The 57671-nt window shown below is 55.5% G+C and carries 51 protein-coding genes and 1 pseudogene (2 of these 52 only partly in view); 27 read left to right on the top strand and 25 right to left on the bottom strand.

All coding sequences use genetic code 11. The features are described 5' to 3' along the window. Both glgA and glgP read left to right on the top strand, forming a co-directional pair. Window positions 1-354 carry the 3' end of a glycogen synthase GlgA gene (glgA, locus tag KGP26_RS26690; RefSeq protein ID WP_021807434.1) on the top strand. It extends 1080 nt beyond the left edge of the window, so only the last 354 of its 1434 coding nucleotides appear in the window; the start codon falls outside the window, past its left edge; the stop codon is at window positions 352-354. A 24-nt stretch (window positions 355-378) separates the two neighbouring features. Further along, window positions 379-2826 (top strand): glycogen phosphorylase, encoded by a 2448-nt coding sequence (glgP, locus tag KGP26_RS26685; protein ID WP_218520172.1) that lies wholly within the window; start codon window positions 379-381, stop codon window positions 2824-2826. A gap of 96 nt (window positions 2827-2922) precedes the next feature. Here glgP and glpD read toward each other — a convergent pair whose 3' ends face one another. The 7 genes from glpD to ulaG form a co-directional block, all read right to left on the bottom strand. Further along, window positions 2923-4431 (bottom strand): glycerol-3-phosphate dehydrogenase, encoded by a 1509-nt coding sequence (glpD, locus tag KGP26_RS26680; RefSeq protein ID WP_021807436.1) that lies wholly within the window; start codon window positions 4429-4431, stop codon window positions 2923-2925. A gap of 363 nt (window positions 4432-4794) precedes the next feature. Next, window positions 4795-5553 (bottom strand): DeoR/GlpR family transcriptional regulator, encoded by a 759-nt coding sequence (locus KGP26_RS26675; protein ID WP_021181740.1) that lies wholly within the window; start codon window positions 5551-5553, stop codon window positions 4795-4797. A 33-nt stretch (window positions 5554-5586) separates the two neighbouring features. Next, complete coding sequence (gene glpG, locus KGP26_RS26670) at window positions 5587-6423, bottom strand: rhomboid family intramembrane serine protease GlpG (RefSeq protein WP_021807440.1); 837 nt, start codon at window positions 6421-6423, stop codon at window positions 5587-5589. A 158-nt stretch (window positions 6424-6581) separates the two neighbouring features. Further along, the gene (gene glpE / locus KGP26_RS26665; protein WP_021807441.1) at window positions 6582-6908 is read right to left on the bottom strand and encodes a thiosulfate sulfurtransferase GlpE; all 327 of its coding nucleotides are present in this window, start codon (window positions 6906-6908) and stop codon (window positions 6582-6584) included. 114 nt (window positions 6909-7022) lie between these two features. Next, window positions 7023-7952, bottom strand: coding sequence for an autotransporter outer membrane beta-barrel domain-containing protein (locus KGP26_RS26660; RefSeq protein ID WP_094981675.1), 930 nt, complete (start codon window positions 7950-7952; stop codon window positions 7023-7025). Window positions 7953-8252: 300 nt separating this feature from the next. Continuing rightward, window positions 8253-9008, bottom strand: a complete 756-nt coding sequence (gene ulaR / locus KGP26_RS26655) for an HTH-type transcriptional regulator UlaR (RefSeq protein WP_179248669.1) — start codon at window positions 9006-9008, stop codon at window positions 8253-8255. 143 nt (window positions 9009-9151) lie between these two features. Next, complete coding sequence (ulaG, locus tag KGP26_RS26650) at window positions 9152-10216, bottom strand: L-ascorbate 6-phosphate lactonase (RefSeq protein WP_094981673.1); 1065 nt, start codon at window positions 10214-10216, stop codon at window positions 9152-9154. A 410-nt stretch (window positions 10217-10626) separates the two neighbouring features. Here ulaG and ulaA point away from each other — a divergent pair, with 410 nt between their 5' ends. From ulaA to KGP26_RS26620, 6 genes are read left to right on the top strand one after another with little or no spacing between them, the layout of a single operon-like run. Further along, complete coding sequence (gene ulaA, locus KGP26_RS26645; RefSeq protein ID WP_021181734.1) at window positions 10627-12024, top strand: PTS ascorbate transporter subunit IIC; 1398 nt, start codon at window positions 10627-10629, stop codon at window positions 12022-12024. 14 nt (window positions 12025-12038) lie between these two features. Then, complete coding sequence (gene ulaB / locus KGP26_RS26640) at window positions 12039-12344, top strand: PTS ascorbate transporter subunit IIB (protein WP_094981671.1); 306 nt, start codon at window positions 12039-12041, stop codon at window positions 12342-12344. A gap of 10 nt (window positions 12345-12354) precedes the next feature. Next, on the top strand, window positions 12355-12837 hold the full coding sequence (gene ulaC / locus KGP26_RS26635) for a PTS ascorbate transporter subunit IIA (RefSeq protein WP_021181732.1): 483 nt from the start codon (window positions 12355-12357) through the stop codon (window positions 12835-12837). A 5-nt stretch (window positions 12838-12842) separates the two neighbouring features. Continuing rightward, on the top strand, window positions 12843-13499 hold the full coding sequence (locus tag KGP26_RS26630) for a 3-keto-L-gulonate-6-phosphate decarboxylase UlaD (RefSeq protein WP_021181731.1): 657 nt from the start codon (window positions 12843-12845) through the stop codon (window positions 13497-13499). A gap of 5 nt (window positions 13500-13504) precedes the next feature. Further along, the gene (locus KGP26_RS26625) at window positions 13505-14356 is read left to right on the top strand and encodes an L-ribulose-5-phosphate 3-epimerase (protein WP_021181730.1); all 852 of its coding nucleotides are present in this window, start codon (window positions 13505-13507) and stop codon (window positions 14354-14356) included. A 12-nt stretch (window positions 14357-14368) separates the two neighbouring features. Then, window positions 14369-15055, top strand: a complete 687-nt coding sequence (locus KGP26_RS26620; protein ID WP_115159432.1) for an L-ribulose-5-phosphate 4-epimerase — start codon at window positions 14369-14371, stop codon at window positions 15053-15055. 122 nt (window positions 15056-15177) lie between these two features. Here KGP26_RS26620 and malT read toward each other — a convergent pair whose 3' ends face one another. Then, entirely contained in the window at window positions 15178-17892 is a 2715-nt protein-coding gene (malT, locus tag KGP26_RS26615) for an HTH-type transcriptional regulator MalT (protein ID WP_021807443.1), read from the bottom strand. A gap of 593 nt (window positions 17893-18485) precedes the next feature. Between malT and malP the strand changes: the two genes are divergently transcribed. Next, window positions 18486-20891, top strand: coding sequence for a maltodextrin phosphorylase (gene malP, locus KGP26_RS26610; protein ID WP_223536593.1), 2406 nt, complete (start codon window positions 18486-18488; stop codon window positions 20889-20891). Window positions 20892-20900: 9 nt separating this feature from the next. After that, window positions 20901-22982, top strand: a complete 2082-nt coding sequence (gene malQ / locus KGP26_RS26605) for a 4-alpha-glucanotransferase (protein ID WP_021807446.1) — start codon at window positions 20901-20903, stop codon at window positions 22980-22982. A 72-nt stretch (window positions 22983-23054) separates the two neighbouring features. Here malQ and nfuA read toward each other — a convergent pair whose 3' ends face one another. After that, window positions 23055-23630, bottom strand: coding sequence for a Fe-S biogenesis protein NfuA (nfuA, locus tag KGP26_RS26600; RefSeq protein WP_021181724.1), 576 nt, complete (start codon window positions 23628-23630; stop codon window positions 23055-23057). A gap of 58 nt (window positions 23631-23688) precedes the next feature. Further along, window positions 23689-24372 carry a DNA utilization protein GntX gene (gntX, locus tag KGP26_RS26595; RefSeq protein WP_179253425.1) on the bottom strand — a complete coding sequence of 228 codons (684 nt, stop codon included), beginning with the start codon at window positions 24370-24372 and terminating at the stop codon, window positions 23689-23691. A gap of 31 nt (window positions 24373-24403) precedes the next feature. Between gntX and bioH the strand changes: the two genes are divergently transcribed. Both bioH and KGP26_RS26585 read left to right on the top strand, forming a co-directional pair. Next, window positions 24404-25174, top strand: a complete 771-nt coding sequence (gene bioH, locus KGP26_RS26590; protein WP_179253424.1) for a pimeloyl-ACP methyl ester esterase BioH — start codon at window positions 24404-24406, stop codon at window positions 25172-25174. A 300-nt stretch (window positions 25175-25474) separates the two neighbouring features. Further along, the gene (locus KGP26_RS26585; protein WP_021181721.1) at window positions 25475-25759 is read left to right on the top strand and encodes a YdgH/BhsA/McbA-like domain containing protein; all 285 of its coding nucleotides are present in this window, start codon (window positions 25475-25477) and stop codon (window positions 25757-25759) included. Window positions 25760-25801: 42 nt separating this feature from the next. On the opposite strand, the gene KGP26_RS26580 is transcribed toward KGP26_RS26585, so the two are convergent. The 6 genes from KGP26_RS26580 to greB form a co-directional block, all read right to left on the bottom strand. Continuing rightward, window positions 25802-26041, bottom strand: coding sequence for a FeoC-like transcriptional regulator (locus KGP26_RS26580; protein ID WP_021807449.1), 240 nt, complete (start codon window positions 26039-26041; stop codon window positions 25802-25804). Next, window positions 26041-28353: a Fe(2+) transporter permease subunit FeoB gene (feoB, locus tag KGP26_RS26575; RefSeq protein ID WP_021807450.1), complete on the bottom strand. Its 2313-nt coding sequence runs from the start codon at window positions 28351-28353 to the stop codon at window positions 26041-26043. The genes KGP26_RS26580 and feoB overlap by 1 nt, the downstream gene beginning before the upstream one ends. Before the next feature lie 75 nt (window positions 28354-28428). Continuing rightward, entirely contained in the window at window positions 28429-28653 is a 225-nt protein-coding gene (gene feoA, locus KGP26_RS26570; RefSeq protein ID WP_021807451.1) for a ferrous iron transporter A, read from the bottom strand. A gap of 590 nt (window positions 28654-29243) precedes the next feature. Then, a complete protein-coding gene (locus tag KGP26_RS26565) occupies window positions 29244-29786 on the bottom strand; it encodes an RNA 2'-phosphotransferase (protein ID WP_115159399.1) in 543 nt (180 codons plus the stop codon). Window positions 29787-30048: 262 nt separating this feature from the next. Then, window positions 30049-32379 (bottom strand): Tex family protein, encoded by a 2331-nt coding sequence (locus KGP26_RS26560; RefSeq protein WP_021807455.1) that lies wholly within the window; start codon window positions 32377-32379, stop codon window positions 30049-30051. Between the two features lie 125 nt (window positions 32380-32504). Further along, a complete protein-coding gene (greB, locus tag KGP26_RS26555) occupies window positions 32505-32987 on the bottom strand; it encodes a transcription elongation factor GreB (protein WP_021181715.1) in 483 nt (160 codons plus the stop codon). Window positions 32988-33365: 378 nt separating this feature from the next. Between greB and ompR the strand changes: the two genes are divergently transcribed. Together ompR and envZ are read left to right on the top strand one after the other, a co-directional pair. Beyond that, window positions 33366-34085 carry a two-component system response regulator OmpR gene (ompR, locus tag KGP26_RS26550; RefSeq protein ID WP_004709363.1) on the top strand — a complete coding sequence of 240 codons (720 nt, stop codon included), beginning with the start codon at window positions 33366-33368 and terminating at the stop codon, window positions 34083-34085. After that, window positions 34082-35452, top strand: coding sequence for a two-component system sensor histidine kinase EnvZ (envZ, locus tag KGP26_RS26545; protein ID WP_021807456.1), 1371 nt, complete (start codon window positions 34082-34084; stop codon window positions 35450-35452). Before ompR ends, envZ begins: the two co-directional genes overlap by 4 nt. A gap of 34 nt (window positions 35453-35486) precedes the next feature. Here envZ and KGP26_RS26540 read toward each other — a convergent pair. The 6 genes and pseudogenes from KGP26_RS26540 to KGP26_RS26515 all read right to left on the bottom strand — a co-directional run. After that, window positions 35487-35672: pseudogene (locus KGP26_RS26540) on the bottom strand (plasmid stabilization protein); the annotation flags it as partial. Between the two features lie 151 nt (window positions 35673-35823). Then, a complete protein-coding gene (gene pckA, locus KGP26_RS26535; RefSeq protein ID WP_021807458.1) occupies window positions 35824-37443 on the bottom strand; it encodes a phosphoenolpyruvate carboxykinase (ATP) in 1620 nt (539 codons plus the stop codon). Between the two features lie 200 nt (window positions 37444-37643). After that, window positions 37644-38522 (bottom strand): Hsp33 family molecular chaperone HslO, encoded by an 879-nt coding sequence (gene hslO / locus KGP26_RS26530; RefSeq protein WP_223536585.1) that lies wholly within the window; start codon window positions 38520-38522, stop codon window positions 37644-37646. Window positions 38523-38547: 25 nt separating this feature from the next. Further along, window positions 38548-38955: a ribosome-associated heat shock protein Hsp15 gene (hslR, locus tag KGP26_RS26525; protein WP_021181711.1), complete on the bottom strand. Its 408-nt coding sequence runs from the start codon at window positions 38953-38955 to the stop codon at window positions 38548-38550. Continuing rightward, the gene (yrfG, locus tag KGP26_RS26520; RefSeq protein ID WP_223664779.1) at window positions 38952-39632 is read right to left on the bottom strand and encodes a GMP/IMP nucleotidase; all 681 of its coding nucleotides are present in this window, start codon (window positions 39630-39632) and stop codon (window positions 38952-38954) included. The genes hslR and yrfG overlap by 4 nt, the downstream gene beginning before the upstream one ends. 84 nt (window positions 39633-39716) lie before the next feature. Next, window positions 39717-41849 (bottom strand): intracellular growth attenuator family protein, encoded by a 2133-nt coding sequence (locus tag KGP26_RS26515; protein ID WP_021807461.1) that lies wholly within the window; start codon window positions 41847-41849, stop codon window positions 39717-39719. A gap of 448 nt (window positions 41850-42297) precedes the next feature. Here KGP26_RS26515 and nudE point away from each other — a divergent pair, with 448 nt between their 5' ends. Continuing rightward, window positions 42298-42852, top strand: coding sequence for an ADP compounds hydrolase NudE (gene nudE / locus KGP26_RS26510; protein WP_021807462.1), 555 nt, complete (start codon window positions 42298-42300; stop codon window positions 42850-42852). 104 nt (window positions 42853-42956) lie between these two features. Here the strand turns inward: nudE and mrcA are convergent, their stop codons facing one another. Continuing rightward, window positions 42957-45515 carry a peptidoglycan glycosyltransferase/peptidoglycan DD-transpeptidase MrcA gene (gene mrcA / locus KGP26_RS26505; RefSeq protein WP_059199458.1) on the bottom strand — a complete coding sequence of 853 codons (2559 nt, stop codon included), beginning with the start codon at window positions 45513-45515 and terminating at the stop codon, window positions 42957-42959. Window positions 45516-45636: 121 nt separating this feature from the next. On the opposite strand from mrcA, the gene pilM reads away from it, so the two are divergent. The 12 genes from pilM to trpS all read left to right on the top strand — a co-directional run bounded on the left by pilM (window position 45637) and on the right by trpS (window position 55961). After that, complete coding sequence (gene pilM / locus KGP26_RS26500) at window positions 45637-46479, top strand: type IV pilus biogenesis protein PilM (RefSeq protein WP_223664778.1); 843 nt, start codon at window positions 45637-45639, stop codon at window positions 46477-46479. Beyond that, entirely contained in the window at window positions 46479-47015 is a 537-nt protein-coding gene (locus tag KGP26_RS26495) for a PilN domain-containing protein (protein ID WP_223664777.1), read from the top strand. The genes pilM and KGP26_RS26495 overlap by 1 nt, the downstream gene beginning before the upstream one ends. After that, window positions 47008-47517: a hypothetical protein gene (locus KGP26_RS26490; RefSeq protein WP_209523491.1), complete on the top strand. Its 510-nt coding sequence runs from the start codon at window positions 47008-47010 to the stop codon at window positions 47515-47517. The genes KGP26_RS26495 and KGP26_RS26490 overlap by 8 nt, the downstream gene beginning before the upstream one ends. Continuing rightward, window positions 47510-47866: a DNA utilization family protein gene (locus KGP26_RS26485; protein ID WP_021807467.1), complete on the top strand. Its 357-nt coding sequence runs from the start codon at window positions 47510-47512 to the stop codon at window positions 47864-47866. Before KGP26_RS26490 ends, KGP26_RS26485 begins: the two co-directional genes overlap by 8 nt. Further along, window positions 47866-49113: a DNA uptake porin HofQ gene (gene hofQ, locus KGP26_RS26480; RefSeq protein ID WP_223664776.1), complete on the top strand. Its 1248-nt coding sequence runs from the start codon at window positions 47866-47868 to the stop codon at window positions 49111-49113. Before KGP26_RS26485 ends, hofQ begins: the two co-directional genes overlap by 1 nt. Window positions 49114-49665: 552 nt before the next feature. Then, the gene (gene aroK, locus KGP26_RS26475; RefSeq protein WP_005271698.1) at window positions 49666-50187 is read left to right on the top strand and encodes a shikimate kinase AroK; all 522 of its coding nucleotides are present in this window, start codon (window positions 49666-49668) and stop codon (window positions 50185-50187) included. 94 nt (window positions 50188-50281) lie between these two features. Continuing rightward, complete coding sequence (aroB, locus tag KGP26_RS26470; RefSeq protein ID WP_094981658.1) at window positions 50282-51379, top strand: 3-dehydroquinate synthase; 1098 nt, start codon at window positions 50282-50284, stop codon at window positions 51377-51379. A 281-nt stretch (window positions 51380-51660) separates the two neighbouring features. Then, the gene (locus tag KGP26_RS26465) at window positions 51661-52653 is read left to right on the top strand and encodes an SPOR domain-containing protein (RefSeq protein WP_223664775.1); all 993 of its coding nucleotides are present in this window, start codon (window positions 51661-51663) and stop codon (window positions 52651-52653) included. 84 nt (window positions 52654-52737) lie between these two features. After that, the gene (gene dam / locus KGP26_RS26460) at window positions 52738-53559 is read left to right on the top strand and encodes an adenine-specific DNA-methyltransferase (protein ID WP_021807471.1); all 822 of its coding nucleotides are present in this window, start codon (window positions 52738-52740) and stop codon (window positions 53557-53559) included. A gap of 26 nt (window positions 53560-53585) precedes the next feature. Beyond that, the gene (gene rpe, locus KGP26_RS26455; protein WP_024482734.1) at window positions 53586-54263 is read left to right on the top strand and encodes a ribulose-phosphate 3-epimerase; all 678 of its coding nucleotides are present in this window, start codon (window positions 53586-53588) and stop codon (window positions 54261-54263) included. After that, window positions 54256-54954 (top strand): phosphoglycolate phosphatase, encoded by a 699-nt coding sequence (locus tag KGP26_RS26450; protein ID WP_021807473.1) that lies wholly within the window; start codon window positions 54256-54258, stop codon window positions 54952-54954. The genes rpe and KGP26_RS26450 overlap by 8 nt, the downstream gene beginning before the upstream one ends. Before the next feature lie 2 nt (window positions 54955-54956). Next, window positions 54957-55961, top strand: coding sequence for a tryptophan--tRNA ligase (trpS, locus tag KGP26_RS26445; RefSeq protein WP_021181695.1), 1005 nt, complete (start codon window positions 54957-54959; stop codon window positions 55959-55961). Between the two features lie 125 nt (window positions 55962-56086). Here the strand turns inward: trpS and cysG are convergent, their stop codons facing one another. Both cysG and nirC read right to left on the bottom strand, forming a co-directional pair. Then, window positions 56087-57490, bottom strand: a complete 1404-nt coding sequence (gene cysG / locus KGP26_RS26440; RefSeq protein ID WP_223664774.1) for a siroheme synthase CysG — start codon at window positions 57488-57490, stop codon at window positions 56087-56089. Window positions 57491-57543: 53 nt separating this feature from the next. After that, window positions 57544-57671, bottom strand: the final stretch of a protein-coding gene (gene nirC, locus KGP26_RS26435) for a nitrite transporter NirC (RefSeq protein ID WP_021807475.1). 673 nt of this gene lie beyond the right edge of the window; only the last 128 of its 801 coding nucleotides appear in the window; the start codon falls outside the window, past its right edge; it ends in the stop codon at window positions 57544-57546.

Below are 57671 nucleotides of genomic sequence, written 5' to 3'. Positions count from 1 at the left end.
CACCGCATTATCGGCGGAGCGGACGTGATCCTGGTGCCCAGCCGCTTTGAACCTTGCGGGTTAACACAGCTTTATGGCCTGAAATATGGCACGTTGCCGCTGGTGCGCCGCACCGGTGGGTTGGCAGATACGGTGGTGGACTGTGCGCTGGAGAACCTGGCCGACGGCACTGCCAGCGGGTTTGTGTTTGATGATTGTAATGCTGTTGCCCTGGGCAATGCCATTCGGCGTGCTCTGGTGCTGTGGAGCAGGCCGAGACATTGGCATCACGTACAACGCCACGCCATGAGTCTGGATTTTGGCTGGCAAGTCGCGGCAAAGGAATATCTGTCGCTTTATCAACGCTTGTTGTAATCACGTACTTGGGATTGAATTACTATGACTTCACCGTTTAGTTACACCTCACCCACGGTCAGTGTTGAAGCGCTGAAACATTCCATCGCCTATAAACTGATGTTTATTGTCGGTAAGGATCCGGCTATCGCCACTCAGCACGACTGGCTTAATGCCGTGTTGTTTGCGGTGCGCGACAGGATGGTGGAACGTTGGTTACGATCCAATCGCGCCCAGCTTTCGCAAGATGTCCGGCAGGTGTATTACCTGTCGATGGAGTTTCTGCTTGGCCGTACGCTGTCGAATGCGCTGTTATCGATGGGGATTTACCAGGATATTGAAGACGCACTCAATGAGATGGGCCTGAACCTGAGTGAACTGCTTGAGGAAGAGAACGATCCTGGCCTGGGCAATGGCGGCCTGGGGCGCTTGGCCGCCTGTTTCCTGGATTCGTTGGCTACGCTGGCGCTGCCTGGCCGGGGTTACGGTATCCGCTATGAATACGGCATGTTCAAGCAGAACATCGTCGATGGCCAACAGATGGAGTCGCCGGATTATTGGCTGGAATACGGCAACCCGTGGGAATTCCCACGCCACAATACCCGCTATAAAGTGCGTTTTGGTGGCCGCGTTCAGCAGGAAGGGGCGAAGGCCCGCTGGGTGGAAACCGAAGAGATTATCGCCATCGCCTACGATCAGGTGATCCCGGGTTTCGATACCGATGCCACCAACACGTTGCGTTTGTGGAGCGCTCAGGCCAGTAATGAAATCAACCTGGGTAAGTTCAACCAGGGGGATTATTTTGCCGCAGTGGAAGATAAAAACCACTCCGAGAACGTCTCGCGCGTGCTCTATCCCGATGACTCCACCTATTCCGGGCGTGAACTGCGCCTGCGGCAGGAGTATTTCCTGGTTTCAGCCACTACCCAGGACATCCTCAACCGCCATTGGACGATGCACAAAACCTTCGACAATCTGGCCGACAAGATTGCCATCCACCTCAACGATACCCACCCGGTGTTGTCGATCCCTGAGCTGATGCATCTGCTGATCGATGAGCACAAATTCAGCTGGCTGGATGCCTGGGAAGTGGTGGAAAAGGTATTCTCCTATACCAACCATACCTTGATGAGCGAAGCGCTGGAAACCTGGCCGGTCGATATGCTGGGCAAGATCCTGCCGCGCCACCTGCAGCTGATCTTCGAAATCAACGACCATTTCCTCAAGCAGGTACAGCAAGTGGTGCCGGGGGATGATCAATTGCTGGCACGGGTCTCCATCATTGATGAAACCAACGGGCGTAGGGTACGAATGGCGTGGTTGGCCGTGGTCGCCAGCCATAAGGTGAATGGCGTCTCGGCGCTGCACTCCGAATTGATGGTACAGTCGCTGTTTGCCGATTTTGCTCGCGTATTCCCCGATCGCTTCTGCAATAAAACCAACGGGGTAACGCCGCGCCGCTGGCTGGGGTTGGCTAATCGGCCGCTGTCCAAAGTGCTGGATGACAGCATTGGCCATCACTGGCGTACCGATCTCAGCCAGCTTGGCGAAATCAAAGCGAATGCGGATTACCCGAGCTTCTTGCAGGCCGTACAGGTTGCCAAACGGCAGAACAAAGAGCGGCTGGCGGCGTATATCGCGAAAAAGCTCAACGTGGTGGTGAACCCCGACGCGTTGTTCGACGTACAGATCAAACGGATCCACGAATATAAGCGGCAATTGCTGAACGTATTGCATGTGATCACGCGTTATAACCGTCTGCTGCAGGATCCCGATGCCAAACGCGTACCGCGCGTGGTGATCTTTGCGGGTAAAGCGGCCTCTGCCTACTATGCCGCCAAACAGATCATCCGCTTGATCAATGACGTAGCGAAGGTGATCAACAACGATCCGCGAGTGCATGATGATTTGAAGGTGGTGTTTATCCCTAACTACGGGGTGAGCCTGGCCCAGATGATCATTCCTGCGGCCGATCTCTCCGAGCAGATCTCGCTGGCGGGGACCGAGGCTTCTGGCACCAGTAACATGAAGTTTGCTCTCAACGGTGCCTTGACCATAGGCACGCTGGACGGGGCCAACGTCGAAATGCTGGAACACGTGGGTGAAGAGAACATCTTTATCTTTGGCAATACCGCCGAACAGGTGGAGGCGCTGCGCCGCGATGGGTATAACCCACGTCAGTATTACGAACAGGATGAAGAGTTGCATCTGGCTTTGACGCAGATCGCTACCGGTGCGTTCAGCCCTGAAGAACCCCAACGCTACAGCAACCTGTTCGATTCACTGGTCAATCTTGGCGACCACTATCAGCTGTTGGCCGACTACCGCAGCTATGTGGATATGCAGGATAAGGTGGATGAGTTGTATCTCAATCAGGACGACTGGACCCGGCGCGCGATACTCAATATCGCCAACATGGGTTACTTCTCTTCCGACCGCACGATCCAGGAGTACGCGGACGAAATTTGGAATATCAAACCGATAAAGCTGTAATAGCCAAGGGCCGGATCACCGGCCCTTGAATTTAACTTATTACGTACCGTATGCCATAGGGGCGCTGCGTGCTGCGCCCGTCTACTCACACCTCAATCAAGATGCCAATGACAACGCTTTTGGTTTGGCATTGTCTGCCAACCAGGTTTTCACCCGCGCCTGCTGCTCTTCGCTGAGCCACATCCCCAGTTTGGTACGGCGCCACAGGGCATCATCCAGTTCGACAACCCACTCTTTCTCTACCAGATAACGCAGTTCAGCCTCGTACAGGTCATGGCCAAAGTCTTCACCCAAATCGCTCAGGCTATTGGCATTGGCCAGGATCATTTCGCTGTGGCTGCCATAGGTGCGAGCGTAACGGCGAGCCAGAGACTCTGTCATCCAGCCGTGCTGACGGCGCAGTTTAGCGGCATAGCTATCGCGATCGCCGTCAATATTGCCCCCTGGCAGGGAACCGTTTTTGGTCCACGCCGGGCCACAGCCAGGATAGTAGTGAGCCAATTTCTCCATCGCATGCTCGGCCAGCTTGCGGTAGGTGGTGAGTTTGCCACCGAACACGGAAAGCAGTGGGGCTTTGCCCTGCTCGTCATGCACATCCAGCGTATAGTCGCGAGTGACGGCCTGCGGTGAATCAGATTCATCATCACACAGCGGGCGTACGCCAGAGTAGGTCCAGACGATATCGTCACGGCCCAGCTGTTTTTTAAAGTGATCGTTATACACCTTCAACAGATAGTTGATTTCGTTATCGTCGATCTTCACGTCTTTCGGATCGCCGTGGTATTCCACGTCGGTGGTGCCGATGATGGAGAACTCGTCCAGCCACGGAATGACAAACACGATACGGTGGTCTTCATTCTGCAAGATATAAGACTGTGGTTGGTTATGTGCCCGAGGTACCACGATATGGCTGCCTTTGATCAGGCGGATACCGTAAGGAGACTTGAGCTTCAGGCCATCGTCGAAGAAATGTTTTACCCATGGGCCGGTGGCATTTACCAGGCCTTTGGCGCGCCAGGTAAAGGTTTTGCCGCTGTCGACGTCGATGGCCTCCACCATCCACAGACCATTTTCGCGCCAGGCGCGGGTCACTTTGGTGCGGGTGCGCACTTCGCCACCGCGTTCGGCCACGGCTTGGGCATTCAGCACGACCAGGCGCGCATCGTCTACCCAACAATCAGAATATTCGAAACCGCGCTTTAATTCCGGCTTCAGAACGGAGTCTGGTCCAAAGCGCAAACCTTTACTGCCTGGCAGGCTGGTGCGTTTGCCCAAATGATCGTACAGGAACAGGCCGATGCGGATCATCCAGGCCGGGCGCAGATGGGGCTGGTGCGGCAGGCGGAAACGCATTGGGAAGGCGATGTGCGGTGCCAGTTTCAGCAGCACTTCACGTTCGGCCAGCGCTTCGCTGACCAGACGAAACTCGTAGTGTTCCAGGTAGCGCAGGCCACCGTGGATCAGTTTTGAACTGGCGGAAGACGTAGCACAGGCCAAGTCTTGCGCTTCAAGCAGCAGTACGGACAGCCCACGCCCGGCTGCATCGGCTGCGATGCCGGCTCCGTTGATACCGCCACCGATAACGATCAAGTCTTTGGTTTCCACGTTAACTTCCTCCTGGTGTTCGAAATAGCTCTTTTATGTTCGTTTTCGCTCATTATTGTAATCGGAAACCAACAAGCAAGCCAAGAGTTAACCAAACAAAAACATTCTTGCGTGATAGAGATAACAGTTTGGTGATAGTAGGTATACAAATAGAAGGGGTATTAGGGGCATTGGTGTTGGGGAAGCCCCTCACCCCAACCCTCTCCCACGGAGGGATCGAGAACGCCATAAGCTCTTGTTAGAGGGAGAGGGAGTCAGTCCGGTGTCGTGGGTAAGCCGGTGCTGCTGCGGAAAGTGTGGGGGAGGTTCAGCGGACTCGATCGGTTCCCTCTCCCTGTGGGAGAGGGTTAGGGTGAGGGGCGATCAGCAGAGTTCCAGTTGTACGTCGTACTGCTCGATAATCTTCATCACGCTGGGTGGCGGAGCCTGATCGGTAAACAGATAGTCGATCAGGTTCATGTTCCCCAGGTTCACCATCGCGTTACGGCCAAACTTGGAGTGGTCAGTAACCAACATTACGCAGCGGGAGTTTTCGATAATCGCGCGTTTGGTTCGCACTTCGTGATAGTCGAATTCGAGCAACGAGCCATCCATATCGATACCGCTGATGCCGAGAATGCCGAAATCAAGGCGGAACTGGGAGATAAAGTCCAGCGTGGCTTCGCCCATGATGCCGCCATCACGGGTACGGACCTCACCACCGGCCAGGATCAGGCGGAAGTCCTCTTTGGCGGTGAGCAGGGTGGCCACGTTCAGATTATTGGTGACGACCCGCAGATTTTTATGGCCCATCAAGGCGTGGGCTACCGCTTCCGGGGTGGTACCAATATCGATAAACAGTGTGGCACCGTCCGGTATCTGGCTGGCTACGCGCTGGGCGATACGGGCTTTCTCTTCCGACCACATCACCTTGCGATCGTGATAAGCGGTGTTTACCGAACTGGACGGTAACGCAGCGCCACCGTGATGACGCTGTATTTTGTTCTGATCGGCCAGGTCATTCAAATCACGGCGAATGGTTTGCGGGCTGACGGCAAAGTGCTCCACCAGCTCTTCCGTACTGACATATCCCTGTAGGCGCACTAATTCGATAATTGCGTCATGACGCTGTGTTTGCTTCACGATATTCCCCTAATACACCGATGTGCCTGGTTGTTATTGTTCGTTGTGCGCGCGATGCCGCGTATCCCAGAATGCCATTAATAACCCTATCACTAAACCGGCAACGTGTGCCGCATTGGCGATCGACATTCCTAAAATATCGAAATAACCGGCCACCAGCCAGAGCGCGGAAAAGACCATCAAGCCCCTTGGCAGGTTCAAACCGCGTTCCGGTGCGCGTTCACCGCTCAGCCAGACGTAGCCCATCAGCGCGTAAACTACCCCGGAAAGCCCGCCGAACAGCGCACCGCTGAACAACGACTGCGCCCAGCCGCTGAAAAAGGCCGACACTACGGCGATCACAAACAGTTTGCCGGTGCCGAGGCGTTTTTCCAGTGGACCACCAAGATACCACCACCACATCAGGTTAAAGGTAATGTGCAGCAGCGAGAAGTGCAGAAACGCATGGCTGACCCAGCGCCACAGCTGGCCATATTGCGAGCTGTTTTGCGGCCAGGAGAGCCAGAACATGACGGTATCATCACCCAGCACCTGCATCAGGATATAGACCAGAATACACAGGCTCATCACCGTCAGCGTCAGTGGCCCGGCCTTGCTGCGGATGATTTGCAGGTAAGAAAACTGTTGATACTGTAGACCGGCATCGGTGCTGCCTGCCTGCCAACTGGCGGCCTGATAGCGGCGGTTGAACGGATCGAGCAGGAACTGTTGCAATTCGTGTTGCACCTGTTCCAGATGGGCTTCATCCGCCAGCCAGATTTCGGCTGCATCGCCCGTTGCGCGGACTTCAAGTACAACCCCCTGCGTTGCCATGTAATCGACAAAGGCCTGCGCCAGGCGAGGGTTGGAAACGGCGATCACTCGAACCATAGATTTTCCGTCTAAGTAGATGACTTTGGCCACGGGCAAAACCGCCGATGGCATTGGCGGCTGATTATACCGTTGAAATCCTGAGCGCAGGGAAGGGATCTGACAAAAACAGTGCAGAATTCAGCAATTGGCCGCCCAGAAAGGCGGCCAAAAGGGGATTAGGCGGAGGTCTCGACGTCCTGTGGGAACTGGCGGGCCCAGGCCTCAAAGCCGCCATCAATACTGTAAACCGCGTCAAACCCCTGATGCAGCAGATACTGCGCGGCGCTGCGGCTGCTGTTGCCGTGATAGCACATGACCATCACCGGGCGATCGAACTCGTTCTGCTGCATAAAGGCGGACAGGGTGGCGTTGGTCAGATGAAAAGCGCCTGGCGTATGCCCAGCTTCAAAGCTTTGTGGATCGCGGATATCAACCAGTGCGGCGCTACCGTCTTTCAGGCGTTGGTGTGCTTGCACAACGTCGATCGTTTCAAACTGTTCCATAACTGCAAAATACCGGGTAATGGGGAATGCCGGTATTGTATCCAACTTTGGCTGGATTTAGACCAGAGCAACAGCAGGGACTTTATCCCCGCCGACTTACAAGCCTTAGCGTTATTACCAGCGATAGCTCACACCCAAGGTGCCGCCGTAATCCTGGTAGCTGTTGGCTCCCAGGGTGATCCCGCCTTCAAACCACAGCTGCATGTTGTAAGTACTAGGCGAATGCAGGCCTAACTTGACCTCAAACAGATCATCCAGGGAGTTGGATTCTACCCGCGTATCATTAAAGTTGACCGCGTTCTTGCCACTATTATGCCACCAGTTGGTGGCGAGATAGGCGGTGGTATAATCGTCTTGATCGCTATACCAGCGAATGCCGACGCGTGAAGTAAAGTTTGGCGCATCTGCCTGATGAATATAGACGCCCGCTGGGTCCTGATAATTATCGGCATCGAAGCGGTTATAAATAATCTGCAGCTGTGGTTCGATAATTAATTCGAGTGCCGAAAACGGCTGCAAGGCATAGCCGGTTTCCAGCGAGGCGCTAAAACCGGTGCTGTCATAATTCTGCTTGCCTTGGGCATAGGTCACGCTGTTGTTAAACCAGGCATATTGCAGCCAGGAATCCACATACGCCCCAGAATGCTTTTTCTTATCCTGATACCAGGTGCTGTAAGCGCCGATAGAATAGCCGTCGACTTTACCTTCGGATGAGAGGGTGGCGTTGTTAGCGCTGCTCTTGGCGTGGCCGTAGCCGGTCATCAGGCCTGCCGTCCACTCTTCTTTGTTGTTATCCAAGGCCAGCAAATCCCCGCCAAGCATAAAGACCTGACGATCCATATCGACGGGCAAGCCGTTATCGCCCGCGCTCAGATCCTTACTGTGATAACCCGAAACGCGCATCCAGAATTGACTGTCCCCTGGCGCGGTCTTTCTTTGGTGCAAGGTATGAGAAAATAACGTTGATGCGGCAACCTGATTCCCCAGATAAACCCCGGCGTCGGGCCGAGAACTATAATCGATGAGGGTATCCGTGCTCGCCATGGCTTGAGAGCCAATAAGATAAATTCCGGCTGTAATAAGTGCTTTGCTGTTTATTGCCACAATCCCAACTCCCTATGGAAATTTGCCGCAATAGTACCCAGATGAAACGATAATGTCATGAGAAAACAGGCGGGCTTTAGATTGACCGCCAGTGATATTGCTCGACCTATTTATTTGGTGGATATATCCAGCTCTATACATTCTCTAAACTATAGGTTGCTGAACAAAAGGAGGATTAATGCTCATCTTGGGAAATCCCCCAAGATGACAAAAATAGATAGCAGGGCAGCGGCATAGAGGTTAAACCAGCTGTACATCCACCCCTTGCAGGCGCAGTTGCTTGACTATCGCCGGATCGGCATCGCGCCCGGTAATGACGATGCCGATCTGCTCGGTGCGGCTGAACAGCATACCCGCGCGTTGCCCGACCTTGCTGCTATCGACCAACACTACCAACTTACCGACGTAGTTCAGCATCTTCTGTTCGGCCATGGCGGTGAGCATATCGGTTTTATACAGTCCGTCGCTGGTGAGGCCGATACCGCTGGTGAACATCCAATGCCCGGCATACAGGGTGGCATCGCCGTCCTGCGGTGCCAGGGTGATCGACTGACTTTTATTATACTGGCCGCCCATAATCACCACGCTTTCGTGTTCACGCTCGATCAGGTAATTGGCCAGCGGCAGGTAGTTGGTGATCACCTGTACCTCTTTACCGCACATCTCGCGCCCCAGCAGGAACGCAGTCGAACCGCAGTTGATCACCACGCTCTCCCCTGCCTGGCAAAGCTGGGCGGCCGCTTTGGCGATACGCATCTTTTCATCTAGATGCTGAGTCTGATGGATATTGAGCGGTGTCCAGGTGGGGCGCGGGGTGCTGGTGGCTTCGGCACCGTTACGCACCTTGCGCAGTTTGCCGGTCTCATTGAGCTTATTGATGTCGCGGCGCGCGGTTGCCGGTGAGATCTCAAAGGCGCTAATCACATCAGCCACGGAGATTTGCCCCTTACGCTGTAAGAGATCGAGAATGGCATTATGGCGCTGGGATTCGGTCATGCAGGCTCCGTCGAGAAATGAGAACGTTACCCCATCGTCAGGGGATATACCGTGATTATATGCTCACCTGCTGATGATTTGAATCATTCATGTGCAGAAGTGCGCATAAAGCTGCACCGGCGTCCCGTTCTCATGCCTAACCGTTACAGGAAGGATTTAAACGGCAGATCCGGCTCAAGGGTAAAGCAATCTTCAAAGCCGCGTGGATAGTGGTATTCAAAGTTGTCTTTATCCAGCGGCCAGGTGAATTTGCCCCCCACCTGCCAGATAAACGGCTTGAAGCCATATTTCAGCCGGTCCTTTTTCATTTCCCACAGCACGCGGATTTCCTGTGGATCGGCCTGGAAATTCGACCAGATATCATGATGGAACGGGATCACCACCTTGGCATTGAGCGATTCCGCCATGCGCAGAATGTCGGCGCTGGTCATTTTATCGGTAATGCCGCGTGGGTTTTCGCCATAGGAGCCGAGCGCCACGTCGATCTGGTGATCGTTACCGTGCTTGGCGTAATAGTTGGAGTAGTGGGAATCCCCGCTGTGGTAAAGATTGCCGCCAGGGGTCTTGAACAGGTAGTTGACCGCCCGCTGATCCATACCGTCTGGCAGCATACCTGCTGCTTTTTGCTCCACCGGCAAGGTGATCAGCGCTGTGCGGTCGAAGGCATCCAATGCGTGGATTTCTACATCTTTGATTTTGATGACATCACCAGGTTTCACCACGATGCAACGCTCTGCCGGTACTCCCCAGCCAAGCCAGATGTCCACGCAGCTCTGCGGCCCAATAAAGGGCACCGTGGCGGCACAGTTCTGCATCACTGCCGCAGCAACGTTGACGTCGATATGGTCATTATGATCGTGAGTGGCTAGCACCGCATCAATCTGTTTGATGGCAAAGGGATCGAGGACGAACGGCGTGGTGCGCAGATTAGGCTGCAGCTTTTTTACTCCGGCCATGCGTTGCATCTGGTGGCCGGTTTTCATCAGCGGATTAGCATGGCTCTGCTTACCGGTACCGCACCAGAAATCGACACACAGGTTGGCATTTTCCTCTGATTTTAACCAGATACCGGTACATCCCAGCCACCACATGGAGAAGGTGCCGGGGGCAACCTGTTCCTGCTCAATCTCTTCATTCAGCCAGGAGCCCCACTCCGGGAAGGTATTCAGGATCCATGACTCGCGGGTAATGGTGGCGACTTTACTCATGATTTATTCCTCATTTTCAGGGGTGGCTACATCATATTTAATCACAAATCATCATTTAATGATTTGTTGTGACTTGTTTTGCTGAATTTAGCACCGTTTATGCGCGCTGGCAACCGGTGTTTAATCGCTAGTAAACCGGCTTTTCGCTGCCATTCACCGGCCTTATGTTCAGTGGTTTAATCATTAACTTGTATTTAATTCAATGGGTAATGGAATGCTTCTCAACTCGGCTCGTTGAATGCACAGACTTTTTCCATATAACTTGCGAGGTTGTTCACAAATAATCATTTATGATCTTTTGGTGATTCACTATGATTGCTATGGTAAGCCTGTCCCTGCGTTACGGTGACGCACTGTTCTAGCGACCAGCGGCGTTCCCTACGGCGCATAAACGCTACATGGAGAGCCGTATGGAAACCCTCTACACCATCTTCACCGTCTTTTTTAATCAGGTGATGACCAATGCCCCGCTACTACTGGGCCTGGTTACGCTGCTGGGCTATCTGTTGCTGCGCAAAAGCGCGGCGGTGATCATCAAAGGCACCATCAAGACCATCATCGGCTTTATGCTGTTACAGGCCGGTTCGGGCATCCTGACCGGCACCTTCAAACCCGTGGTGGCCAAGCTTTCTGAGGTTTATGGCATCAACGGTGCCATCTCCGACACTTATGCCTCGATGATGGCGACCATTGAACGGATGGGGGATGCTTACAGCTGGGTGGGCTATGCGGTATTGCTGGCACTGGCGCTGAATATTGTCTACGTCTTGCTGCGGCGCATCACCGGTATCCGTACCATCATGCTGACGGGCCATATCATGTTCCAGCAGGTGGGGTTGATCGCGGTGTTCTTCTACATCTCGGGCTACGACATGTGGACCACCATATTGTGTAGTGCCCTGATCGCCTCGCTGTATTGGGGGATCACTTCCAACATGATGTTCAAGCCAACCCAGTCGGTGACGGAAAACAGCGGTTTTTCCATCGGTCACCAGCAGCAGTTCGCCTCCTGGGTAGCCTATAAGGTGGCACCTTATCTCGGTAAAAAAGAGGACAGCGTGGAAGACCTCAAGCTGCCCGGCTGGCTGAATATCTTCCACGACAATATCGTTTCTACCGCCATCGTGATGACGGTGTTCTTTGGCATCATCCTCTGCTCTTTCGGGCTGGATACCCTGCAACAGATGGCGGGTAAAACCCATTGGACGATCTACATCCTGCAAACCGGCCTGATGTTTGCCGTCGCCATCTTCATCATCGTTCAGGGCGTGCGGATGTTCGTTGCCGAACTGACCGAAGCCTTCAACGGTATCTCTCAACGCCTGATCCCTGGGGCCGTGCTGGCCATCGACTGCGCCGCCATTTACAGCTTTGCGCCCAATGCCGTGGTGTGGGGCTTTATGTGGGGCACGGTGGGGCAACTGATCGCCGTGGGCGTACTGCTGGCGGTCGGCTCCTCCATCATGATCATTCCCGGTTTTATTCCCATGTTTTTCTCCAACGCCACCATCGGCGTGTTTGCCAACCATTTCGGCGGCTGGCGTGCGGCGATGAAGATTTGCCTGGTGATGGGGATGATCGAAATCTTTGGCTGCGTGTGGGCCATCAAACTGACCGGGCTCAGTGCCTGGATGGGCATGGCGGACTGGTCAATCCTGGCTCCGCCGCTGATGCAGGGCCTGAGTTTCGGCCTGTGGTTTATGGGCGTGGTGGTGATTATTGCGCTGCTGTACATGTTCTTCGCCGGGCGCACGCTGCGCGCGGAGGAAGATGCGGAAAAACAACTCACCGAATCAGCTTCAAATTAACTGGAGAGCACATCATGACAGTACGAATTCTGGCGGTATGCGGTTGTGGGCAAGGCAGTTCCATGATCATGAAAATGAAAGTCGACCAGTTCCTCACCCAGCAGGGCGTAGACCATACGGTCAACAGCTGCGCAGTAGGGGAGTACAAATCCGAACTGAGCGGTGCCGACATCATCATTGCTTCCACCCACGTGGCGGATGAAATCACCGTCAGTGGCAACAAGTATGTCGTGGGGGTGCGCAATATGCTGTCTGCCGCCGATTTCGGCCCCAAGCTGATGGAGGTGATTGGCGCTCACTTCTCCAAAGACATCAAGTGAGGCAACGGTAATGAAACTGAGTGATTCGCTGGTGCACAATCAGTCGATTTTGTTGCAGGCAGAGGCGCAAGACTGGCAGCAGGCGGTGAAGATTGGTGTCGATCTGCTGGTGGAGGCCGGCGTAGTCGAGCCGCGCTATTTCAACGCCATTCTGGCCGGGGTTGAGCAGTTTGGCCCGTATTTTGTGTTGGCTCCGGGGCTGGCAATGCCTCACGGCAGGCCGGAGGAAGGGGTATTAAAAACCGGTTTTGCTCTGGTCACGCTGAAAACGCCGGTCTGTTTTGGCGATGAGGACAACGACCCCATCGATATCTTGATCACCATGGCGGCGGTGGATGCCAAAACGCATCAGGAGGTCGGCATCTTACAGGTGGTTAACCTGTTTGAGGATGAGGCCAACTTTGATCGCCTGCGAGCCTGCCGTACGCCACAGCAGGTAGTGGATTTGATTAACCTGACTTCTGCCGCTGTGGCAGAACACCAAGGAGAGTAAGCAAGATGGCAAACACTTTACCGATGTTGCAGGTCGCGCTGGATAACCAGTCGATGGATGATGCTTATCGTACCACGCGTCTGATCGCCAACGAGGTCGATATCATCGAGGTTGGCACCATTCTGTGTGTGGCCGAAGGGGTGCGTGCGGTGCGCGATCTGAAGGCGCTTTATCCAGACCGCATCGTACTGGCGGATGCCAAAATTGCCGACGCTGGCAAGATCCTCTCACGCATGTGCTTTGAGGCTAATGCCGACTGGGTTACGGTGATCTGCTGTGCCGATATCAACACCACCAAAGGGGCGTTAGAGGTAGCCAAAGAGTTTAACGGTGATGTGCAGATTGAGCTGACCGGTTTCTGGACCTGGGAACAGGCGCAGGAGTGGCGTGATGCGGGGATCCTGCAAGTGGTTTACCACCGCAGCCGTGATGCGCAGGCCGCCGGGGTTGCCTGGAGCGATGCGGATATCAGCGCCATCAAACGCCTGACCAGCATGGGCTTCAAGGTCACCGTGACCGGCGGATTGGCTCTGGAAGATCTGCCGCTGTTCAAGGGCATTCCAATCCATGTGTTTATTGCTGGCCGCAGCATTCGTGATGCCGCCGATCCCGTGGCCAGCGCCCGCGAGTTCAAACGCGCCATTGCACAACTGTGGGGCTGACGATTATGTTGCAGCAAACCGTTCCTTTGGGCATCTACGAAAAGGCACTACCTGCGGGTGAAAACTGGCTCACGCGCCTGAATCTGGCGCGTGAGCTGGGGTTTGATTTTGTCGAAATGTCGATCGATGAAAGCGACCCGCGTTTGGCCCGCCTGGGCTGGAGCCAGGAACAGCGTTTGGCGCTGGTGAATGCGGTAGTTAGCAGTGGAGTGCGTGTGCCTTCTCTGTGCCTGAGCGCTCACCGGCGCTTTCCGCTGGGCAGCGAAGATGATGAGGTACGCGAGCAAGGCTTGGCGATCATGCAACAGGCCATCCGGCTGGCGCAAGATACGGGTATCCGGGTGATTCAACTGGCGGGCTACGATGTTTACTATCAGCAGGCCAACGATAATACCAGGGCCAGATTCCGCGCGGCGTTGCAGCAGGCGGTGGTCATGGCTAGCCGGGCGCAGGTCATGCTGGCAATGGAGATCATGGATTATCCGCTGATGAATTCCATCAGCAAGGCTCTGGGCTACGTCCATTTCTTGAATAACCCCTGGTTCCAGATCTACCCGGATGTCGGCAATCTATCGGCCTGGGATAACGACGTGCCAATGGAGTTAATGGCTGGGCGCGGTCATATTGTGGCGGTGCATGTGAAAGATACGCAGCCCGGCGTGTTCAAGGGCGTACCTTTCGGAGAGGGGATCGTGGATTTTGAACGCTGCTTTACCGCGTTGTTGCAAAGCGGTTATTGCGGCCCATATCTCATCGAGATGTGGAGCGGGGAGGCTGCAGACCCGATCCGTGAAGTAAAGGCAGCGCGTGCTTGGGTGGTGGAGAGTATGGCCAAGGCCGGGATGGTTATTTCATAGGAGAGAATGATGCTGGAGCAGCTGAAACAGCAGGTCTATGCCGGCAATATGGCTCTGCCTGCACAAGGTTTGGTGACCTACACCTGGGGAAACGTCAGCGGTATAGATCGTGAGCGCGGGGCAATAGTGATCAAACCGAGCGGAGTGCCCTATGAGCAGATGCAGGTTGAAGATATGGTGGTGGTGGACTTGGCGGGGCGAGTGCTGGAAGGGCGCTGGCGTCCATCATCCGACACGCCAACTCACCTGGCATTGTATCGGCGCTATTCGCAATTGGGGGGAATTGTTCATACCCATTCCACGCACGCTACCGCCTGGGCGCAGGCAGGCAGGGCGATCCCGGCGCTTGGCACCACGCATGCTGATTACTTTGCGGGAGATATTCCTTGCACTCGTGGCTTAACGGTGGCGGAGGTTGAAGGGGAATATGAACTGGAAACCGGGCGGGTAATTGTGGAAACGTTGGGTGAACATGACCCCATGCATACGCCCGGCATTGTGGTTTATCAGCATGGCCCGTTCAGTTGGGGCTCTACCGTGGACGAGGCGGTACATAATGCGGTGGTGCTGGAAGAGGTGGCGCGCATGGCCTGGATCAGTTGTGGTATCAACCCGGCATTACGCCCTCTCGATGCCCATTTACAACACAAGCATTTCAGCCGTAAGCATGGGTCTGATGCCTATTATGGGCAGCGATGACATCACCAGTTGGCAATCGTGGCGCTGCAGTTAAAAGCAAAGGCTACACTGTGGCAGGAATAGCCCCTTTTCCTTGGGAATGTACAGGGGAGAGGGGCGTGTTACCTTAAGAATACGTTGGTCTAAGCGCCATAACCCATCATTTTCAGCAACTGCTGTGCTTGCTGCACCGCTTCCTGGCGATGTGCGACCCCCAGTTTCTGATACAGATTACGGATATGGGTTTTGATGGTGGTGGCCGCCACGGCCAGTTCCCCGGCAATCTGATCGTTGCTGTAACCGGAGTAAATCAGGCCCAGCACCTGCCATTCACGCTGTGTCAGCGGGCTCGTGCGGATCAATTCTGGTACTTGCGGGTGAGTTAGCAGCTTATCAACGAAGTTCTCGTCAAAATGAGCGAACTTGTGTCGGTGATGCTGGTTGATATCGCGCAGAATACGCTGGGCGCGATGCTGTTCCATCTCCGGCAGCGTGTTGAGCTGGATCAGTTGACGCAGTTGCTGCGCCATGGCCTCTCCCTCGATCACAAAGTGGCTGATAAACCCGGTGCGGTTAGCCAGTGAGAGCGACTCTATCAGCGCGCGCTGGGCGTCCACTTTGCGGTCCATCTGCCAGTAGAGGTGGTTACTGAGCAGCAGGTTACGGTTGAGATCGCTCACCAACCGCAGGCGGCGGGCATTTTCGTTCAGCTCGTCCAACACCACTTCGGCTTCTTCGTACTGCCCAAGCAGGATCTGGACACGGGCGATATTACGCCATTGCCCCTGCGTAAAGTGGTTATTGGCCATCCCCGGTTTTTCGGTATTGCGCAGCCAATTGGCCGCTGCGGTGGTATCCCCGGTCATCTGCCAGTGGATCACCCTGGGTTTATCGGCATTGGTCAGCCAGTCTCGGTGATACTGCGAGCCATGCAGCAGGACTTCGCTGCGCAGCAGGTGAGCATTGGCATTATCCAGATCGCCACGCGCCAGCGAGCATTTCGCCAACATCGCCAGGCATTGCAACTGCTGCTGCGGCTGGTAGTTAGCCAACACCTTTAGCCCTTCACGTGCCGCTTCTTCGGCTTCGTCCAACCGTGACCAAGACCAGAGCACCTGTGATCGGATGCGCAGCAGGAATTCGTGCATCGGTAACTGCTCCAGATGCTGTTCACGCACCAGTTCGAAGGCCTTATCCTGGGTTTCATAGGCGGCTTGCAGGAACCCTTGCGCGATCAGAATTTCGCTCTGCTGCAACAGCGCCCACAGCGCATAGTGATAAGCCTGATGGCGGCGAGCCATCTGTTCGGTTTGCTGCATCATGGGCAGCGCCCGTGCCAGTTCCCCTTTGCAGTGGTGAACCTCACCGGTAACGGAGGTGGCCACGATGCGGCTGTAATAGCTGGATAGCGGCAGGAATTTCAGCGCCTCGGTGGCCAGGCGTTCGGCCTCTTCCGGTTTACCGGCGTTGATCGCCACCTGAGCACGCAGCGCGTCAAATTCAGCATGCAGAGTCTGGTCAATGACGATCTTTTGCTGGAGCATGGCCTGTTCGGCGCGTTCCAGTTGGGTATTCACTTCGCTGTAACGGTGTTGGCTTTGTGCCAGCCAGGCTTGCAGCAGCGCCAGTTTCGGGTTCTGGATCAGCCGTTCGTACGGCAGGGCATTCAGACACTCTTCCAGCAAGGCCAGTTCGCTGTGATGGAACAACGACCAGGCATGTTGCAGCAGGATATCGCGCAACATGCTGACATCGCTGGCTGCCAACGCATGGTGAATGGCTTCCGCCGGGTACCCGAGCGCCAGCCATCCTTCTGCCGCCGCATGGTGCAGGCCTGGCAGTTCCAGCGCCAATTCCCACTGGCAACGCTGGCGCAGGAACGAGGCAAACAGCGGGTGGAAACAGAACCACTCGCCGGTGTCGTCCATACGGTGAATAAACAGGCCCTGGCGCTCAAGCTCTTCCAGGCGCTGCTGGCCGTTGTCTTCCCCGGTCAGGCGAACGATCAACGCGTCGTTCATCGAACGCAAAACCGAGCAGCGCAACAGGAACGCGCGGGCATCGGCATCAACGCGATCCAGCACCTCATCCACCAGATAATCGGACAGGTGGCTGGCGTTCAGCCCGGCCAGACGTTTGGCAGATTGCTGAGCGGAAGAGGTGGATTGGCGGGCGGAGAGCGCGATTAGCTGTAAGGCGGTTGCCCACCCCTCCACTTCGTCACACAGACGGCTGCTGTCATTGTGCTCCAGCGGGGAGGTAAGGCGGCAGTCAAAGAACTGTTTCGCCTCCTGATGATTAAAAGCCAATTGGCGCGTGCTCAGCTCTAACAGCTGATCGCGTACGCGAAGATTGGCGATCCCCAGGGGAGGCAGAGTGCGGGAAAGGATCAGCAGCGTCAGATTTTCTGGCTGGTGGCGCAGGAAGAAACGCATTGCTTCATGGATCTGGTCATTGGTGATCAGGTGGTAATCGTCGATCACCAGGTACAGCGGCTGGTGCCAGTCAGACAGCTCGATAAACAGCTGGGCAAACAGCGCCGAAAGGTTGGCGTATTGGTGTTTCTGGCTTAATGCCTCGCTTTTCACGCAGTGGCCAGTGGTAGCCTGTTGCAGCGCGGCGATCAGATAGCTGGCGAAGCGCTCCGGCTGGTTGTCGCTCTCGTCCAGAGAGTACCACCCCAGATCCGATTTGCCCGCGGCCCATTGTGCCACCAGCGTGGTCTTACCGTATCCTGCCGGGCAATTGACCAATGTCAGGCGATAGTTAGCCGCACCAGCCAGCTTCGCCAGCAGACGATCGCGTACCACGGTATTTTGCAGCCGTACCGGACGGCTCAGTTTTGATGGGATCAGCATAATATTCCAGGTGTAAAGTGCGGTTCCCGCCGCCGAAGGACTGCCCGAAGGAATTTATTTCACCGTGTTCCTGTCTCGGGACCGGGTTGAGTTAATTATTTTGTAGCTCGTAATTAATCCCCCTCTTTAACTTCGAACATCGTCAACGGTAATGCAACAAGCTTGCGCTTTGGCTTGAAGTTAAATTGCTATTGATCACACTTTTTTATGTTTGCCCTCGGTTCAGCTCTAACTGCGCTTTACATCGCGCCTGATTACCCTCAGAAATTACCCTGTTTTTCGGCCGTTAGTGGACGAGTACAAAACTTCATCAGCTATCATAACTGTGCTAACGTCCTAAGGTTTGCCGTCGATTTTATGCTCACCGGTGATATCGATGGGCTTTCTTACCGCACGCAAGGGGGCTTAAAAAGTGCCTGAGATCACAGTTTCAGCTACGCCCCAATCCTCCTCCCCAGCTAATCCCCAGGCGGGATGATGCCATTGCGGGTTCTCCCCGGCACGATAGTGAAAAAATTGGCCCATTTACTACCCAATGGAACTCAAGTTGCCGCTTGAAAGACGACGGGTACACCGGATAGAGAGTTTTACCTATGTCACAGCCTATGCTCAAAAAGGACGTTTTTCTGGCTGCACTGACTCGTCAGTGGCAGCGTTTTGGCCTCAGCTCCGCACAGCAGATGACTCAGCATCAATGGTGGGAGGCCGTAAGTGCCGCTCTCGCCGAACAGCTGGCCGCGCAGCCTGCACCGCGTAAAAGCAGCAAGTCGTTGCGCCATGTAAACTACATCTCGATGGAATTCCTGATTGGCCGCCTGACGGCCAATAACCTGATCAACCTTGGCTGGTATGACACCGTTGAGGCGGCGTTGGCAGAGCAGGACGTCAAGCTGGCCGATCTGTTGGAGCAGGAAACCGATCCGGCGTTAGGTAACGGTGGCCTGGGGCGTTTAGCCGCCTGTTTCCTGGACTCGATGGCCACGGTGGAGCAACCGGCTACCGGCTATGGGCTGAACTATCAATACGGGCTGTTCCGTCAGTCGTTCAAAGAGGGGCATCAGCAAGAGGCGCCGGATAACTGGCAGCGCGAGAGCTACCCGTGGTTCCGCCATAATGCGGCGTTGGCCGTGGATGTCGGGATTGGTGGTAAGGTAGAGAAACTGGCCGATGGCCGCGAACTGTGGCACCCGGAGTTTACCCTGCGTGGGGAAGCTTGGGATCTGCCGGTGCTGGGCTTCCGTAACGGAGTCACTCAGCCGCTGCGACTGTGGCAGGCAACGCATAGTCATCCATTCGATCTGGGGGATTTCAACGACGGCAAATTCCTGCAGGCGGAAAAGCAGGGCGTAGAAGCCGCCAAGCTGACCAAAGTGCTCTATCCGAATGACAACCATCAGGCTGGCAAACGCCTGCGCCTGATGCAGCAGTATTTCCAGTGTGCCTGCTCGGTGGCCGATATTCTGCGTAAGCACCATCTGGCCGGGCGCAAGATTGAAGAGTTGCCGAAGTACGAAGTGATCCAACTCAACGACACCCACCCAACCATCGCCATTCCAGAGCTGCTGCGTATTCTGCTCGATGAGCACCAACTGGATTGGGATGCGGCCTGGGCGATCACCAGCAAGACCTTTGCCTACACCAACCACACCCTGATGCCGGAAGCTCTGGAGTGCTGGGATGAGAAACTGGTCCGCAGCCTGCTGCCGCGCCACTTCTCTATCATCAAGCAGATCAATGCCAACTTTAAGCGGTTGGTAGACCAACACTGGCCGGGCGATGAGGCAGTGTGGGCCAAGCTGGCGGTGCACCACAACAAGCAGGTGCGCATGGCCAACCTGTGCGTGGTCAGCGGCTTTGCGGTGAACGGTGTGGCCCAGCTGCACTCGGACCTGGTGGTAAAAGATCTGTTCCCGGAATATCACCAGCTGTGGCCGAACAAATTCCACAACGTCACCAACGGTATTACGCCGCGCCGCTGGCTCAAGCAGTGTAACCCGGCATTGTCAGGCCTGATCGATACCACCCTGAAAGTGGAGTGGGCCAACGATCTTGATGCGCTGAAGGGCTTGGAAAAATACGCTGAAGACGCCGCTTTCCGCGAGAAGTACCAGCAGATTAAACGCGATAACAAGGTGGTCCTCGCCAACTACGTGCAGAGCGTAATGGGGCTGACGCTCAATCCAGACGCGATCTTCGACGTGCAGATCAAACGCCTGCACGAGTACAAGCGCCAGCATCTGAACCTGCTGCACATTCTTTCGCTGTATCGCCAGCTGCGGGATAACCCGGATCTGGACATCGTGCCACGCGTATTCCTGTTTGGTGCCAAAGCCGCGCCGGGCTATTACCTGGCGAAGAACATCATCTATGCGATCAATCAGGCCGCAGAGAAGATCAATAACGATCCGATCGTCAAAGATCGCCTGAAAGTGGCCTTCATCCCTGATTACCGCGTTTCCGTCGCTGAACTGATGATCCCGGCGGCGGACATTTCCGAGCAGATCTCCACCGCCGGTAAAGAAGCGTCGGGCACCGGGAATATGAAGCTGGCGCTGAACGGCGCACTGACCGTTGGCACGCTGGACGGAGCCAACGTCGAGATCGCCGAGCAGGTCGGCGAGGACAACATCTTTATTTTCGGCAACACCGTGGAGCAGGTCAAAGCGCTGTTGGCCAAGGGTTATGATCCGCTGAGCTATCGCAAAAAAGACAAACACCTGAAGGCAATCCTGGATGAACTGGCTAGCGGCGCATTCAGTCACGGTGACAAGCACGCCTTCGATATGATGCTGCACAGCCTGTTGGAAGGTGGCGATCCGTATCTGGTGCTGGCGGACTTTGCTTCCTACTGCGAAGCTCAACGGCAGGTAGACAAACTGTATCGTGACCGCGACGAATGGACGCGCCGCACTATCCTTAACACCGCGCGCGTCGGCATGTTCAGCTCGGATCGTTCGATCCGTGACTATCAGCAACGCATTTGGCAAGCCAAGCGTTAAGGAGTGCGAATGAGTAAAGGTATCGATCAGGTAGCAGCCCAGGCTGGGATTGCTGCCGATTACATCAATGCCCACGGCCAACGCCAGGCGATTTCGCCGGAAACCAAACGCAAGCTGTTGGCGGCGATGAACCCGGCGTCGTTGCAGCCGTCAACGGCTCCCTTGCCGCTGGTTAAAGTCTTTTATCATGGTAACCCGGTGGCGCTGCCGCTGGGGGGAGATGGCGAGTTTCAGTGGGTATTGTTGCGTGAGGACGGTAGCCAGCAAGAAGGCCGTGCCAGTGCGCACAAAACCCTGACTCTGCCTGGCAAGTTACCGCTGGGTTATCACCAGCTCACGTTGTCACAGGGGGAGCAGCAATGGGCCTGCCGGCTGATTGTCGCCCCCAAGCGTTGCTACGAGCCGGATGCCTTGTTGACCGGCAAGAAGCTGTGGGGAGCCTGTGTACAGCTCTACACGCTGCGTTCCGAGCGTAACTGGGGGATTGGCGACTTTGGCGATCTGCGGGCGATGGTCGGTGAGGTGGGTGAACGCGGCGGCGCCTTTATCGGGCTCAACCCGATCCACGCGCTGTATCCGGCCAGTCCGGAAAGCGCCAGCCCTTATAGCCCGTCTTCGCGCCGCTGGTTGAACGTGGTGTATATCGACGTCAACGTGGTGGAGGATTTCCAGCTCAGCCAGGCTGCGCAAAAATGGTGGCAGAAGGCTGCGACGCAGAAGCTGTTGGCCAAGGCGCGTAGTAGTGAGCTGGTGGACTACAGCACGGTAACGCAGCTGAAGCTGGCGGCGTTGAAGTTGGCTTTCCCGCATTTCCAGGCCCGCAAGCCGCAGGATGCGCTGAAGCAGGAATTTGAGCGCTTCGTCGGCGAAGGGGGCAGCAGCCTGTATCAGCAGGCAACGTTCGACGCGTTACATGCCCATCTCAGTGCCAAAGACAGCACTATGTGGGGATGGCCAGCCTGGCCGGAGGAGTATCAGCAGGGTAACGGCCCGGCAGTGGAAACCTTCTGTAAGCAGCATGAGGATGAGGTTACCTTCTACCTGTGGCTGCAATGGTTGGCGGCCAGCCAGTTTGCCGAGTGCTTCGGCCAAAGCCAGCAGTGCCAGATGCCGATTGGCCTGTACCGCGATCTGGCGGTCGGGGTGGCAGAGGGCGGGGCGGAAACCTGGTGTGAACGCGAGCTGTATTGCATGCAAGCCTCGGTGGGTGCTCCGCCGGATATTCTCGGGCCGCTGGGGCAAAATTGGGGCCTGCCGCCGATGGATCCGCATGTGATGGTGGCGCGGGGTTATCAGCCGTTTATCGATTTGCTGCGGGCCAACATGACCAGCTGTGGCGCCTTGCGTATCGATCACGTGATGGCGATGCTGCGTTTATGGTGGATCCCTTATGGTGAAACGGCCGATCACGGTGCCTATGTGAAATACCCGGTTGACGATCTGCTGGCGTTGTTGGCCTTGGAGAGTCAGCGCCATCGTTGCATGGTGATTGGGGAGGATTTAGGGACCGTGCCGGTGGAGATCGTCGGCAAACTGCGTGATAGCGGCGTCTATTCCTACAAGGTGCTGTATTTCGAGCACGATGCGGAGAAGCAGTTCCGTGCGCCGCAGTCTTATCCGGTGCAGGCAATGGCGACCATTACCACCCACGATCTGCCAACGCTGCGTGGCTATTGGCAAAGCGGCGATCTGACGCTCGGCAAGCAACTGGGGCTATACCCGGATGCGGAAGTGCTCAAAGAGCTGTTTGCCGATCGTGAACGGGCCAAGCAAGGGCTACTGGACGGGCTGCATCGTTACGGCTGCGTACCGCAAAAGGTCGGCAAGAAAGCCTCGTTGTTGAGCATGAGCCCGTTGCTGAACCGGGGTCTGCAACGCTATGTGGCAGACAGCGCCAGCGCGCTGCTGGGCCTGCAACCGGAAGACTGGCTGGATATGGCGGAACCGGTCAATATTCCCGGCACCAGCGATCAGTACCCGAACTGGCGGCGCAAGCTGAGCCAGACCTTGGAAGCGATGTTTGACGATGCTGAGGTCAACCGTTTATTGAAGGATTTGGATAAGCGACGCAGGAAGGTTTCGGTAGGCTAAATGCATCGGGGCGGCTTACCGACCGCGATGGAGACAGGCAGGGCGCAAAACGGAATTGCGCCCTGACAGTTATCAGTAGTAGGAGTGTTCGCCGCGCTGGTGCTCGGTGAGATCGCGCACGCCTTTCAGTTCCGGGAACTTTTGCAGCAGCTCTTTCTCGATCCCTTCCTTCAGCGTCACGTCGACCATTGAACAACCGTTGCAACCGCCGCCGAACTGCAGGATGGCCAACGCGTCGTCGGTGATTTCCATCAGCGTCACACGGCCACCGTGGCCAGCCAACTGCGGGTTGATCTGCGATTGCAGCACGTACTCAACGCGCTCCATCAGTGGCGCATTGTCGTCAACTTTGCGCATTTTGGCGTTCGGCGCTTTCAGCGTCAGCTGTGAGCCGAGCTGATCGGTGACGAAGTCGATTTCGGCGTCGTCCAGATAAGGCGCGCTCAGCTCATCGACGTAAGCGGACAGCTTCTCGAACTTGAGTTCGGTATCTGTCGCTTCCACCGCGTCTGGCGGGCAATAAGAGACACCGCATTCGGCCGTCGGCGTACCCGGATTGATCACGAATACGCGGATTTGGGTGCCTTCTTCTTGGCTTGCCAACAGCTTGGCAAAGTGTTCCTGTGCAGCATCTGTTATACGGATCATAGCATTAGCTCAATAGTTGACTTCTATAGTAGGTTATAATACGCCCATTGCCGTGGTACTACAACGTGCGGCAAACGCACCAAATCTGCAATGATGCGACGCCCTGCTTCTGTAACAGTGTAGCGATTTCCGCCATGGTGCTGCCAGTGGTAACCACATCATCCAGCAGCGCCACATGTTTTCCTGCCAGGTTCTCATCACAACGAAAAGCCCCACGCAGATTACGCCGCCGCAGGCGCGCTATCAATTGCTGTTGTGGCGCGGTTGCCCTGATGCGGCGTAAGGCCGCAGGGCGATATTCGCAGCCCAACCAGCGGGCCAGTGGCAGGGCCAACAGCTCGCTTTGGTTATAGCCACGTCGCCAGCAGCGTTTATCCTGCAAGGGTACCGCTAAAATCACCTCCGGTCTGTTCAGATGTTGCTCTCGGTGCGCCTGCAGCCAGTGCAGCAGGATCAAACGAGCCAGAGTGGGAGCCAGTGCGGGTGTCTGCTGGAATTTGAAATTTTTCACCAGGGTGCTGATGGGCGGGCGATAATCCGAAACAAATACCAAGGCTTGCCAAGGGGGCGCCTTTTGCAGACATCGTCCGCAAGGCTGATGGGGATCGCCACTGGGCAAACCGCAAACCGGGCAGCAAGAGGGTTTGGCGGGCAACGTGCGTAGGCAGTAGCTGCAGATACCCTGTTGCATCAGCCGTAATGGTTGCCGGCATAGCCAACAGCGGCTGTGGATTGGTAGCATAGTCACCTCCGTTTTAGCAGGACAATAACTGATGACTGAGCTGTATTGGAAAACACTGGGAGAGGGCGATCGCGATCTTGTGCTGCTGCACGGATGGGGATTGAATGCCGAGGTCTGGGGTTGCACATTGGAGCGATTGGCTCCGCATTTTCGCCTACATCTGGTGGACTTGCCTGGCTATGGCCGCAGCCAGGGCTATGGGGCCGTCTCGTTAACGGAGATGGCAGAGATACTGCTGGCCGCAGCACCCAAGCAGGCTTATTGGCTGGGGTGGTCCCTTGGTGGATTGGTTGCCGGGCAGATCGCCCTTATGCAGCCTGAGCGGGTAACCGGGCTGATCACCGTAGCTTCTTCGCCCTGCTTTACGGCGCACGACCCGTGGCCGGGGATCCGCCCGGAGGTGCTCAGTGGCTTCCAGCAGCAGCTCAGCCATGATTTCCAGCGCACCGTGGAACGTTTTCTGGCGTTGCAAACGTTGGGCACGGAAAGCGCTCGTCAGGATGCGCGCCAGTTGAAAACCGTAGTGCTTAATCAGCCGATACCGGGCGTTGAGGTGCTGAACGGAGGCCTGGAGATGCTACGTACGGTGGATCAACGCCAATCGTTGGCGGCACTGACGATGCCGGTACTGCGTATTTATGGTTACCTCGACGGGCTGGTGCCGCGCAAAGTGGCTAGCCTGTTGGATGAATTGTGGCCAAACTCCACCTCGGAGGTGATCGCCAAAGCGGCCCATGCGCCGTTTATCTCTCACCCCGAAGCATTCGCTAACATTATTAATCAATTTGTTGCAACCGAGTAATGGCGCGGTCTGGCGGCGATATCTCATTGATTACAGATTATAAACGCACAAAACGGCGGTAAATTTTTAACCAATAAGTGGATAAAAACTAAACCTGTTCGATACTTGAAGGGGTAAATGCGTGGCTACAAGGTGAATATAAGCTTATCAATCTTCACTTTGGCGATTTGTTTCTGGGCAGAGGGAGCTTCGTCAGGGAAAGCAACGAAGCTGTTAGACGTCGCAGTAGCCAAGCTCGATGACGCATTTGTTGTGAGTCGCTTTCATAAAAATCCAATTTATCCATTGAGAGGTATTATCATGAAATCATTGAAGATGATCGTTGCGGCGTTGATTGTAGGTTCAGTGTCTTTCGGTTCGATGGCTGCAACCTTGCTAACTAAGGACGAGCTGGATAAGAACCCAGGCAAGTATGAGAAAATTGGTACCGTGTCTTCAACAGCACAGGCCACCGATCCGATGGACTTGAAAGATGAATTGTCCAAACTGGCCGATGAGAAAGGGGGCCAATACTATGTCGTGCTGGCTGCCCGTGAGCACGGCAAGTTCAGCGCCGTAGCGGATGTGTATAAAGACAAGCAATAATCTTCAAGTAGGGGGTGCAGGCAAACTATTGCGCCCCTGTATTCACCCCTTCAAACGATAAATCACCGTGTTACAAGCCAGCCCTTCTGGGCAACTCTTACAGCTGCCGCTCAGGCATTCGCTGCTATCGAGCTCAATACGTTCAACTTTCCCCATCGCGGTCAAACGTTGCAGCATTGCTTCAACCAATGGCAAGGGCGTTGCCAACTGCTGACTCAGCTGTTGCGCCTGAGCGCTGCCCCGAAGGGCAAGCGCATCACGGATTTGCAGCAGGCTGGCCATTAGTGGCAGTCACCCGAACTTTGACAACAGGACGCCGAGGTGGCGCTACGCAAACGGATCGTTACGCGGCTACGAGCCTTGCGCAAGCCCAATAGTACCAGCGCATTGAACAGCAGCACGATCAGGATCGCTGTCGCGCTGTATTGCGGATGTTGGCTGAAGGTCGCGATCTGATAGAACAGCGTTGCCAGCGAATAGGCCACGTTCAGCCCCCACAGGATGGAGAAGGTCATCCAACCCCGGCTGGACTCACGTGCAATAGCGCCCATCACCGAAACGCAGGGAACGTACAGCAACACGAAAATCAGATAGCTGTAGGCAGAGATTGAAGTGCCAAATTTGCTACTCATAACGCCCATTGAGCCCACGCCCATCTCACCATCGCCCTTGCTGGCTTCGATAGGGTTGGAGAGTACGCTCAGGCTGAAGGTGCTCTTCAGGCCCTGCCAGGTTTCATTGACGGCAGTGCCTAGCTCATCAAGCAGGTTGAAGTTGGCGGCATCGAAGTGCTCATTGGTGATGTTCTCTGCGGTGTACAGCGTGTTGAGCGTTCCGACCACCACTTCTTTGGCCATCGCCCCGGTTACCAGCCCGACGGTTGCTTGCCAGTTATCATTGTGTACGCCCATTGGCTGCAATAATGGCGTCAGCACTTTGGAAACCGAGGCCAGCGCTGAATCATTGATACTGTCTACCGGCTGCCCGCTGAACGAGAAGCTGTTCAGGCCGCCAATAAAGATGCTGGCAATCACGATCACTTTCCCGGCGCGCAGCACAAAACCTTTCAGGCGTTGCCAGGTTTGCAGCAACAGGCTTTTCAGATGCGGCACGTGATAAACCGGCAGCTCCATCACGAACGGTGATGCTTCGCCGCGCATGATGGTGTATTTCAGCACCAGGCCGGTGAGGATCGCCACCACGATGCCGAGCATATACAGCGAGAACACCACGCCCGCGCCATCCTGGCCGAAGAAGGCCGCGGCGAATACGGCAAAGATTGCCAAACGCGCGCCGCAGGACATAAAGGGGGCCATCATGATGGTGATCAGGCGTTCACGTGGGGCATCCAAGGTGCGTGCGCCCATAATGGACGGCACGTTACAGCCAAAGCCGACGATCAGCGGCACAAAGGATTTACCCGGCAGCCCGAGCGCCTGCATCAGGCGGTCCATCACAAATGCCGCTCGCGCCATATAGCCGGAGTCTTCCAGGAATGACAGGAACAGATACATCATGCCGATCTGGGGAACCAGCGGCAGCACGGTATTGATACCGCCCCCCACGCCCTGCGCCAGGAAGACGGTCAGCCACTGCGGGAAATGCAGGGTATAACCGATCCACTGGATGCCCTGAATAAAGATGGCCGCCGAACCGAGATCGAAGATTGGTTGCAGTGCGCCACCGATGTTGATCGCCAATACGAACATGATGTACATCACCAGCAGGAAGATCGGCACCCCCAGCCAGCGGTTGAGGATCACCCGATCCAGTACCTCCGTCAGGCGGTTTGGCAATGCCAGCTTGGAGTTGCTGACCGCATCGCAGATAGTGGCGATCGACTGGTAGCGGGCATCGGCAATTACCAGCGCGGGATCTTCCTGCTGCTGCTGTTGCAGCGCTTGCCTGGAATGAGCCAGCAGATCGGTGGCGTTCCCGGCTAACTGATGGCTGTAGATGTCGCCCTCCAGCATTTGCAGGGCCAGCCAGCGGCGTTGTTCGGTGGGCAACTGTTGAGGCATGGCCTCGGTCAGCGTAGCGATTTCGTCTAACAGCAGCGGCGGATAGGCCACCAGCGCTTTTAACTCATTGAAGCGGTGATTGTCGATGGTCTGTTTCAGCAGGCCAATGCCGTCGGCCTTGGTGGAAACCATGGATACCACCGGGCAGCCAAGGCGCTCGGCCAGGGCGGCGACATCGATCTCAATATTCTGGCTCTTGGCAATATCTTGCATGTTCAAGGCCACGATGCACGGAATACCCAGCTCCAGCAGTTGCAGCGTCAGGTAGAGGTTGCGTTCCAGATTGGAGGCATCGACCACGTTGATCAGCATATCCGCATCGCCGCTCAGGATGTAGTGACAGGCGATCTGCTCATCCAGCGAGGTTTGTTCGGAGATGGTGGTGAGCGAGTAGGTGCCTGGTAAATCAACCAGCGTAACCTGCGACTGCGGCGTCGTAAACTGGCCCTCTTTACGCTCAACCGTCACCCCGGCCCAGTTACCGACCCGCTGGCGTGCTCCGGTGAGCTGGTTGAACAGCGTCGTCTTGCCCGAGTTCGGGTTACCGATTAAGCCAATAGTGATTTTTTTCATAAACCAACGTGATATCAGTAAATTAAGTATCGGCCGTGTTTGCACACGGCAACTGCCTGAGGCGGGGACAGCGCGTTACGCTTGGCTATCTAGCAGGATCAGGTCTATATCTTTTTTCCGCAGTACCAGGCTAACGCGGCGAGTCTTTATTTCTATCGGATCGCCAAATGGTGCCACGCGTACCACATCAAACTGCGAGCCGGGCAGCATGCCAAGCGACAGTAATTTCTGGCGGTAGGCCGGGCTAATCTCGCTGGAGAAACCGGTAATTTTATAGGTATGTTTAGGAAGCAGCTGCATATTGCCTTCTCAATGCGTTGAGCATTCCCACAGGAATGACACCTTCAGAACATTTGCTGCCCAGACTACCTGTGAAAAGGTGTATGGGGCCAGGAGCGCCGAGCCAAAAACAGAGCAATGAATACACAGAATCATAGTGATAACAATTATCGTATTCAATACGGAATGTATGGGCAATTGTAAATGCTGTCATATCTGCAATGGACGCCTTGCCAGCTCCTGTTTTAGCACTAAGCCAAACGCACTGCAAATGAGTGCAAAAGGTTAATTAAGTTGCAAATTTGTGCATTTTCTTGCGGTAATGAAACAGTTGTAGCTCTATTGGCGTGGCTGAAAGTTTTATGGCGCAGATCTGGCAACATCGCCTGCTGTAAATGAGAGGGGTAAGTATTTGTGTTTACGACACAATCGACGAACTGAAAAGGTGGTGTTAATAAGGGTGTTAACAACGGAGTATTTTTACCGGAGTGCGGGCTTTAAGCGATAGCTCGAAATCGGGTGGCAAAATAATCGCCATTTTATTGCGGTAGGTCAAAATTGTTGGGGTGGCGCTAGAAGGGCAACTGGCAAAATTGCCTTCATTTCTGCCATCACTCACCTATAAACTTCACTGGCACAGCCGTCGTCAACCAGACCCCATTATCAGCCTGATAAAATCTAAAACCATTTTGGTACATTGCCAGGGCATCAATGGTTAACACAATAGGCTTGCCATGCCGTTGGCCAACGGCGGTCGCTGTAGTGATATCAGCGGATAGATGCACATACTGACGGGAGCCAGCGAGCAATCCGTCTTGATTAATTGAAGCGATAAAACGTGTTGCCGTGCCATGGTAAAGGTACTGTGGCGGGGTCTGTTCCTGATAGCTGATATCAACCTGTTTTGAGGAGTGCCCCTGTACAGCGCGGATATAACCACCATCATCAGAAATAGAGAAGCGCTTCTTGTCGCTGTTCTCTACAACCGATCTTAGTAGCTGCAGGTCAAGTATCCTACCCTTTTTAGCTGCACAGGCGATAAGCGAGTCGAGATTTGCCCATCCTTCACTGTCCAGCGCTAAACCGATAGATTCTGGTTGGTGGCGTAATACATAGCTTAAAAACTTGCTCACTTCCTGATTTTGATGACTCATTTCACATTCCTTGTTGTTAGTATCCGCATATTACTGGGTAATCTATGGCTGGTGTCAATCAAGAGAGCAATTTTGCTGACGCTATGTAAGGTGGGATGCCATCCCCGCTAGTGGATTGATGACTAATTTACCTACGAACTCCAGAAGTCCATAGTTGAATACATGGATCTCATCGACCGTAATAAATCCGCGCTGTCTCTTGAGCGCAGAACCGATCAAGAGACAGCCGAAGGAGGGGATAAGGGTTTATCCCCTCAGCTCATTATTTCTTGCCAAATGCGGCGGCCAGCGCGTCACCCATAGCGCTGTTACCTGCCGGGGTGCTGTTGCGTGGTTTAGGCTTATTAGCCGCTGGGCGTGAGTTTTTATCGCGAGCTGGAGCGCTATTATTGCCCCCGCCACGGCGTGGTGAACCTTCACCCGGTTGCTCATCCAGGCGCATGCTCAGCGCGATACGCTTACGCTGCAGATCCACCTCCATCACCTTCACCTTGACGATATCACCGGCTTTTACCACGGTATGCGGATCTTCAACGAACTTGTCCGCCAGTGACGAGATGTGCACCAGGCCATCCTGATGGACGCCGATATCAACAAAGGCACCAAAGTTAGTGACGTTGGTGACCGAACCTTCCAGGATCATACCCACTTGCAGGTCGTTGAGGGTTTCCACCCCTTCGGCGAAGGTAGCCGTTTTGAATTCCGGGCGTGGGTCGCGGCCCGGTTTTTCCAGCTCTTTCAGGATGTCGGTGACCGTTGGTACGCCGAATTTCTCATCGGTAAAGTCGCTGGCTTTCAGGCTGCGTACCGCGCTCGGGTTGCCCATCAAATCTTGCAGAGCCTGGCGGGTTGCGGCCAGAATGCGTTCCACCACCGGGTAGGTTTCCGGGTGAACGGTTGACGCATCCAGCGGGTTATCGCCGTGGTTGATGCGCAGGAAGCCCGCGCATTGCTCGAAGGCTTTTGGCCCCAAACGGCTCACTTTCAGCAGCTGTTCACGGTTGCTGAAGCGGCCATTCTCATCACGCCAGGTGACGATATTCTGCGCCATCATGCGCGTCAGGCCAGCTACGCGGGTCAGCAGCGGCACGGAGGCGGTGTTCAGATCAACGCCAACGGCGTTCACACAGTCTTCCACCACCGAGTCCAGCTTCTTGGCTAACTGGCTTTGGCTGACGTCGTGTTGGTATTGGCCCACGCCGATAGATTTAGGGTCGATCTTCACCAGTTCCGCCAACGGATCTTGCAGACGGCGGGCGATGGAAACCGCACCGCGCAGCGAAACGTCCAGGTTCGGGAACTCCAACGCGGCCAGCTCGGAAGCGGAATACACCGAAGCTCCGGCCTCGCTGACGATCACTTTCTGGGCTTTAACGTCCGGGAACTGCTGCTGCAGCTCGGCAAAGAAACGCTCGGTCTCGCGGGATGCGGTGCCGTTACCGATGGCAACCAGCTCAACCTTGTGTTTGATACACAGCGCGGCAACGACCGCAGCGGCTTTGGCTGCCTGCCCGGTATGCGGATAGACGGTATCGGTGGCAACCAGCTTGCCGGTGGCATCTACCACCGCCACTTTAACGCCGGTGCGCAGGCCAGGATCCAGGCCCATGGTAGCGCGCATACCGGCCGGAGCGGCCATCAGCAGGTCGTGCATGTTGCGGGCGAAAACGTTGATCGCTTCGTCTTCCGCACGCTCACGCAGGGTACTCATCAGCTCGGTTTCCAGATGCAGCAACACCTTGATACGCCACGTCCAGTTAACCACGGATTTACGCCAGGCATCTGCCGGCGCGTTGTTCAGGCGCAGGTTGAGATGGTTGGTGATAATCAGCTCGCCCTGGCTTTCACGCGGGGTTTCTTCAAACTGCGGATCGGCGTTCAGCGCCAGTTGCAGCACGCCTTCATTGCGGCCACGGAACATCGCTAGCGCACGGTGCGAAGGCACTTGCGCAATAGGCTCATGGTGATCGAAGTAGTCACGGAATTTCGCGCCTTCCTCTTCTTTTCCCTCGACAACCTTGGACACCAGATGGGCGTTTTTCCACAGGTAGTCACGCACCTTGGCCAGCAGGGCAGCGTCTTCGGCAAAGCGTTCCATCAGGATGTAGCGTGCGCCGTCCAGCGCCGCTTTGACGTCTGCCACGCCCTTCTCGGCATCGACAAACCCTTCGGCCAGTTGCTCTGGCTGCTGTTGCGGATCTTGCCACAGGGAGTCTGCCAGCGGTTCCAGACCGGCTTCAATAGCGATCTGCCCTCGGGTGCGGCGTTTCGGTTTGTAGGGGAGGTAAAGGTCTTCGAGTTCGGTTTTGCTTTGCGTGGCGTTGATTGCCCCCGCTAACTGCTCGGTCAGTTTACCCTGATCTTCAATGGACTTGAGAATGGTTTGGCGGCGATCTTCCAGTTCACGCAGATAGCCCAGACGAGTCTCCAACTGACGCAGTTGGGTATCATCCAGGCCCCCGGTGACTTCCTTACGATAGCGTGCGATAAACGGCACGGTATTACCTTCATCCAGCAGACGGATGGCGGAGTCAACTTGCTCCGGGCGGGCCTGCAGTTCGGTTGCAATAATGCGGCTCAGTGGATCAGTCATAAGTCAGGTATCTGTTAGCAGCGATAATCGATAGGGGGATAGTTATACGTTTTGCAGGGGGAAAATGCCAGTCCAGAGGGCCGAGGTTTTGATGGGCGCAGCATGCGGCGCCCCTAAGGTCTCAACTATTCTTCGTCTTTGATATATTCGATCTCGTTGACCGTCCAGTAGGCAATACCTGCCGGGGTCTCAACCGTAGCCGTATCTCCCACCTCTTTTTTCAGCAAGGCGCGAGCCATGGGTGAGTCGATGGAGATGTAGTCTTTACGGCCAAAGATTTCGTCGTAACCCACGATGCGAAAGCGTTTGGTATCGCCATCGTCATTCTCGATCTCTACCCAGGCCCCAAAGAACACCTTGCCCGCCTGCTGCGGCGAATAATCGACAATTTTCAGTTGCTCAAGGCACTTGGTGAGATAACGTACTCGACGATCGATCTCACGCAGCCGCTTCTTATTGTATTGGTAATCGGCGTTTTCACTTCGGTCGCCCAGGCTGGCGGCCCAGGTGACTTTCTTGGTCACTTCCGGGCGGTCTTCACGCCACAGAAAATCCAATTCTTTTTTGAGCTTGTTGTAACCCTCACGGGTGATCAGCAATGTTTTCATCGTCATCCATCATCAAATCACAGGAGCAGTGGGCATTCTCGCATAAAGCGGCCACCATATCCGTTGGCGTTTTTTTTATAAACCTGAGGTACACTGCCAATTCGCCAGTCTTGCGGTTTTCTGCCAAGAGTGTACATCATACGCAGCGGGAAGTTGTTTACCGATCTGCCGCTCCGGTTTAAGTGAAAATTGTTGATATTTGGGCAAAAGAATAAGCTTTGTAACAATTTCGGCTAGAATATATACCATTAAACGCTGTCAGTAATGATTGAGTTTTTGAACAATACGAGGCTGTTGCCAAATAGCCGCCAGCGGTGCCAATGCATAAGTGCGGGCCACAGTCTAGAATCAGGCAATACAGCCTTTGGGAGTCAGACAATGCAAGAGAATCACAAGATTCTGGTCGTCGATGATGACATGCGCCTGCGCGCGCTTTTAGAGCGTTACTTAACCGAACAGGGCTTCCAGGTTCGCAGCGTTGCCAACGCTGAGCAAATGGATCGTTTGCTGACGCGTGAGTCTTTCCATCTGATGGTATTAGACCTGATGTTGCCGGGTGAGGATGGGCTATCCATTTGCCGCCGCCTGCGCAGTCAAAGCAACCCGATGCCGATCATTATGGTGACCGCCAAGGGTGAAGAAGTGGACCGTATCGTCGGGCTGGAAATCGGTGCCGATGACTATATCCCTAAGCCGTTCAACCCACGTGAACTGCTTGCCCGTATCCGTGCCGTGCTGCGCCGTCAGGCCAACGAACTGCCGGGTGCGCCTTCTCAGGAAGAGGCGGTGATCGCCTTTGGTAAATTCAAACTGAACCTCGGCACGCGCGAGATGTTCCGTGAAGATGAGCCTATGCCATTAACCAGCGGTGAATTTGCCGTGCTGAAAGCCTTGGTCAGCCACCCACGCGAACCGTTATCGCGCGATAAGCTGATGAATCTGGCCCGTGGCCGCGAATACAGCGCGATGGAGCGTTCCATCGACGTGCAGATCTCGCGCCTGCGCCGCATGGTCGAAGAAGATCCGGCACATCCACGCTATATCCAGACCGTTTGGGGTCTTGGCTACGTCTTCGTCCCGGACGGCAGTAAGGCATGAGGCGATTACGCTTTTCACCGCGTAGCTCGTTTGCCCGAACTTTGCTGTTGATCGTCACCTTGTTGTTCGTCAGCCTGGTGACGACCTATCTGGTGGTGCTTAACTTCGCCATCCTGCCCAGTCTGCAGCAGTTCAATAAGGTATTGGCGTACGAAGTTCGTATGCTGATGACCGATCGGCTGCAACTGGAGGACGGTACCTTGCTTGAGGTGCCGCCAGCGTTCCGCCGCGAGATCTACCGCGAGCTGGGCATTTCGCTTTATACCAACGCGGCTGCTGAAGAGAGCGGCCTGCGCTGGGCGCAACACTACCAATTCCTTAGCCAGCAGATGGCGCAGCAACTAGGTGGCCCGACCGACGTCCGCGTCGAGGTTAACAAAAACTCCCCGGTGGTCTGGCTGAAAACCTGGTTGCAGCCAGATATCTGGGTGCGCGTCCCGCTGACCGAAATCCATCAAGGCGATTTCTCGCCGCTGTTCCGCTACACCCTGGCGATTATGCTGCTGGCGATAGGCGGCGCCTGGCTATTTATCCGCATTCAGAACCGCCCTCTGGTGGAGCTGGAGCACGCCGCCTTGCAGGTAGGCAAAGGCATTATTCCGCCGCCGTTACGTGAGTATGGTGCCTCTGAGGTGCGCTCGGTAACCCGGGCCTTCAACCAGATGGCCTCTGGGGTGAAGTTGCTGGCCGACGATCGCACGCTGCTGATGGCGGGGGTCAGTCATGACCTGCGCACGCCGTTGACGCGTATCCGTCTGGCGACGGAAATGATGAGCGAGCAAGACGGTTATCTGGCGGAGTCGATCAATAAAGATATCGAAGAATGTAACGCCATCATCGAACAGTTTATTGATTACCTGCGTACCGGCCAGGAGATGCAAACCGAAATTTGCGATTTGAATTCCATTCTGGGCGAAGTGGTGGCCACCGAAAGTGGCTACGAGCGGGTGATTGAAACCGATATTCTGCCGGGTGAGCTGATGGTGGATGTGCATCCGCTCTCGATCAAACGTGCGGTGGTGAATATGGTGGTGAATGCGGCGCGCTATGGCAACGGCTGGATCAAGGTCAGCAGCGGGCGAGAACTGCAGCGCGGCTGGTTCCAGGTGGAGGATGATGGCCCCGGTATCAAGCCGGAAGAGCTGAAGCACCTGTTCCAACCCTTTGTGCGCGGCGACAGTGCGCGTAGCACCAGCGGCACCGGGTTAGGGTTGGCGATCGTGCAGCGCATCATTGACGCTCATGCTGGCGTGCTGGATATCGGCACCAGCGAGCGTGGTGGGCTGCGTATCCGAGCCTATCTCCCAATACCGATCGAGAAGAAAGAAACTTCCAGCGGGACCCCGCCAGCCAAAGAGAACGCCTGATATCCTGACTTAAGGCCGCAGCATTGTGGCCTGGTCAGGGCTTCGTGTTTCCTTCATATTCATCGCCAAAGGTGACATCGCGCGGTGGTTCCTCCCCGCGCGGCGGGATTTTCAACTCGACGCCGCCTAATTCGGCAAAGTGTTGATGCATCCAGGTTCCCAATCCATAACGCGGTGGCTTCTTCAGTAAGGTTTGTTTCAAGTCCATATGTGCCTCCTCCAGCCTTCAACGGGCGCAGCATTGCAGCGCCCCTCCAAATTGACCACAAGTGCAAGTCAGCCACGAATTCAAACCAACCTCAAGTGCAAATCAGCCAAAAATAGAAAAGGCGCGGAATTCCGCGCCTTGGCTTAGGAGGTAATCAACGCTATTACAGTTTCGGACCCGAGCTGACCAGTGCAGCGCCTGCCGGGGTATCGGTGTATTTGTCGAAGTTGGTGATAAAGCGGTTCGCCAGATCGTGCGCCTTCTCTTCCCACTGTTCTATGTTGGCATAGGTGGCACGTGGGTCGAGGATGGCCGGATCAACGCCTGGCAGGGCGGTAGGCATCGACAGATCGAAGATTGGCAGCGTGATGGTTTCTGCCTTATCGATTTCACCGTTGAGGATGGCGTCGATAATGCCGCGGGTGTCTTTGATCGAGATACGCTTACCGGTGCCGTTCCAGCCGGTATTGACCAGGTAAGCCTGGGCTCCGGCTGCCTGCATGCGCTTGACCAGCACTTCTGCATACTGGGTTGGGTGCAGTGACAGGAATGCCGCGCCAAAGCAGGCAGAGAAGGTTGGCGTTGGCTCGGTAACGCCGCGCTCGGTACCGGCCAGTTTGGCGGTGAAACCGGACAGGAAGTGGTACTGGGTCTGGTTGGCCGTCAGGCGTGATACCGGTGGCAGTACGCCGAAGGCGTCCGCAGTCAGGAAGATCACCTTGGTAGCGTGGCCCGCTTTGGACACCGGCTTGACGATATTGTGGATGTGGTAGATCGGATAGGAAACGCGGGTGTTCTCGGTTTTCGATCCGTCGTTGAAGTCCACGGTGCCGTCGGCCAATACGGTGACGTTTTCCAGCAGCGCATCACGCTTGATGGCGTGATAGATATCTGGCTCGGCTTCTTCCGACAACTTGATGGTCTTGGCGTAGCAGCCGCCTTCGAAGTTGAAGACGCCATCGTCATCCCAGCCGTGTTCGTCATCGCCAATCAGTTGGCGTTTCGGATCGGTGGACAGGGTGGTTTTACCGGTGCCGGACAGGCCGAAGAACACCGCCACGTCGCCTTTCTCGCCCACGTTGGCCGAGCAGTGCATGGAGGCAATGCCTTTAAGCGGCAGCAGGTAGTTCATGATGGAGAACATACCCTTTTTCATTTCGCCGCCGTACCAGGTGCCGCCGATCAGCTGCATACGCTCGGTCAGGTTGAATGCCACGAAGTTTTCCGAGTTCATTCCCTGCTGCTGCCAGTTCGGGTTGGTGCACTTGGCGCCGTTCATCACCACGAAATCAGGCTCAAAGCCCTGCAGTTCTTCATCGCTCGGGCGGATAAACATGTTTTTGACGAAATGCGCTTGCCAGGCCACTTCTGTGATAAAGCGGACTTTCAGGCGGGAGTCTGCGTTAGCACCGCAGAAGGTATCGACCACGAACAGGCGCTTGCCGGAAAGCTGCTCGGTGACCAATTTTTTCAGATCTGCCCAGACTTCAGGGCTGAGAGGTTTGTTATCGTTCTTGCCTTTACCTTGATCGGCCCACCAGACGGTGTCCCGGGTGATATCGTCACGGACGATGTACTTATCTTTTGGCGAACGGCCGGTGAAGATGCCGGTATCGACGGCAACGGCACCCAGATTGGTTACTACACCACGCTCAAACCCTTGCAGTGAAGGGTCCGTTTCTTCCTTAAACAGTAATTCATAACTCGGATTGTGAACGATTTCACCAACGTTATGAATTCCATAAGCGGCAAGATCCTGGTGGGTTATACCATTAACACGCATGTCACTACTCCTTGATCACAGAATTTCTGGCGACAATTGTAGGGATCCATGGCGATGTAACCGCGATAGGTATCAAATATTTAACGTATTAAACGTTTTTTAGTTACGTTATGAGATGTAGACCACGGAATAAAGCAAGCGTGCAAACGGCGAGGGCTGACGTGCGTCACAACTCGACGCACGTCACACCGCGGTGTTGCTTAATGCAGTTGGGTGTTGCTGTCGGCATTGCCGTTGTGGAGGGCGGCGATGTCTAACGCATCGAATACATAATGATTACCACAGTAATCACAGTGCATATCGATGTTGCCATCCTGTTCCAGCATATCGGCCACTTCTTCCGCTGGCAGCGTGATCAAGGCATCGGCACAGCGCTGGCGTGAACAGGTGCAGCGGAAGATCACGTCCTGAGGTTCGTACAGCGTAACCTCTTCCTGATGATAGAGGCGATACAGCACTTCGTTGGCCGGCAGGGTGAACAGCTCGTGATCCTTGATGGTGGCGGTCAGCTGCACCAGATGGTCGAAATCATCGGCATTGCCATCCTGAGCTGGCAGTACCTGCAGCAGCATACCGGCAGCCGCAGATTTGCCTTCAGCTTCACCGGTACGGATAAACAGGCGCGTTGGCAACTGTTCGGACTGGCGGAAATACCCTTCCAGACACTGGGCCAGCGTTTCACCTTCCAGACCCACCACGCCCTGATAGCGTTCACCTTCAGACGGGCTGATGGTGATCACCATAATGCCGTTACCCAGCATCTGGTGCAGGGTGCTGTCGGCCACAATCTCGCCTTCGACACGGGCTACACCACGCATCTCCTGGCGATTATTGCCGTTGATCACTGCCAGTTTCAGCGGGCCGTCGCCTTGCACCTGAACGGTAATGTCACCGTCGAACTTCAGCGTGGCGGTCAGCAGGCTGGTGGCTACCAGCAACTCGCCCAGCAGTTTTTGTACCGGTGCCGGATAATCATGGTTGGTCAGGATGTGCTGATAGGTTTCGCTGACGGTAACCAGCTCACCGCGCACCGCGTAGTTTTCGAACAGGTAACGGTGTAATTGGTCATGGTTGGACATAGTTTTCTCTCATTGAGGCGAGGGATTATTCCTGCTCGCCAAATTTAAATTTAATCAAATCGCGCCGCTCTTTCTTGTCCGGACGACGATCCGGATGCGGCATGGTCAGCGCATTCATCTTGCGTGCCAGCGCCACTTTCTCGCGATTGGCAATGCTGGCCTCGGTTTCCTGATACATCAGCTGCGCCTCGTCGGCTCCACGCCGTTGGCTATTGATGGCCAGCACGATGACAGTGCGTTCGTCGTTGCCCTGACGCAGCTTGATTTCGGCATTGATTTCAACGGCTTTACTCGGCTTGCCGCGCTGCCCGTTGTAGTGCACCTTGCCGCCGTCGATCATGTCACGGGCCAGTGCGCGGGTTTTGTAAAATCGGGCGGCCCACAGCCATTTATCCAGGCGAACGGCCTCATCCGGTGTTGCTTTGGCTTTCATTGCTCCCTCCGTTCCAAGGCCGGTATCAACTGGCGGTAGTCGCTCATCGACGGATAACGCTGGAAAGTTTTACTCGCCATGCTGGAATCCGGGTTCTGCACGCCAAGGCAGTAGCGGATACCAAACTTGCTTGCGGCATCCAGAATGGGTTCACCATCATCCACAAACATTGTGCGCTGCGGGTCAAAGCCGGTTTGTTGCTGAACTGCCTGCCACAGACGCTGATCTTCCTTTGGATAACCAAATGTGTGGGTGGAAAGTAATAAATCAAGGTGTCGATCCAAACCGGTGTGCTCAACCTTCACCGCCAGACTGTGTGGATGCGCGTTGGTGAGCAGGATGGTGCGCTGCCCGGCATCGCGTAACGCCTGCAAAAATGGCTGGGTATCTTCACGCAGCCGAGCGCGGTTACCGACTTCGCTGGTCATTTGATAGATATCCAGCCCTAGGCGTTCGCTCCAGTAATCAAAGCAATACCAGTTCATGGTGTGTTGCACGGACAGGTATTCCTGGTGAATGATTTTGCTGGCTTCGTCGAAGGGAATGTCTCGTTGCTTACTCAACGCCTGCGGTACCAGCGTTAGCCAAAAATGGCTGTCGAATTCAAGATCCAGCAGGGTGCCGTCCATATCCAGCAGTACGGTATCAATATCGTGCCAGTCAAACTCAGGAACCATGTACCAACTCCATAGGCGGGATAGCGGTATCCCGCGGATGATAAAAAACATACAACCTAGTATAGGCGGATGGCAGGTTGGAGGCTACGCCATCGGGCGTATGGACATCGGGGTGAGCTGCGGGTTGAAGCAACTGTCGTAATAGCGCTGGATATCGGCGAGGCGATGTTGGTTTTTGCGCCTGCGTTGTACCAACCGCCAGGAGTTGTAACCCAGCACGACGACCAACACCAGCAACAGCAGGCTGGTGCCAAGATAGCGCCACAGGGTCACGATATCCGGTTCACTATGCAGGGCGATATGCCGAGTGCCGTTGGCATCGACAAAGATATTGGTGATCACCCCGTTTGCCCGGAACGGCGTATGTAGCAACATGCTGCTAAGACGCTGTAGTTCTTTCCATTGGTCGAGTGAGTTGTATTCGTTCAGCGGCTGTGTGGGCAAGGGATAATCCACCAACTGCTTGCCTTCGTCACTGGTAATCAAAAAACCGCCCGGTGGTGGGCTGTTGAGGGCCGCAGCGGCCTGACGGGTTTCCCGCACCACGAAGGCAGAGGTAGCCGCGTTACTCAGGTTTTCCAGCGATTCAGCACTGACCGGACGCAGCAGGACGTTAACGCCTTCCAGCGCCCCGGATTTGGCCCGTTTCACCAGGTTGGCCCAGTTCTTGACGTTACCCAGATTGACCAGCGCATTCTTCAAGCGCACACAGTCGGCCTCCGTGCCACACAGGTCCTGCGTTTTCAATACGATATCCGCAAAGTCATCCAACAGGATCATGCCTGACTTTTCAATGGCGCTGGCCAACTGTGGGTTCACTTTCTGCTCGGCACCGCTTGGGTGCAGTTGCCGGTTGATGGTGGCCATCAGCGCAGCTGCTTTATCGATCACTTCCGATTCGGGCTGTGGCAGCGGGGTCGCCGTATTCCAGTAGATCCCAGAACAATCGAAAGGCATAAAGCTTGGCGCAGTGGCGCTGTTGTTGCCCGAAGGAACGTAGCACATGCCGTTGCCCTGAATTTTCAGCCTATCGCCGATATGCAGTGGAATGGCCTCCAGCGCTTGAACGCTGGTGACTTCCGTTTTCTGTGTGCCCTGTAACCACGCGGTGCTCAATTTAGCGGGTAGGCTGAGTGGAATGTAGATTAACAGTAACAACAGCACCACGAGCGAACTGGCCGCTAATACGGCGTTCTTGCCCCAATGCTGCAAGGGGAAGTTTTTCACTTCGTCATGCAGGGAAAGATAGTGCCCTTGACGTACCACCTGCCGGTTGAGGTAGATATCCACATTGGTGGTTTTACCCAGGTCTGCATTCAGGTAAGGCAACCAGTGCGGGGGGTAGATCAAATCGATAATGCCAAAAGAGATATTACTGATTTGCCCCTGATTGGACTCACCGAATAACCCCCAGCGCTTTGGCGTGCCGCGCAGACAGTGCACCTCTTTCAGCTCTTTTTCGCTCGGGCGGCGCAACAGATGCCAGCAGCTCCAGACGATCATCAGCACCGCTACCAGAATGATCCAGGGGATCACTACCACCGGACTGATCAGGCTAAGGAACAGCAGCAGTAGGGCAGCAGAGATGAGGGCCGCTTCCTTGACGCCGTTCGGCCGGTTAAGCTCATGTTCCTCGCGGGTTTCCTTGCGAATGTTCACCAACTCAATATGTTCGCTCTCTTCTTTGCGGATGGAGGCGTTCCTTGTCGGGGTTGTAGTCACTACCGGCGAAGGTGGGCTGTCGTAAATATGATCCAGCAGCGAATGGCCGTTGAGTGAGATCACCAGCGGTAGAGTCTGGGTCTTGATCACTTCGACATGGTTATCGGCGCTGATGTACTGCTCCCAAAACGGAGGAAGATGGATCTCTTCCGAGTCGAGATAGTAGCGCCAGTTGTTGGGTTCATCGCTTGCCAGACCATAGCGGGTAATGGCATGGGTGATCGGGTAAACGTTGTCGCTCTGTGCGGTCAACGCCAGCCGGGCAGAAGGCAGGGAAGCGGAACCTGACAGCAGTTTGTTGCCCAGGCGGTTTTGTTGGTTGAGGTAATTCTCGATAGCTGCCCGCTCTGGCGCGGTCAGTTTGCGGTGGTTAGGTTTGACGAACGGCAGGATACCTGCCAAGGCTGGCTGGGGGCGGAATTTAAACCACAAGTAGAGGCCAGCAGCGATCAGGCAGGCTAGCGCTAAGGCCAATATCAACGCTATTGTGCTCATGCTATTCTCGTCCTACACCCATGAAACCGCCAATCTTACGCAAAGCCAGACATTATACGGAGTTAACCGCCCAGAGATAGAATGACCCACCGTTTAGTTGTTATCCGGCTCTCATTCGTGGCTATCGTTAGGCATTTACCGTACGATTTTTTAACCTGCACGAGCATAGCAATCCTCATGGTGTCCGGATATCAGGATTATCCTATTTGCCTACCTGTTTTTTTATCCACCGGGATAGCTGCTGGTCAGGTTTGTTAAAAAAAAGTAAATTACAGGCTAAGCTCGTTGCGGAAATGGTTCCCATTAACGCACAATGTGATCAAGATCGAGTTTAGCCAGTGGTTGACCCTTTTGCTGTCTGCCACAACGCGCATATTATTATCCTGGTTACCTGCCTGAGAGTACTGAGTATTCAGTGTATTAGGCGGTTAACCTATTTGAGGCAATCATGGATAAACAGCTGCAAAAACCTAAAATTCTGAAAGTAGAAACGGTCGCGCGCTCGCGTTTATTTAACGTAGAGTCGGTCGATCTGGAGTTCAGTAACGGTGTGCGGCGGGTCTATGAGCGTATGCGCCCTTCGGAACGCGAAGCGGTGATGATTGTGCCGGTGATAGGGGATGATTTGCTGCTGATCCGTGAATATGCGGTAGGCACCGAATCCTATGAGCTGGGCTTCCCCAAAGGGCTGATCGATCCTGGCGAAGGAGTGTTGGAAGCCGCTAACCGCGAACTGATGGAAGAAGTCGGCTTTGGGGCCGGGCGCTTTGATTTCCTCAGCAAACTGACGATGGCACCTTCCTATTTTTCCAGCCAGATGAATATCGTGCTGGCACACGACCTCTATGCGCAAAGCCTGGAGGGGGACGAGCCAGAGCCGTTACCCCAGGTACGTTGGCCGATAGCCAACATGATGGCACTGCTGGCGGAACCGGACTTTCGTGAGGCGCGCAATGTCAGCGCATTGTTCCTGGCAGAGGCATTCCTGCGCGGTTCACGCTAACCCTCCATCGATTCATCTGCTGACAAATCCGCCTGGGCTCACAACATACGGCGCCCGCCGGTTAAGATAAAAAAATGGCCAGATTGCTCTGGCCATTGTCGTTTTTAGAACAGCTCGTGACTTTCGCCACCAGGGTCTGTCAGGGTGGTTCCGGCATCATGTACCGAGAACTCCGTGGGTTGAGTGCCTTCGATAAAGTACTCGGAACGGCTACCTCCGCCCCCGTTGGACAGTTTGCCGGTGCTCTTGTCGATGGTCACGCTGACAATCCCCGGCGGTGGAGTGACTTTCTGCTCTGGCAGGCCTTCCAGCGCCACCTTCATAAAATCATCCCAAGCCGGTTGAGCACTCTTCGCTCCACCTTCACCACCGGAAATCTGATCCGGGATGGCACCCGAAGCGGAGGCACGGCCAAGATTGCGGCGGTGATCGTCGAAACCGATCCACACCGATGTCACTGTTTCTGGGCCGTAGCCGGAGAACCAGGCATCTTTCGAACTGTTGGTGGTACCGGTTTTGCCGCCGATATCATGGCGTTTAAGATCGCGGCCTGCGCGCCAGCCGGTACCCATCCAGCCCGGTTCACCGAAGATATTGGTGTTCAATGCATCACGGATCAGGAACGACAGCGGGGTGCTGATCACATGTGGTGCATACTGCTGGTCGTTATCTTGCTGCATCTGGGCCGGGGTTACCTGCTCAAGCTGTGGCATCGGGACGTTGGCATTGTTGCCTTCCTGCGATACCGCCACGTTCTCGACGTTATCATCGGAAAGCATGGCTGAACGATGCGTATCGCCGTAGATCACCGGCAGGTTGCAGCTATCGCAGACCACTTTCGGTTTGGCTTCGAATACCGCGTTACCCGTATCGTCTTCGATCTTGGTGATGAAGTACGGGTCAACCAGATAGCCACCGTTGGCCAACACGGCATAGCCGCGAGCCACCTGTAGCGGGGTGAACGAAGCTGAACCCAGCGCCAGCGATTCCGAATGCACGATGTTTTGCGCAGGGAAACCAAAGCGTTGCAGATATTCAGCGGCATAGTCCACGCCCATGGCGCGCATTGCCCGCACCATCACCACGTTTTTCGATTGGCCTAGGCCTTGGCGTAGTCGGATAGGACCGTCGTAAGTAGGTGGCGAGTTTTTCGGCCGCCAGTCGGTACCGGCACCGGCATCCCAACGGGTGATCGGCAGATCGTTGAGGATGGTGGCCAGCGTCAGGCCCTTATCCATCGCCGCGGTATACAGGAACGGTTTGATGTTGGACCCCACCTGGCGCAGCGCCTGGGTTGCGCGGTTGAACTTGCTCTGGTTGAAATCGAAGCCGCCGACCAACGCCTTGATAGCGCCAGTATTAGGATCGAGCGACACCAGCGCCGAGTTCACGTCCGGCACCTGTGACAGCCACCAGTTGTCGTTAACTTTACGCACCCAGATCTGTTGGCCGGGCTGCACCACGTCGGTGACGCGCTTCGGCGTAGGGCCTTGCAGCGTATCGCTCTTGAACGCACGTGCCCAACGCATGCCAGACATGGGGAGCGCAATGCGGCTGCCATCGGCCAGCATGGCGGTAGCCTGTTCGGCATCCGCCTGCAGGATCACCGCAGGAGACAGCGGGCCGTAGTTCGGCAGGTTCTTCAGTGAATCGACAATCTGTTTCTGATCCCAGGCAGGCTCACCCACTTTCCACAGCACGTTTGACGGGCCGCGATAGCCGTGGCGCATGTCGTAGTTGAGGATGTTGTTACGTACCGCCTCCTGCGCACCTTGTTGCAGCCGCTTGGTGATGGTGGTGTAGACCTTGTAACCGTCGGTATAGGCGTTTTCACCGTAACGCTTGATCATCTCCTGACGCACCAGCTCTGAAAGATAAGGGGCAGAGAAGCTGATTTCCGGCGCATGGTAATTGGCTACCAAAGGTTCACTGCGGGCCTGATCGTACTGCGCCTGTGTGATGTAGCGCTCATCCAGCATTCGCGATAGCACCACGTTACGACGCGCTACGGAGCGATCGTGGGAGTACAACGGGTTAAAGGTAGAAGGTGCCTTGGGTAATCCGGCAATGGTGGCCATTTCGCTCAGCGTCAGTTGGCTGACATCCTTACCAAAATAGACGTGCGCGGCAGCACCCACGCCATAAGCGCGGTAACCCAGATAGATTTTGTTCAGATACAGTTCAAGAATTTCATCCTTGGTCAGCATCTGTTCAATGCGGATCGCCAGGAAGGCTTCCTTGATTTTGCGCATCAAAGTGCGTTCCGGGCTCAGGAAGAAGTTTCTGGCCAACTGCTGGGTGATGGTACTGGCCCCCTGCGAAGCATGGCCGGAAACCAGCGCGACCGAGGCGGCACGGAAGATACCAACGGGATCGACCCCGTGATGATCATAGAAACGGCTGTCCTCTGTGGCGATGAAGGCATGCACCATCACCGGTGGGATTTGGTCCAGCTTGAGAGGAATACGGCGTTTTTCACCATATTGGGCGATCAGTTCGCCCTCCGCGCTGTAAACCTGCATCGGGATTTGTAGCCGCACGTCTTTCAGCGTTGCGACATCGGGCAGCTGTGGCTCGACATATTTGTACAAGCCAAAAATCGAGGCTGCTCCCAGCACGATGCAAAACACTGCAAGGATTAAAAGATACTTTACGAACTTCACCTGAGATTTCCCATTTCATGTCAATTGGGCAGTTTATAAACAACCGCGCGGTAGTATAAAGGCAAGCCTGCAACATGGATATGTTCTTTTGTTATCTGAGGGTACGGAGGTGGGGTGAAATATGTTTTCTCAAACGTGGCAGGTGGGGTTGGATATCCAGGATCACAGCATCAGAGCGCTGGCTGCGCAGCGTCGGCGTAACGGTTGGCAATTGCGCCACTGGTGGCAACAGGCATTGCCGTATTCGGCGCTGCGGGCCGGGCATTTAGAGAGTTCTGCGATGCTGGTGGCGGTCCTCAAGCAGTGGCGTAGCCGGTTACCAAGACATATTTCCTTACGCATTGCTTTACCCGCGCAGCGGGTTTTACAGCAGACGTTACCCCTGCCGAATCTGCGCTTGCAGGAACCGGTTCGCCATGACTACATCACCACCCAGGGTCTGAAACAGTTCCCGTTAGACAGCCAGACGTTAGCAATGGATTACCGCCAGGCGCAGCCCAATACCCATCAGTTGCTGCTCACCGCGGCCCGCCAGCAGGAGCTGCAACAATGGCTGCATTGCCTGCAACAGGCGGATCTGCATCCCCAGGTGATCGATATCGCCCCTAATGCGCTAAGCATGATGGCCGCATTTGCCGGCTTGGCTCCCGATGCCGGGCTGCTGCATCGCCTAGAGTCGGAATGGCTATGGGTAGCACCGCGAGCGATGTCCTTTGCTTATGGCGTCTTGCCTGCGGGGGAAGCCGTCGGCGTCAAGCAGGCGTTGGCAGCCCTGCGTTCAGCTTGCCCAGCCATGGGGGCTAAAGAGGTGTATTACAGCAGCGTGCTGGACGAGGCCGCGCCAGAAGGTGCCATGCCTTGGTCACCGTTCACGGCTTTCAGCCGCTTATACCCACCGCTGCCCGCTCAGCCGATGGCGTTTGTTCTGGCTGGCGGGTTGGCTCTGCGCCGCGAGGATGCCTGATGTATCAGGTCAATCTGTTGCCCTGGCGCCTCAGACGGCAGCGGCAGCGCTACACCTTCTGGTTACGCTGCTTCGTTGCTCAATTGCTGCTGGTGCTGGCTATGCTCACGGCAGCCTACTTTTTGCTGTTCTTCCAACAGGCCAGTCAACATTTGATATTGCAGGACTTAACGCAGCAACACACTGAGCTGGCAGAGCGTATTCAGCAGACTCAGCAAAAGATGGCCGAACTGGCCCGTTTGGCCGCAGAAAGCACCCGTTACCAGCATAATCGAGCGCACAACCTGCGTTACCTGTCGCTATTGCAGCAGCTCTCGGTAACGCTGCCTGAAACCCTGTGGCTCACGGATTTTGAAGAGAACGCCAGGGGGATTTTGCTGCGGGGGCAAGGTGGGGCGTATGGGGAGATAGTCACCTTTGAACGGCGGTTGGCCGCGCTACCTTTGTTGCAGGGTTGTCGCCTGGTTGAAGTCACACAGCGCAAGGAGGGAGGGTTGGCGTTCACTCTAACGGCACGCTGGGGGCAGGATGGATAAGCCCCTGCCAGACTGGCTGATCCCCTGGCTAGCCCGGCCTGGTTGGCAGTTGCTGGCGGCTCAATGGCTGGTATTAGCCGGGGTTGGGCTGTTGGCCTGCAGTGGGCTGATCTCGGGGGAATGGCAACGGTGGGAAAGGCTGGATGAGCAGCGTCAGCAGTTGGTACACCAGATTGCAGAGCGTCAGCAGCAACTTAGCCAGCTACCGTTGTTAGCAGAGCTTGAGCAGCGGTTGGGGCAGCAGGTGTTGATCGTGCCTGATGAGCCGGGGGATTTGGGTACTCAGCTCTATCAGCTTGGGGGGCGGCTGCTACGTTTCCAGCAGCAGGAGAAACCAGCCCAACAAAAGATAAGGTTACAGCTAGATTTCGAGGGCTTGCTGCGCTTGCTGGAGGCGCTGTCCTCCACCCGCAGGATTGGGCAAATGAAGATCGAGAGGCAGCCCGAAGGGTTAACCACTCAACTGACTCTGATTAGCTCAGAAGAGGCGGTGGATGAATAAGGCGTGGTGGTTTTGGCTGTTGCTCTCGGCCCCGTTGTGGGCTGAACAGTATCGCGATCCGTTCCAGCCACCGCTAACGGCGGCCTGCGCCGATCCTACCGTTTCACCGGAGGATTGGCGGCTGAAAGGGATTATTGGCACGCCGGATTTGCGCTATGGCTGGGTGGTCACCCCGCAGGGGCAGTGGTTGGGGTTATTGCCCCAGCAGCGGGTGCTGGATGGGGATTGGCAAGTGATGGAGATCCAGCCCCGGCAGCTTGAACTCGTTGCGCAGGATAGGGCCGAAGCATGTCGGCCACGCACGGGTAGTGTGGTGCTCACGTTGGGGAAAAACCGTAAGGAAAAGTGATGAAAGGATATCAGTGGCTTTTGGTGGGGTGGCTGGTTCTCCCTTTGGCGGTGATGGCGGGTGTGCAGCAGGAAAAGCCGGTGTCACTGGTGTTCCATGATACTCCGGTCAGCCTGATTTTACAGGCGCTGGCGGAGTATCAAGATCTGAACCTGGTCGCTGCCGAGGGGGGCGATACCAATCTGACGCTGCGGTTGGACAATGTTCCCTGGCAGCAGGCGTTGGCCGTGGTATTACGCATGGGCAAGCTGACGATGACGTTGGAGGGCAATGTGATGATGGTTTTCCCACTGCCGGATGAACAGGAGCTGCTTCGTCGGCAGCGGGCGTTGGCGCAGCAGGAGCCGCTGCACAACCTGACGATCACGCTGCAAAACGCGGAGGCCAGCGAGATAGCGCAGAGCCTGGATAGCCAACGTGGCAAATTATTGACCGAGCGTGGCAGCGTCGTGGTGGATAGACGCACCAACGCGTTGCTGCTGCGTGACACCGCTCAGGCGCTGGCCCAGTTGAAAACCTGGGTGGCAGAGATGGATACCCCGCTGGAACAGGTGCAACTGGCTGCCCATATTGTCACCATCAGCAGCGAGAATTTGCGGGAGCTTGGCGTAAGGTGGGGCCTGGCGGCAGAAGAAAGGCCAGCCAAAAAGCTGCGGATAGACAATTTCAGCGTTGGTCTGCCGGTAGAGAACAGCGCCATAACGGCCGGTTTCCACCTGGCACGCATCAGCGGGCGCATTCTGGATCTGGAGCTGTCGGCGCTGGAGCAGGAAAATCAGGTGGAGATTATCGCCAGCCCGCGCCTGCTTACCGCACATCTGCAAACCGCCAGCATTAAGCAGGGCACGGAAATCCCCTACGAGGTGTCGAGCGGTTCCAGCGGTGCCACCTCGATCGAGTTCAAGGACGCGGTGCTGGGCATGGAAGTCACGCCGAAGATTTTACCCAATGGCCGCATCACCCTGACGTTACAGATCAGCCAGAATATGCCCGGGCGTTCGATCAAACAGGGCGAAGGAGAGGCGCTGGCGATCGACAAGCAGGAGATTAAAACCCAGGTGACGGTGAAAGATGGTGAAACCATCGTCTTAGGGGGCATTTTTCAGCGTCAGCGCAACCAAACGGCCGATAAAGTCCCTGGCGTGGGCGATATCCCCTTGCTGGGATCGCTGTTCAAACACAGCAACCAACAGCATAAAAGGCGCGAGTTGGTGATTTTCATCACGCCCACACTGGTTAAAGTCTAAATTGTCTCGATCGTGATGTTTGGCACGGTGGTGACGCCAAGTCCAAATGAGGGAAACCGACGAAAGTTGCCGTTAATCTGCCAAATCACGACATCCCGTGACTTTTTCAGATAAACTCCAGGCGGAGATCTCGCTGCAATGCTCGGTTCATGAGGTCTTAGTCCAAAATCCTAGCCGTTGAAAACGCTTAAAAGTTGGCAAGCAAATGCACTTTTTTTCGTGCCTTAGAGGCATCTGAGTTTGACGCTGCGGCCGATTTAGCTTACAAGGGTTACCGAATTGAGCACCGAGGTTTTTTTGTTAATGCTGTACCCGTCGTCTTCCAGGCTGAAACCTGGGATCCATAGGGTATAAGACGCCGTTAAAAACGTATGGTTTCCCTCCTGCGGCGTGGATAGTGATTTATTCGGTTGCCAAACTACCAAGAGTGTTGAGATAATTTTTCGTCTGATCTCGCACTATCGCTCATGAGGTTTCAGTTTAGGTCCCGCCGCTAATTTGATTGGCGGGGCGGGTTATCATTAACGAATTGTCTTAGTAATACCGAAAAACATGGCAGAGAAACGCAATATCTTTCTGGTTGGGCCTATGGGTGCCGGCAAAAGCACTATTGGCCGTCAGTTAGCTCAGCAACTCAATATGGAGTTTTTCGACTCCGATCAAGAAATTGAGCGACGTACCGGAGCTGACGTGGGCTGGGTATTCGACGTGGAAGGGGAAGAAGGTTTCCGCGATCGTGAAGAAAAAGTCATTAATGAACTGACGGAAAAGCAAGGGATTGTGCTGGCTACCGGCGGGGGCTCGGTTAAGTCGCGTGAAACGCGTAACCGCCTGTCGGCGCGTGGTGTCGTGGTCTATTTGGAAACCACTATCGAGAAGCAGTTGGCCCGTACTCAGCGCGACAAGAAGCGTCCGCTGCTGCAGGTAGACTCTCCTCCGCGTGAGGTGCTGGAAGCGCTGGCTAGAGAGCGCAATCCGTTGTACGAAGAAATTGCAGATGTCACTATCCGCACCGACGATCAAAGCGCTAAAGTGGTTGCCAACCAGATTATCAACATGCTGGAAAGTAACTGATAGCGGGTTCCGTGTTGGCCGCGGGCAAATGCGGAAATTCTGATTGTGTTCCCCGCGTTGGCGGGGATAAACCACACCGAGAACTGAGCGCGACATGGAGAGAATTACCGTAACGCTTGGGGAGCGTAGCTACCCGATTACCATAGCCGCCGGATTGTTTGACGATCCGGCTTCTTTTATGCCGCTAAAGGCGGGTGAACAGGTCATGCTGGTCACCAACCAGACTTTGGCACCGTTGTATCTGGAGCGGATCCGGTCGGTGCTGGAACAGGGCGGCGTAGTGGTGGATCAGGTGATTCTACCTGATGGCGAACAGTATAAATCTCTGGCCGTACTCGAGCAGGTGTTCTCGGCGCTGCTGGAAAAGCCCCACGGTCGCGATACCACGTTAGTTGCCCTCGGCGGCGGCGTGATTGGCGATCTGACCGGCTTTGCTAGCGCGTGCTATCAACGCGGTGTGCGTTTTATCCAGGTTCCTACCACGCTGCTCTCGCAGGTGGATTCCTCCGTTGGCGGCAAAACCGCCGTCAATCATCCGCTCGGTAAAAATATGATCGGCGCCTTCTACCAACCGGCTTCGGTGGTGGTAGATCTGGACTGCCTGCGTACTTTACCGGCGCGTGAACTCTCCTCTGGTCTGGCGGAAGTGATCAAATACGGGATTATTCTCGATGGTGATTTTTTCGTCTGGCTGGAAAATAATATTGATGCGCTGGTTGCGCTGGATATGGACGCGTTAGCGTACTGCATCCGCCGCTGTTGCGAATTGAAGGCCGAAGTGGTGGCTGCCGATGAACGTGAAAACGGTCTGCGGGCGTTGCTCAATCTGGGCCATACCTACGGCCATGCCATCGAAGCCGAAATGGGCTACGGTGTCTGGCTGCACGGTGAAGCCGTGGCGGCTGGCATGGTGATGGCTGCGCAAACAGCACGTCGCCTGGGCCAGTTCTCGGCTGACGATATTGAACGGATCAAGGCGCTGCTGCTGCGCGCCGGGTTGCCGGTTTGCGGGCCGCAGGAAATGACGCCTGAGGCCTATCTGCCACACATGCTGCGTGATAAAAAAGTGTTGGCGGGGGCGTTGCGTTTGGTATTGCCGAAGGGCATTGGTGAAGCAGAAGTTCGTGGCGGTGTCGCCCATGAGCTGGTGCTGGCATCCATCGCTGACTGTTTACCAACACAGCGCGCGTAAGTCGGTTACACTCAATAGCGTTAATGTTTCGCCAGGTCGATATGCAGCCGTTGCTCTGCTGCTATCCGGGCTGTACCTTGCCCGCCGGGCAATTCCATGGATGGCGTAATTTGACGCAGGTCGACAGTGCTTGAGCTTGCGGGCTATAACAGTAGCTTGGCTGCTGTTAGACTCTATAAAAATTGTGCGTAAGGCGAGACAGATATCGCTTTGCCATCATCGGGTTAATAGTCTCGAACCACCTGGGTGGCGAGATTTTGCCTCTAGTTGGAGGGTTTCAGATGGATGAATTTAAACCAGAAGACGATCTCAGGCCTGATACCAGCGATCGCCGTCCTTCGCGTTCACGTCGGCCAGCCGCAACTGGGCCGCGTTTTGCCGTTTCACGCCAGCATATGATGATTGGGATTGGCATTTTGGTGCTGCTGTTGCTGATCATCGGTATCGGTTCGGCGCTGAAGGCCCCCACCAAGCACGAGGTTGCGCAACAAGGGGCAACCCGCGACATCAATCTGTCGGGCTCCTCGTCGCTGACCACCAGCAACAACGGTGTTGCGGGCGGCACTACGGATACCAACGATAACAATGGTGTCAGTACCTCTCAGCCCCAGACTGTTAGCGTTCCACCTATCTCCAGCACGCCGACTGAAGCACAACCTGTAGTACCACAGGGCGGTGCTGGTGAGCGTGTCGATCTGCCTGGCAACATGGCTGATGCCTTGTCATCACAGCAAGGTCAGGTTGATGCTGCTGCCGCGCAAAGTATCAATGCCCCGGTTTCCGCTTTGCCAACCGCTCCGGCAACCGTGATGAACGGTGCTTCCGCGCGTCCGGCGGCGAATAACAATGCAACCGCTGCGACGCAGCCGCATAAAACGCCTGCCTCCAAGCCAGCAGCCACCAAGCCGACAGCATCGGTCAAACCTTCTGCGACCACCACCACGGTTTACACCCCGCCGGCCAAAGGCAAGAGTGGTGTGGTGAGCGGCAGCGGAAGCTCACTGAAAACCGCACCGGGTAGCCATTACACGCTGCAGTTGAGCAGTGCCTCACGCTCCGATACGTTGAATGCTTTTGCCAAGCAACAGAATTTGCCACACTTTATGGTGTACGAGACCAAACGTGATGGTAAACCCTGGTATGTGTTAGTGAGCGGCAACTACGCTTCTTCGGCGGAGGCCAAGCGTGCTATCGCCACACTGCCGGCGGAAGTTCAGGCGAAAAAACCATGGGTCCGCCCTGTACAGCAAGTACAGCAAGACCTGAAAAAATAATCATTAATTTTGTGCGCTGATGTGCTGTCTGAAACAGAGTACATATCCGCCGCTCTGAATTGTAATAAGTAGCTAACTGACGGCATGAAGAAAAACCGCGCTTTTTTAAAATGGGCTGGTGGAAAATACCCGCTGATAGACGAGATCCGTCGTCATTTACCAGAGGGTAACTGCTTAATCGAGCCCTTCGTGGGCGCGGGTTCAGTCTTCCTGAACACAGAGTACGAGGCTTATATTCTCGCCGATATCAACAGCGACCTTATCAGCCTGTATAACATCGTTAAGCTGCGCACGAGTGATTTCGTGCGCGATGCCCGCTTGCTTTTCACCGACGAATTCAATAACTCAGAGCAGTTCTACCTGCTGCGCGAAGAGTTCAACACCACTGCCGATGAGTATCGGCGCGCGCTGCTGTTCCTGTATCTGAACCGCCACTGCTATAACGGCCTGTGCCGCTATAACCTGCGTGGTGAGTTCAATGTGCCTTTTGGGCGTTACAAGAAACCTTACTTCCCGGAAGAAGAGCTGTATTGGTTTGCTGAAAAATCACGCAATGCTACTTTTGTCTGCGAGCATTATCACGATACCATGGTGAAGGCGACCCAAGGTGCGGTGGTCTATTGCGATCCGCCTTATGCTCCTCTGTCGGCAACGGCGAATTTTACCGCTTATCACACCAACAGCTTTAGCCTGGCCGATCAGCAAGGGCTGGCGCGCATTGCGCATCAGCTGTCGGTTGAAAGCCAGGTGCCGGTGTTGATTTCCAACCATGACACCGAGCTGACGCGTGACTGGTATCAGCATGCTTCGCTGCATGTGGTGAAGGCTCGTCGCACCATCAGCCGCAATATTTTAGGCCGCAGTAAAGTGAACGAACTTCTGGCGCTGTATAAAAAAGCGGAATAACTCGACCCCTACGTTTGGAGAAGCGGATGAAAAAGTTTTTGATTGCCCCGTCCATTCTGTCTGCAGATTTTGCCCGCCTGGGTGAAGATACTGCCAAAGTGTTGGCCGCCGGTGCCGACGTGGTGCATTTTGACGTGATGGATAACCACTACGTGCCTAATCTGACGATCGGGCCAATGGTGTGCGAAGCCTTGCGCAATTACGGCATTACCGCACCGATTGACGTCCATCTGATGGTAAAACCGGTCGATCGCATCGTGCCGGACTTTGCCAAGGCTGGGGCAACCTACATCTCTTTCCATCCTGAAGCTTCTGAACACGTCGACCGTACCATCCAACTGATCAAAGAGAACGGCTGCAAGGCGGGCCTGGTGTTTAACCCTGCGACCCCGTTGAGCTATCTCGATTACGTGATGGACAAGATCGACGTGATCCTGCTGATGTCGGTCAACCCTGGTTTTGGTGGTCAATCCTTTATCCATGGCACGTTAGACAAGCTGCGTCAGGTTCGCAAACTGATCGACGAAAGCGGCCGCGACATTCGCCTGGAAGTGGACGGCGGCGTGAAGGTAGACAACATTGCCGAGATCGCAGCGGCGGGTGCGGACATGTTCGTGGCAGGCTCGGCCATCTTTGGCAAGCCGGATTACCGCGCGGTGATTGATCAAATGCGCAGCGAGCTGGCCAAGGTGAGTCATGGCTGATTTTAGCGCTATCCGTGGTCTGGCCTTCGATCTCGATGGCACGCTGGTAGACAGTGCGCCGGGTTTGGCGGCGGCCATCGATATGGCGTTGGCGGAAATGGGTCTGCCGCAGGCCGGTGAGGCCCGTGTTGGCACCTGGATTGGTAACGGTGCCGATGTGCTGGTCCAGCGTGCGCTGCGCTGGGCAGAGGTGGAAGCCACGCCAGAGCTGTGCCTGCAAATGCGTCAACGTTTCGACCATTTCTATGGGCAAACCGTAGAAAGCGGCAGCCGCCTGTTTCCACAGGTAATAGAGACGCTGGCCCGGTTGGCCAAGCTTGGCTACCCGCTAGCGCTGGTCACCAACAAGCCGACACCCTTTGTAGCCCCTTTGCTGACGGCGCTCGGCATTATCGACTTTTTCTCGCTGATCATCGGCGGTGACGACGTGGTGGAGAAAAAGCCACATCCTGCCCCGCTGTATCTGGTGTTCGGCAAGCTTGGCCTGCGGGCCGGTGAAGTGTTGTTCGTCGGGGATTCGCGCAATGACATTCAGGCGGCGCAGGCGGCAGGTTGCCCGAGCGTCGGTCTGACTTACGGATATAACTACGGTGAAGCGATCGCCCTGAGCCACCCCGACCGCGTGTTGGAGCGCTTCGCCGATTTGTTGCCCGCACTTGGGCTGTCATCTTTAGAAGATCGGGAAATTTAACTATGAGTAAGCCCATCGTTTTCAGCGGCGCGCAGCCGTCCGGTGAACTGACTATCGGCAACTACATGGGGGCGCTGCGCCAGTGGGTGCAGCTGCAGGACGAGTTTGATTGCATCTACTGCATTGTCGATCTGCATGCCATCACCGTGCGTCAGGATGCACAACAGCTGCGTAAAGCCACCCTGGATACGCTGGCGCTGTACCTGGCCTGTGGTATCGATCCAGAGAAAAGCACCATCTTCGTGCAGTCCCATGTGCCGGAACATACGCAACTGAGCTGGGTGCTGAACTGCTACACCTATTTCGGTGAACTGAGCCGCATGACCCAGTTCAAAGACAAGTCGTCGCGCTATGCGGAAAACATCAACGCTGGTCTGTTCAGCTATCCGGTACTGATGGCGGCAGATATTCTGCTGTATCAGACCAATCAGGTGCCGGTCGGTGAAGATCAGAAACAGCATCTGGAACTGAGCCGTGATGTCGGCCAGCGCTTCAACGCGCTGTATGGCGACGTGTTCAAGGTGCCGGAGCCGTTTATTCCGAAATCCGGTGCGCGCGTGATGTCGCTGCAAGAGCCGACCAAGAAGATGTCCAAGTCGGACGATAACCGTAACAACGTGATCGGCCTGCTGGAAGATCCGAAGGCGGTGACCAAGAAGATCAAACGCGCAATGACCGATTCCCAGGATCCGCCGGTCATTCGTTACGACGTTGCCAATAAAGCGGGGGTGTCCAACCTGCTGGATATCCTTTCCGGCGTGACCGGCAAGAGCATTGCTCAGCTGGAAGCCGAGTTTGAGGGCCAGATGTACGGTCACCTGAAGGGCGCCGTAGCAGAGGCCGTATCTGGTATGTTGGTCGAGCTGCAAGAGCGTTATCACCGTTTCCGCAACGATGAGGCTCTGTTACAGCAGGTGATGCGTGATGGCGCAGCGAAAGCCCGTGCTCGTGCGCAGGAAACCTTGGCGAAGGTATATGAAGCCGTAGGTTTTGTACCGCATCCTTAATGGATGTAGACAGAGTCTCAGCCAGTAGGGGCGCCGCATGCGGCCCCCCTGGGATCGAACCTGTTTGGTAACGACAAACTTAGCAACATTACTACCTATCTGAAGCGGCCAAAGGGTCGCTTTTTTTATGCTATTTTGCTCAAATCTGCTGGTGTTTCCCGGCAGGCATTCCAGTTCAGCTTGCTGCGCAGGCTGACAACGCTGCCAACGATAATCAGGCTTGGGCTGGCAGCCTGTTTGGCTAGCTCACCCAGTTGCGCCAGCTCGCCTTCTATCACACGTTGGCGAGTTGAGGTGCCGTTTTCGACCAGAGCTACGGGCATTGAGGCCGCCATACCGTGAGCGATCAGCTGCTGCTGGATTTCTGCCGCCTGAGTTAGCCCCATATAGAACACCAGCGTCTGCTGTTTGGCGGTAAGCTGTGCCCAGTCCAATCCGCCGTCGGCCTTGGCGTGGCCCGTCACCAAACGCACGCTTTGCGCGTGATCGCGGTGGGTGAGGGGGATGCCGCTGTAAGCCGAACAACCCGAAGCCGCAGTGATCCCCGGTACTACCGAGAAGGGAATATTCGCTTCGGCCAGCGTTTCCAGTTCTTCGCCACCCCGGCCAAAGATGAAGGGGTCGCCCCCTTTTAGCCGGACGACACGCAGGCCTCGTCTGGCCTGCTCCACCAGGATCTGATTGATGTGTTCCTGAGGTACGCAGTGATATCCGGCACGCTTGCCTACAAAGATACGCTCGGCATCGCGGCGCACCAGGGCCATAATTTCTTCAGAGACCAGGCGATCGTAAACGACAACGTCAGCCTGTTGGATCTGCTGCAGACCTTTCAGCGTCAGCAGGCCAGCATCGCCGGGGCCTGAGCCTACCAGCACCACTTCGCCCTGTTCTTCAGGCCGATCGGCGAACAGCTTTTCAACCTGCTGGTTGGCCTGCGGGGTATCGCCGTTGGCCAGGGACTGAGCCAGTCTGTCGTGTACGAACAACCTTTCCCAGAAGCGGCGACGAGCGCCAATGCTGGCAAACTCCTGCTTCACCCGCTGGCGCAATGAACCCGCCAACTGAGCCAGTTGACCCAGATGCTGCGGCAGAATGGCTTCCAGTTTTTCCCGTAGCAGACGTGCCAGCACCGGGGCTTTGCCCCCGGAAGAAACGGCCACCATAATCGGCGAACGATCGATAATCGAAGGCATGATAAAGCTGGCGCGTTTGGGGTCGTCCACCACGTTGCAGAACACCTGCCGTTGGTTGGCGCACTGATAGACCAGGGCGTTGACTTCCACCCGATCGGTGGCGGCAATCACTAACCATTTTTCTGCCAGCAAGTCGGCAGAAAACTCACTTTCTACCAGAGTCACCTGGCCCTGTTCGGCCCAGATCAGGAATTGCTCACTGAATTCGAGCGAGTTGACGGTTAACTGCGCACCGGCGTCCAGCAGCAGGCGAGCCTTACGTTCAGCGACTTCCCCGCCGCCGACCAGCAGGCAGGCTTTGTGTTGCAGTTGGCAGAAAATGGGTAAGTAATCCATCGGCAATCCTCGGAGAAGTGGCTAACGGGGGCGATTGCTCACCCCAAAAATCATTATGCGGTTTGGCGAGCGGCGGCAATCTCAGCCTGTGGACGTTGGGCACGTGGTGTGGCATACCAGTAACCGAGGCCCATAAAGACGGCACCAGAGACCATATTGCCCAGAGTCACCCACAGCAGGT

Source organism: Serratia sp. JSRIV002, from assembly GCF_019968725.1.
GTDB lineage: Bacteria > Pseudomonadota > Gammaproteobacteria > Enterobacterales > Enterobacteriaceae > Chania > Chania fonticola_B.
Note: the sequence above shows the minus strand (reverse complement) of the source record. Positions and strands in the feature narration are given on the sequence as shown.

What these genes read in the sequence shown, in the direction of transcription:
- KGP26_RS26450 (WP_021807473.1), top strand. Translation starts at nt 54,256, where the DNA reads ATGGCTGATTTTAGCGCTATCCGTGGTCTGGCCTTCGATCTCGATGGC.
- KGP26_RS26630 (WP_021181731.1), top strand. Translation starts at nt 12,843, where the DNA reads ATGGCAAACACTTTACCGATGTTGCAGGTCGCGCTGGATAACCAGTCG.
- KGP26_RS26465 (WP_223664775.1), top strand. Translation starts at nt 51,661, where the DNA reads ATGGATGAATTTAAACCAGAAGACGATCTCAGGCCTGATACCAGCGAT.
- KGP26_RS26585 (WP_021181721.1), top strand. Translation starts at nt 25,475, where the DNA reads ATGAAATCATTGAAGATGATCGTTGCGGCGTTGATTGTAGGTTCAGTG.
- KGP26_RS26565 (WP_115159399.1), bottom strand. Translation starts at nt 29,786, where the DNA reads ATGAGTCATCAAAATCAGGAAGTGAGCAAGTTTTTAAGCTATGTATTA.
- pckA (WP_021807458.1), bottom strand. Translation starts at nt 37,443, where the DNA reads ATGCGTGTTAATGGTATAACCCACCAGGATCTTGCCGCTTATGGAATT.
- rpe (WP_024482734.1), top strand. Translation starts at nt 53,586, where the DNA reads ATGAAAAAGTTTTTGATTGCCCCGTCCATTCTGTCTGCAGATTTTGCC.
- ulaB (WP_094981671.1), top strand. Translation starts at nt 12,039, where the DNA reads ATGACAGTACGAATTCTGGCGGTATGCGGTTGTGGGCAAGGCAGTTCC.
- glgP (WP_218520172.1), top strand. Translation starts at nt 379, where the DNA reads ATGACTTCACCGTTTAGTTACACCTCACCCACGGTCAGTGTTGAAGCG.
- ulaC (WP_021181732.1), top strand. Translation starts at nt 12,355, where the DNA reads ATGAAACTGAGTGATTCGCTGGTGCACAATCAGTCGATTTTGTTGCAG.
- ulaA (WP_021181734.1), top strand. Translation starts at nt 10,627, where the DNA reads ATGGAAACCCTCTACACCATCTTCACCGTCTTTTTTAATCAGGTGATG.
- aroK (WP_005271698.1), top strand. Translation starts at nt 49,666, where the DNA reads ATGGCAGAGAAACGCAATATCTTTCTGGTTGGGCCTATGGGTGCCGGC.
- nudE (WP_021807462.1), top strand. Translation starts at nt 42,298, where the DNA reads ATGGATAAACAGCTGCAAAAACCTAAAATTCTGAAAGTAGAAACGGTC.
- malT (WP_021807443.1), bottom strand. Translation starts at nt 17,892, where the DNA reads ATGCTGATCCCATCAAAACTGAGCCGTCCGGTACGGCTGCAAAATACC.
- aroB (WP_094981658.1), top strand. Translation starts at nt 50,282, where the DNA reads ATGGAGAGAATTACCGTAACGCTTGGGGAGCGTAGCTACCCGATTACC.
- glpE (WP_021807441.1), bottom strand. Translation starts at nt 6,908, where the DNA reads ATGGAACAGTTTGAAACGATCGACGTTGTGCAAGCACACCAACGCCTG.
- dam (WP_021807471.1), top strand. Translation starts at nt 52,738, where the DNA reads ATGAAGAAAAACCGCGCTTTTTTAAAATGGGCTGGTGGAAAATACCCG.
- trpS (WP_021181695.1), top strand. Translation starts at nt 54,957, where the DNA reads ATGAGTAAGCCCATCGTTTTCAGCGGCGCGCAGCCGTCCGGTGAACTG.
- malQ (WP_021807446.1), top strand. Translation starts at nt 20,901, where the DNA reads ATGAGTAAAGGTATCGATCAGGTAGCAGCCCAGGCTGGGATTGCTGCC.
- malP (WP_223536593.1), top strand. Translation starts at nt 18,486, where the DNA reads ATGTCACAGCCTATGCTCAAAAAGGACGTTTTTCTGGCTGCACTGACT.
- hslR (WP_021181711.1), bottom strand. Translation starts at nt 38,955, where the DNA reads ATGAAAGCCAAAGCAACACCGGATGAGGCCGTTCGCCTGGATAAATGG.
- KGP26_RS26485 (WP_021807467.1), top strand. Translation starts at nt 47,510, where the DNA reads ATGAATAAGGCGTGGTGGTTTTGGCTGTTGCTCTCGGCCCCGTTGTGG.
- KGP26_RS26490 (WP_209523491.1), top strand. Translation starts at nt 47,008, where the DNA reads ATGGATAAGCCCCTGCCAGACTGGCTGATCCCCTGGCTAGCCCGGCCT.
- KGP26_RS26560 (WP_021807455.1), bottom strand. Translation starts at nt 32,379, where the DNA reads ATGACTGATCCACTGAGCCGCATTATTGCAACCGAACTGCAGGCCCGC.
- KGP26_RS26660 (WP_094981675.1), bottom strand. Translation starts at nt 7,952, where the DNA reads ATGGCGAGCACGGATACCCTCATCGATTATAGTTCTCGGCCCGACGCC.
- glpG (WP_021807440.1), bottom strand. Translation starts at nt 6,423, where the DNA reads ATGGTTCGAGTGATCGCCGTTTCCAACCCTCGCCTGGCGCAGGCCTTT.
- KGP26_RS26495 (WP_223664777.1), top strand. Translation starts at nt 46,479, where the DNA reads ATGTATCAGGTCAATCTGTTGCCCTGGCGCCTCAGACGGCAGCGGCAG.
- bioH (WP_179253424.1), top strand. Translation starts at nt 24,404, where the DNA reads ATGACTGAGCTGTATTGGAAAACACTGGGAGAGGGCGATCGCGATCTT.
- hofQ (WP_223664776.1), top strand. Translation starts at nt 47,866, where the DNA reads ATGAAAGGATATCAGTGGCTTTTGGTGGGGTGGCTGGTTCTCCCTTTG.
- yrfG (WP_223664779.1), bottom strand. Translation starts at nt 39,632, where the DNA reads ATGGTTCCTGAGTTTGACTGGCACGATATTGATACCGTACTGCTGGAT.
- gntX (WP_179253425.1), bottom strand. Translation starts at nt 24,372, where the DNA reads ATGCTACCAATCCACAGCCGCTGTTGGCTATGCCGGCAACCATTACGG.
- KGP26_RS26580 (WP_021807449.1), bottom strand. Translation starts at nt 26,041, where the DNA reads ATGGCCAGCCTGCTGCAAATCCGTGATGCGCTTGCCCTTCGGGGCAGC.
- feoA (WP_021807451.1), bottom strand. Translation starts at nt 28,653, where the DNA reads ATGCAGCTGCTTCCTAAACATACCTATAAAATTACCGGTTTCTCCAGC.
- envZ (WP_021807456.1), top strand. Translation starts at nt 34,082, where the DNA reads ATGAGGCGATTACGCTTTTCACCGCGTAGCTCGTTTGCCCGAACTTTG.
- ulaR (WP_179248669.1), bottom strand. Translation starts at nt 9,008, where the DNA reads ATGACCGAATCCCAGCGCCATAATGCCATTCTCGATCTCTTACAGCGT.
- greB (WP_021181715.1), bottom strand. Translation starts at nt 32,987, where the DNA reads ATGAAAACATTGCTGATCACCCGTGAGGGTTACAACAAGCTCAAAAAA.
- hslO (WP_223536585.1), bottom strand. Translation starts at nt 38,522, where the DNA reads ATGTCCAACCATGACCAATTACACCGTTACCTGTTCGAAAACTACGCG.
- cysG (WP_223664774.1), bottom strand. Translation starts at nt 57,490, where the DNA reads ATGGATTACTTACCCATTTTCTGCCAACTGCAACACAAAGCCTGCCTG.
- feoB (WP_021807450.1), bottom strand. Translation starts at nt 28,353, where the DNA reads ATGAAAAAAATCACTATTGGCTTAATCGGTAACCCGAACTCGGGCAAG.
- ulaG (WP_094981673.1), bottom strand. Translation starts at nt 10,216, where the DNA reads ATGAGTAAAGTCGCCACCATTACCCGCGAGTCATGGATCCTGAATACC.
- ompR (WP_004709363.1), top strand. Translation starts at nt 33,366, where the DNA reads ATGCAAGAGAATCACAAGATTCTGGTCGTCGATGATGACATGCGCCTG.
- KGP26_RS26515 (WP_021807461.1), bottom strand. Translation starts at nt 41,849, where the DNA reads ATGAGCACAATAGCGTTGATATTGGCCTTAGCGCTAGCCTGCCTGATC.
- pilM (WP_223664778.1), top strand. Translation starts at nt 45,637, where the DNA reads ATGTTTTCTCAAACGTGGCAGGTGGGGTTGGATATCCAGGATCACAGC.
- nfuA (WP_021181724.1), bottom strand. Translation starts at nt 23,630, where the DNA reads ATGATCCGTATAACAGATGCTGCACAGGAACACTTTGCCAAGCTGTTG.
- KGP26_RS26625 (WP_021181730.1), top strand. Translation starts at nt 13,505, where the DNA reads ATGTTGCAGCAAACCGTTCCTTTGGGCATCTACGAAAAGGCACTACCT.